Source organism: Microbacterium sp. NPDC056052 (assembly GCF_042266785.1).
Taxonomy (GTDB): domain Bacteria; phylum Actinomycetota; class Actinomycetes; order Actinomycetales; family Microbacteriaceae; genus Microbacterium.
In genome coordinates this window covers 55783-111443 of record NZ_JBHJWV010000009.1, presented here as the reverse complement: position 1 = coordinate 111443, position 55661 = coordinate 55783, and the positions used below count along the sequence as shown (strand labels likewise).

Annotated in this window: 51 protein-coding genes (2 of these 51 only partly in view); 23 read left to right on the top strand and 28 right to left on the bottom strand. The window is 71.2% G+C overall.

Going from position 1 to position 55661, the window contains the following annotated elements; genetic code table 11:
- Both ACFC1J_RS16905 and nadE read right to left on the bottom strand, forming a co-directional pair.
- A protein-coding gene (locus tag ACFC1J_RS16905) for a TM0106 family RecB-like putative nuclease (protein WP_375908672.1) crosses the window boundary here: on the bottom strand, positions 1-3621 show its 5' portion. The gene continues 93 nt to the left of window position 1, outside the view; only the first 3621 of its 3714 coding nucleotides appear in the window; it begins with the start codon at positions 3619-3621; its stop codon lies beyond the left edge, outside the window.
- Between the two features lie 102 nt (positions 3622-3723).
- Positions 3724-4542: an ammonia-dependent NAD(+) synthetase gene (gene nadE / locus ACFC1J_RS16900; protein WP_375908669.1), complete on the bottom strand. Its 819-nt coding sequence runs from the start codon at positions 4540-4542 to the stop codon at positions 3724-3726.
- Positions 4543-4636: 94 nt separating this feature from the next.
- Between nadE and ACFC1J_RS16895 the strand changes: the two genes are divergently transcribed.
- From ACFC1J_RS16895 to ACFC1J_RS16875, 5 genes are all read left to right on the top strand, one after another.
- The gene (locus ACFC1J_RS16895) at positions 4637-5194 is read left to right on the top strand and encodes a nucleoside phosphorylase (protein ID WP_375908666.1); all 558 of its coding nucleotides are present in this window, start codon (positions 4637-4639) and stop codon (positions 5192-5194) included.
- 111 nt (positions 5195-5305) lie between these two features.
- On the top strand, positions 5306-6898 hold the full coding sequence (locus ACFC1J_RS16890) for a carboxyl transferase domain-containing protein (RefSeq protein ID WP_375908876.1): 1593 nt from the start codon (positions 5306-5308) through the stop codon (positions 6896-6898).
- Between the two features lie 29 nt (positions 6899-6927).
- Positions 6928-9009 carry a biotin carboxylase N-terminal domain-containing protein gene (locus ACFC1J_RS16885; protein ID WP_375908663.1) on the top strand — a complete coding sequence of 694 codons (2082 nt, stop codon included), beginning with the start codon at positions 6928-6930 and terminating at the stop codon, positions 9007-9009.
- Entirely contained in the window at positions 9006-9491 is a 486-nt protein-coding gene (locus ACFC1J_RS16880; protein ID WP_375908660.1) for a MaoC family dehydratase, read from the top strand. The genes ACFC1J_RS16885 and ACFC1J_RS16880 overlap by 4 nt, the downstream gene beginning before the upstream one ends.
- On the top strand, positions 9488-10306 hold the full coding sequence (locus ACFC1J_RS16875; RefSeq protein WP_375908657.1) for an HpcH/HpaI aldolase/citrate lyase family protein: 819 nt from the start codon (positions 9488-9490) through the stop codon (positions 10304-10306). The genes ACFC1J_RS16880 and ACFC1J_RS16875 overlap by 4 nt, the downstream gene beginning before the upstream one ends.
- Before the next feature lie 35 nt (positions 10307-10341).
- Here the strand turns inward: ACFC1J_RS16875 and ACFC1J_RS16870 are convergent, their stop codons facing one another.
- From ACFC1J_RS16870 to ACFC1J_RS16860, 3 genes are read right to left on the bottom strand one after another with little or no spacing between them, the layout of a single operon-like run.
- Positions 10342-11169, bottom strand: a complete 828-nt coding sequence (locus ACFC1J_RS16870) for a MerR family transcriptional regulator (protein WP_375908654.1) — start codon at positions 11167-11169, stop codon at positions 10342-10344.
- Positions 11162-11704 carry a VOC family protein gene (locus ACFC1J_RS16865; protein ID WP_375908651.1) on the bottom strand — a complete coding sequence of 181 codons (543 nt, stop codon included), beginning with the start codon at positions 11702-11704 and terminating at the stop codon, positions 11162-11164. Before ACFC1J_RS16865 ends, ACFC1J_RS16870 begins: the two co-directional genes overlap by 8 nt.
- Positions 11705-11748: 44 nt before the next feature.
- A complete protein-coding gene (locus ACFC1J_RS16860) occupies positions 11749-12327 on the bottom strand; it encodes a TetR/AcrR family transcriptional regulator (protein ID WP_375908648.1) in 579 nt (192 codons plus the stop codon).
- Between the two features lie 88 nt (positions 12328-12415).
- Here ACFC1J_RS16860 and ACFC1J_RS16855 point away from each other — a divergent pair, with 88 nt between their 5' ends.
- The 4 genes from ACFC1J_RS16855 to ACFC1J_RS16840 all read left to right on the top strand — a co-directional run bounded on the left by ACFC1J_RS16855 (position 12416) and on the right by ACFC1J_RS16840 (position 17150).
- Positions 12416-13573, top strand: a complete 1158-nt coding sequence (locus tag ACFC1J_RS16855; protein ID WP_375908645.1) for an acyl-CoA dehydrogenase family protein — start codon at positions 12416-12418, stop codon at positions 13571-13573.
- Positions 13574-13782: 209 nt separating this feature from the next.
- A complete protein-coding gene (locus ACFC1J_RS16850) occupies positions 13783-14043 on the top strand; it encodes a hypothetical protein (protein ID WP_375908642.1) in 261 nt (86 codons plus the stop codon).
- Between the two features lie 57 nt (positions 14044-14100).
- Entirely contained in the window at positions 14101-15921 is a 1821-nt protein-coding gene (gene glmS / locus ACFC1J_RS16845) for a glutamine--fructose-6-phosphate transaminase (isomerizing) (protein ID WP_375908639.1), read from the top strand.
- Between the two features lie 44 nt (positions 15922-15965).
- The gene (locus ACFC1J_RS16840; protein ID WP_375908636.1) at positions 15966-17150 is read left to right on the top strand and encodes a thiolase family protein; all 1185 of its coding nucleotides are present in this window, start codon (positions 15966-15968) and stop codon (positions 17148-17150) included.
- Positions 17151-17168: 18 nt separating this feature from the next.
- Here ACFC1J_RS16840 and ACFC1J_RS16835 read toward each other — a convergent pair whose 3' ends face one another.
- The 8 genes from ACFC1J_RS16835 to ACFC1J_RS16800 all read right to left on the bottom strand — a co-directional run bounded on the left by ACFC1J_RS16835 (position 17169) and on the right by ACFC1J_RS16800 (position 27556).
- Positions 17169-20186: an AAA family ATPase gene (locus ACFC1J_RS16835; RefSeq protein WP_375908633.1), complete on the bottom strand. Its 3018-nt coding sequence runs from the start codon at positions 20184-20186 to the stop codon at positions 17169-17171.
- Complete coding sequence (locus ACFC1J_RS16830; protein ID WP_375908630.1) at positions 20186-21373, bottom strand: exonuclease SbcCD subunit D; 1188 nt, start codon at positions 21371-21373, stop codon at positions 20186-20188. Before ACFC1J_RS16830 ends, ACFC1J_RS16835 begins: the two co-directional genes overlap by 1 nt.
- A 55-nt stretch (positions 21374-21428) precedes the next feature.
- Entirely contained in the window at positions 21429-22382 is a 954-nt protein-coding gene (locus ACFC1J_RS16825; RefSeq protein ID WP_375908628.1) for an ABC transporter ATP-binding protein, read from the bottom strand.
- Entirely contained in the window at positions 22379-23311 is a 933-nt protein-coding gene (locus ACFC1J_RS16820) for an ABC transporter ATP-binding protein (RefSeq protein ID WP_375908873.1), read from the bottom strand. Before ACFC1J_RS16820 ends, ACFC1J_RS16825 begins: the two co-directional genes overlap by 4 nt.
- A 5-nt stretch (positions 23312-23316) precedes the next feature.
- The gene (locus tag ACFC1J_RS16815; RefSeq protein WP_375908625.1) at positions 23317-24282 is read right to left on the bottom strand and encodes an ABC transporter permease; all 966 of its coding nucleotides are present in this window, start codon (positions 24280-24282) and stop codon (positions 23317-23319) included.
- A complete protein-coding gene (locus ACFC1J_RS16810) occupies positions 24279-25253 on the bottom strand; it encodes an ABC transporter permease (RefSeq protein ID WP_375908622.1) in 975 nt (324 codons plus the stop codon). The genes ACFC1J_RS16815 and ACFC1J_RS16810 overlap by 4 nt, the downstream gene beginning before the upstream one ends.
- Before the next feature lie 85 nt (positions 25254-25338).
- On the bottom strand, positions 25339-27060 hold the full coding sequence (locus tag ACFC1J_RS16805) for an ABC transporter substrate-binding protein (protein WP_375908620.1): 1722 nt from the start codon (positions 27058-27060) through the stop codon (positions 25339-25341).
- A 187-nt stretch (positions 27061-27247) separates the two neighbouring features.
- Positions 27248-27556: a GNAT family N-acetyltransferase gene (locus ACFC1J_RS16800; RefSeq protein ID WP_375908617.1), complete on the bottom strand. Its 309-nt coding sequence runs from the start codon at positions 27554-27556 to the stop codon at positions 27248-27250.
- A 328-nt stretch (positions 27557-27884) separates the two neighbouring features.
- Here ACFC1J_RS16800 and ACFC1J_RS16795 point away from each other — a divergent pair, with 328 nt between their 5' ends.
- The 3 genes from ACFC1J_RS16795 (at position 27885) to erm (ending at position 30898) form a co-directional block, all read left to right on the top strand.
- Complete coding sequence (locus ACFC1J_RS16795) at positions 27885-28607, top strand: winged helix-turn-helix domain-containing protein (protein WP_292714876.1); 723 nt, start codon at positions 27885-27887, stop codon at positions 28605-28607.
- A 306-nt stretch (positions 28608-28913) separates the two neighbouring features.
- Positions 28914-29861 (top strand): DNA-3-methyladenine glycosylase family protein, encoded by a 948-nt coding sequence (locus ACFC1J_RS16790; RefSeq protein WP_375908614.1) that lies wholly within the window; start codon positions 28914-28916, stop codon positions 29859-29861.
- 266 nt (positions 29862-30127) lie between these two features.
- Positions 30128-30898 carry a 23S ribosomal RNA methyltransferase Erm gene (gene erm, locus ACFC1J_RS16785; protein ID WP_375908611.1) on the top strand — a complete coding sequence of 257 codons (771 nt, stop codon included), beginning with the start codon at positions 30128-30130 and terminating at the stop codon, positions 30896-30898.
- Positions 30899-30930: 32 nt separating this feature from the next.
- On the opposite strand, the gene ACFC1J_RS16780 is transcribed toward erm, so the two are convergent.
- From ACFC1J_RS16780 to ACFC1J_RS16765, 4 genes are all read right to left on the bottom strand, one after another.
- Positions 30931-31767, bottom strand: coding sequence for an ABC transporter ATP-binding protein (locus ACFC1J_RS16780; RefSeq protein ID WP_375908608.1), 837 nt, complete (start codon positions 31765-31767; stop codon positions 30931-30933).
- A gap of 74 nt (positions 31768-31841) precedes the next feature.
- Entirely contained in the window at positions 31842-32855 is a 1014-nt protein-coding gene (locus ACFC1J_RS16775; RefSeq protein ID WP_375908605.1) for an iron chelate uptake ABC transporter family permease subunit, read from the bottom strand.
- Between the two features lie 28 nt (positions 32856-32883).
- Positions 32884-33891: an ABC transporter permease gene (locus tag ACFC1J_RS16770; protein ID WP_375908602.1), complete on the bottom strand. Its 1008-nt coding sequence runs from the start codon at positions 33889-33891 to the stop codon at positions 32884-32886.
- Between the two features lie 19 nt (positions 33892-33910).
- Positions 33911-34903, bottom strand: coding sequence for a siderophore ABC transporter substrate-binding protein (locus ACFC1J_RS16765; RefSeq protein WP_375908599.1), 993 nt, complete (start codon positions 34901-34903; stop codon positions 33911-33913).
- 105 nt (positions 34904-35008) lie between these two features.
- Between ACFC1J_RS16765 and ACFC1J_RS16760 the strand changes: the two genes are divergently transcribed.
- Positions 35009-35776, top strand: coding sequence for a siderophore-interacting protein (locus ACFC1J_RS16760; RefSeq protein ID WP_375908596.1), 768 nt, complete (start codon positions 35009-35011; stop codon positions 35774-35776).
- A 47-nt stretch (positions 35777-35823) separates the two neighbouring features.
- Here the strand turns inward: ACFC1J_RS16760 and ACFC1J_RS16755 are convergent, their stop codons facing one another.
- The gene (locus ACFC1J_RS16755) at positions 35824-36234 is read right to left on the bottom strand and encodes a RidA family protein (RefSeq protein ID WP_375908593.1); all 411 of its coding nucleotides are present in this window, start codon (positions 36232-36234) and stop codon (positions 35824-35826) included.
- A 177-nt stretch (positions 36235-36411) separates the two neighbouring features.
- Here ACFC1J_RS16755 and ACFC1J_RS16750 point away from each other — a divergent pair, with 177 nt between their 5' ends.
- From ACFC1J_RS16750 to ACFC1J_RS16735, 4 genes are all read left to right on the top strand, one after another.
- Positions 36412-36636 (top strand): hypothetical protein, encoded by a 225-nt coding sequence (locus tag ACFC1J_RS16750; RefSeq protein WP_375908590.1) that lies wholly within the window; start codon positions 36412-36414, stop codon positions 36634-36636.
- A 32-nt stretch (positions 36637-36668) separates the two neighbouring features.
- The gene (locus ACFC1J_RS16745) at positions 36669-37085 is read left to right on the top strand and encodes a VOC family protein (protein WP_375908588.1); all 417 of its coding nucleotides are present in this window, start codon (positions 36669-36671) and stop codon (positions 37083-37085) included.
- A 261-nt stretch (positions 37086-37346) separates the two neighbouring features.
- Entirely contained in the window at positions 37347-37760 is a 414-nt protein-coding gene (locus ACFC1J_RS16740) for a VOC family protein (RefSeq protein ID WP_375908585.1), read from the top strand.
- Between the two features lie 115 nt (positions 37761-37875).
- On the top strand, positions 37876-38292 hold the full coding sequence (locus ACFC1J_RS16735; protein WP_375908582.1) for a VOC family protein: 417 nt from the start codon (positions 37876-37878) through the stop codon (positions 38290-38292).
- A 24-nt stretch (positions 38293-38316) separates the two neighbouring features.
- Here the strand turns inward: ACFC1J_RS16735 and ACFC1J_RS16730 are convergent, their stop codons facing one another.
- The gene (locus ACFC1J_RS16730; protein ID WP_375908579.1) at positions 38317-38943 is read right to left on the bottom strand and encodes a MarR family winged helix-turn-helix transcriptional regulator; all 627 of its coding nucleotides are present in this window, start codon (positions 38941-38943) and stop codon (positions 38317-38319) included.
- Between the two features lie 94 nt (positions 38944-39037).
- Between ACFC1J_RS16730 and ACFC1J_RS16725 the strand changes: the two genes are divergently transcribed.
- A complete protein-coding gene (locus ACFC1J_RS16725; RefSeq protein ID WP_375908576.1) occupies positions 39038-41206 on the top strand; it encodes an MMPL family transporter in 2169 nt (722 codons plus the stop codon).
- A gap of 37 nt (positions 41207-41243) precedes the next feature.
- Here the strand turns inward: ACFC1J_RS16725 and ACFC1J_RS16720 are convergent, their stop codons facing one another.
- The 3 genes from ACFC1J_RS16720 to ACFC1J_RS16710 all read right to left on the bottom strand — a co-directional run bounded on the left by ACFC1J_RS16720 (position 41244) and on the right by ACFC1J_RS16710 (position 44924).
- Positions 41244-42707, bottom strand: a complete 1464-nt coding sequence (locus tag ACFC1J_RS16720) for an MFS transporter (protein WP_375908573.1) — start codon at positions 42705-42707, stop codon at positions 41244-41246.
- 83 nt (positions 42708-42790) lie between these two features.
- Entirely contained in the window at positions 42791-44125 is a 1335-nt protein-coding gene (locus ACFC1J_RS16715) for a M20/M25/M40 family metallo-hydrolase (protein WP_375908570.1), read from the bottom strand.
- Positions 44126-44135: 10 nt separating this feature from the next.
- Positions 44136-44924 carry a lysostaphin resistance A-like protein gene (locus tag ACFC1J_RS16710; protein ID WP_375908567.1) on the bottom strand — a complete coding sequence of 263 codons (789 nt, stop codon included), beginning with the start codon at positions 44922-44924 and terminating at the stop codon, positions 44136-44138.
- 56 nt (positions 44925-44980) lie between these two features.
- On the opposite strand from ACFC1J_RS16710, the gene ACFC1J_RS16705 reads away from it, so the two are divergent.
- A complete protein-coding gene (locus tag ACFC1J_RS16705) occupies positions 44981-45748 on the top strand; it encodes an SDR family NAD(P)-dependent oxidoreductase (protein ID WP_375908564.1) in 768 nt (255 codons plus the stop codon).
- Between the two features lie 63 nt (positions 45749-45811).
- On the opposite strand, the gene ACFC1J_RS16700 is transcribed toward ACFC1J_RS16705, so the two are convergent.
- Both ACFC1J_RS16700 and ACFC1J_RS16695 read right to left on the bottom strand, forming a co-directional pair.
- Positions 45812-46465 carry a response regulator gene (locus tag ACFC1J_RS16700; RefSeq protein WP_375908561.1) on the bottom strand — a complete coding sequence of 218 codons (654 nt, stop codon included), beginning with the start codon at positions 46463-46465 and terminating at the stop codon, positions 45812-45814.
- Entirely contained in the window at positions 46462-48207 is a 1746-nt protein-coding gene (locus tag ACFC1J_RS16695) for an ATP-binding protein (protein ID WP_375908558.1), read from the bottom strand. The genes ACFC1J_RS16700 and ACFC1J_RS16695 overlap by 4 nt, the downstream gene beginning before the upstream one ends.
- 143 nt (positions 48208-48350) lie before the next feature.
- Between ACFC1J_RS16695 and ACFC1J_RS16690 the strand changes: the two genes are divergently transcribed.
- Positions 48351-49895, top strand: a complete 1545-nt coding sequence (locus ACFC1J_RS16690) for a CitMHS family transporter (RefSeq protein WP_375908555.1) — start codon at positions 48351-48353, stop codon at positions 49893-49895.
- A 127-nt stretch (positions 49896-50022) separates the two neighbouring features.
- Here ACFC1J_RS16690 and ACFC1J_RS16685 read toward each other — a convergent pair whose 3' ends face one another.
- Positions 50023-51324: a DUF222 domain-containing protein gene (locus ACFC1J_RS16685; RefSeq protein ID WP_375908552.1), complete on the bottom strand. Its 1302-nt coding sequence runs from the start codon at positions 51322-51324 to the stop codon at positions 50023-50025.
- Between the two features lie 72 nt (positions 51325-51396).
- Positions 51397-51903: a methylated-DNA--[protein]-cysteine S-methyltransferase gene (locus tag ACFC1J_RS16680; RefSeq protein ID WP_375908549.1), complete on the bottom strand. Its 507-nt coding sequence runs from the start codon at positions 51901-51903 to the stop codon at positions 51397-51399.
- A 137-nt stretch (positions 51904-52040) separates the two neighbouring features.
- On the opposite strand from ACFC1J_RS16680, the gene ACFC1J_RS16675 reads away from it, so the two are divergent.
- Both ACFC1J_RS16675 and ACFC1J_RS16670 read left to right on the top strand, forming a co-directional pair.
- Positions 52041-52499, top strand: a complete 459-nt coding sequence (locus tag ACFC1J_RS16675) for a carboxymuconolactone decarboxylase family protein (RefSeq protein ID WP_375908546.1) — start codon at positions 52041-52043, stop codon at positions 52497-52499.
- Positions 52500-52532: 33 nt separating this feature from the next.
- A complete protein-coding gene (locus ACFC1J_RS16670; RefSeq protein ID WP_375908543.1) occupies positions 52533-53459 on the top strand; it encodes a sigma factor-like helix-turn-helix DNA-binding protein in 927 nt (308 codons plus the stop codon).
- Positions 53460-53678: 219 nt separating this feature from the next.
- Here the strand turns inward: ACFC1J_RS16670 and ACFC1J_RS16665 are convergent, their stop codons facing one another.
- On the bottom strand, positions 53679-54431 hold the full coding sequence (locus ACFC1J_RS16665; RefSeq protein WP_375908540.1) for an AAA family ATPase: 753 nt from the start codon (positions 54429-54431) through the stop codon (positions 53679-53681).
- A gap of 151 nt (positions 54432-54582) precedes the next feature.
- On the opposite strand from ACFC1J_RS16665, the gene ACFC1J_RS16660 reads away from it, so the two are divergent.
- A complete protein-coding gene (locus tag ACFC1J_RS16660; protein ID WP_375908537.1) occupies positions 54583-55530 on the top strand; it encodes an endonuclease/exonuclease/phosphatase family protein in 948 nt (315 codons plus the stop codon).
- Between the two features lie 27 nt (positions 55531-55557).
- Here ACFC1J_RS16660 and ACFC1J_RS16655 read toward each other — a convergent pair whose 3' ends face one another.
- Positions 55558-55661, bottom strand: the final stretch of a protein-coding gene (locus ACFC1J_RS16655; protein WP_375908534.1) for a hypothetical protein. The gene runs 529 nt beyond the window's last position; 104 of the gene's 633 nt are visible here — the last part of the coding sequence; its start codon lies off the right edge, out of view — the gene reads right to left on this strand; the stop codon is at positions 55558-55560.

The window sequence follows — 55661 nt, the reverse complement described above, 5'->3', positions numbered from 1 at the left end:
CGCGCTGTCCGGATCCACGGCATGCGGATCCGCCTCGTCGCGATCCGCGCCGACGAGGTGCGCGAAGGCGCTCAGCCGCGCGACGCCCTCGGGCGTCCACGGGAGGTCGTCCAGGAGGGCCGGCGAGTGCACGAGGTAGGCGGCGACCTTGGCCCGCGAGATCGCCACGTTGAGCCGATTCTGCAGCAGCAGGAACTCGGGTCCGCGCGGGGCGTCCCGTCCACTCGACGCGGCGAGCGACGTGATCGAGACCACAGCCTCCCTGCCCTGGAAGTTGTCGACCGTGCCCACGGCGACATCGCCGAGACCGGCCTCGGCGAGCGCATCGAGGATCAGCTGCTTCTGCGCGTTGTAGGGCGCGACGACGATGACGTCCGCCTGTTCGAGAGCGCGCGGCGGCGCACCCTCCATGCCGTCGGTGTACTCCCGGCCGATGAGCGCGCGGACGATGCGGACGACCTCCGCGGCCTCCTCGGGCGACTGCGTGGCGTTGCCGCGGTGCCGGATCGGCCGCACGTGCAGCCCCGGCTCGACGCCGTCGATCACGCGCCGCTCCGTGCCGGGCGCGGAGGCGAGCGCACCGGCGTAGGCGAGCTGCGAGATCGGGGCCGCGACATCAGGGTGCATCCGCCAGGAGCGGGCGAGGAAGGCTCCGTACGCGGGATCGATCACGGCCTTCTCGTGCATGACCCAGCCGAGCGCCGAGGTGTCGACGGGCTCGGGGTGCGTGCCCTGGCTCACCTGCGGCAGCTGCTGCGGGTCGCCGAGGAGCAGCAGCCGCTGCGCCGAGCCGGCGACGGCGATCGTGGAGGCGAGCGAGAACTGCCCCGCCTCGTCGATCACGAGCAGGTCGAGCTCGCCGCGCTGCACGCGCCTGGTGCTGGAGAAGTCCCAGGCGGTGCCGCCGACCACGCAGCCGCGACCTGCGCCGTCCTGCTCTGCGAGGTATCCGGCCATCCCGTCCTTGCGGATCACGGTGAAGACGGGCTCCGGTCCGTGCGGATCCTTCGGCGCCTTCGCCACCTGCTCGGAAGGCACCCCGGCCGCGACCACCCGATCGAGAAGGTTCTCCACGATCGCATGCGACTGCGCGACCACGCCGATGCGGTATCCGTGGTCGTTCACGAGCCGGGCGATCACGTGCGAGGCCGTGTAGGTCTTGCCCGTGCCGGGAGGGCCCTGCACGGCGAGGTAGCTGCGGTCGAGGTCGAGCACGCCCTGCACGATCGCGTCGGCGGCGTCGGCGCTGCCACCGGGGTGCCCGTCGGGTCCCATCGCCAGGACCGGCAGCGGCCCGCCGGAGACCGTGCGGGGCACGATCCGGCGCAGCGCGTCGGTCGCCGGATCCTGCGGGAAAGCCGGTGACGCCGACAGCACGGCTCCTGCCCACTCCTCGATCGCCCCCTGCAGGGAGTTCACGCGGGGCGGCGACGCCGGGGTGAGCGCGAGCGGCAGCTCGTCCCAGGTCTGTCCGCCGATCGAGCGCTCGCGGATCCGGTAGCCGTCGTCGAGCACCTCGACGACCTCGACCTCGTGCGGCACGTGGATCACGCGCGCAGGGAACTCGCCGAAGAACGGCGCGGGGGCCGCGTACAGCGCGAACGGGCTGCCGCCGACGTTCAGGGTGCTGCCCGGCGCCACCTCGCCGTGCAGGTCGACGAGGCGCGTGACCGCGCGGGCGCCCTCCTCCTGCCCCCAGTCCTGCGCGACCGCCGAGCGGTCGGGGTCCACCCGCAGCACGTCGCGCGTGGACTCCCACAGCGTCACAGGCTCGCGCAGACGCTGGAAGTGCGAGATCCAGAAGCTCTTCGCCTCGCGCGGGAAGTAGTCGATCGCGGCGGCGGCGACCCGGTACGTCTGACCGTCTCCGCCCTCGGCCTGCACGCGCTGCCCCTCGGCCTGGAGCGCGAGCGAGAGCGGCGCCGGTTCGTAGGCGCGGGTCTCCGGCTCGTCCGGCGGCGCCGGCAGCACGCCGGCCTCGCGCGCGAGACCGACGAGCCAGTTGCGCAGGCGACGCGTCGAGACGCAGTCGTAGCGGTTGTAGTCGGCGAGGTCGGCGAGGATCCCGTCGGCCTCGGCCGTGCGTCCCGAGGCGGCGAGTCCTCGCGCCTGCACGTACTGGACGATCGAGTCGTCGCCCTTCTGCACGTCGCTCGTGCGCACCTCAGCGCCCATGTAGAGCGGCTCGAGCTTCTTGATCGAGTACGACCGGGATCCGATCCGGACCGTCCGCAGCACCAGCGGGTACAGGTCGACGAACACGCCCTCACGGAGCAGCCGGTCGACCTCCGCCTCGCCCACGCCGTAGCGCTCCGCCATGTTCTGCAGGTGCGAGGTCTCGTAGGGCGCGTAATGGTAGATGTGCAGGTCGGGATGCGCCGCCCGCCGCGCGGCCACGAAGTCGAGGAAGTCGAGCAGCGCCTGCTTCTCGGCCGCGAAATCGTGCGCCCACAGCGCGGAGTACTGCTCCGCGTCGTCGACCCAGCCGAACAGGTAGTCCAGTCCCCATCGCTTGTTCTCCTGGGGATGCCCCTCGTCCGGCTCGGTGTAGAGCGGATCCCCCTCGAAGTCGAAGAAGAGGTCGCCGCGGCTGGGACGCGGCATCATGCCGATCGCGGCGGCGGAGACGACCTCGAACGGCGGCGCCGGGTGCGCGTCGGCGTCGCCCTCTGCCGCAGCGACCGCCTCCGCCGCCATCGCGGCGAGCTGCAGGCGGGCCTGCGCCCGCAGCGCCTCGAACGTCTCCGCGCTCATGCCCTCCGGGGCATCCGCCGTCGCGGCGAGGTCGTCGATCGTCCGGATGCCCGCGACGCGGAGCCGCGCCCGCTGCACCGGACGCATGCGCGCGACGAGCAGCAGGTCGCGGTGCGCCACGACCTCGAGCTCGCAGGTGGCGCAGCGCCCGCACGCGACGATCTGCAGATCTCCGCGGTCATCGCCCCAGGCGAGCGGATCCCCGGCCGCGCCCTCGTCGATGCGGCGGTCGGCGATGAGGGCGCGCAGGCGCGCCCTCCGCACATGGAACAGCGGCAGCAGGTCGCTCACCGCATGCGTCGAGACGCTCCGGTCGCCGAGGATCAGATCCACCTCGTCGGAGCGCGGGATGCCGAGCCGGTCGAGCTGGTCGACATATGCCGCCAGCTGCATGAGCGCCGTGACCCTGGCCGTGCGGGCGAGCTTGGAGTCCTGCACGCGCCACCGGCCATCGGGATCGCGACGCAGGAAGTCGGCGAAACCGACGAACTCGGGTGTCGAGAACGCGGCCTGGTACACCACCGTCGCCTCGGATCGCAGCGCACGCACCGTGTCCGCGACGACGCCCGCGAGCGCCTCGGCATCGGTCGACGACACCTTGGGCAGCTCGATCACACCCGGCCCGCCGTCGACGGACCGTCCGTGCTCTGCGATGTAGTCGTCCAGCACCACCAGCTCGTGCGCGTCGCCCATCGCCGCGGCGCGGGCGAGCGTGGCGTCCTCCGGATCCTCGACCGGCTCGACCCGCCCGAGCTTCGCATCGACCGAGCGCGCCCAGGCGAACTCGCACTCCGCCGCGAGCTTCAGATCCGTGGCGCTCCAGATCACGCGCTTCCGGTCGGATCCGGAGGGGGTGATCACGCGCACGACGGCTCCTGTCTTCGGGTGGCGACCGATCAGGCCGTCGCTTCGACCCTAGACGGGACCGCCGACATCACCGGATCGTGGCGCGGAAGACCACGACCGGACTCAGCGCCACCACGTGTCGTCGGGTGTGACCGGCTGACGGCGCTTGTGCGACGTGGCGAGATAGCGCGCTGCGATGCGCTCGGCCACGCTCGCCTCGACCTGGCGCCCCTCCAGGAAGTCGTCGATCTGCTCGTAGGTGAGGCCGAGCTCGTCCTCGTCGGCGCGTCCCGGCGTGCCGTCGAGGAGGTCCGCCGTGGGCACCTTGTAGGCCAGACGGTCCGGCGCACCGAGCTCCAGCAGCAGCGAGCGCCCCTGCCGCTTGGTGAGGCCCGCGAGCGGCGTGAGGTCCGCGGCCCCGTCGCCGAACTTCGTGAAGAACCCGGTCACCGCTTCGGCCGCGTGATCGGTGCCGATCACGAGCATGCCGCGCTGACCGGCGATCGCGTACTGCGTGACCATCCGCAGACGCGCCTTGATGTTGCCGCGGTGGAAGTCGGCGACGTCCTCCAGGCCCGCGGCCTCGAGGTCGTTCTCGAGGCCGTCGACGCCGTGCTCGATGTTGACCTCGACGCCCTCGTCGGCGGCGATGAACGCCATCGCCGCGGACGCGTCGTCGGCGTCGTGCTGCACCCGATACGGCAGGCGCACGGCGATGAACGTCGCCTCGCCGCCGGCGGCGCGCACCTTCTCGACGGCGAGCTGCGCGAGGCGCCCGGCGAGCGTCGAGTCCTGTCCGCCCGAGATCCCCAGCACGTACCCCTTGGCGCCCGTGCGCCCGAGGTAGTCGACGAGGAAGCCGACCCGGCGGTCGATCTCGGCGACGGGATCGATCTCGGGACGCACTCCGAGATCGGCGGCGATGTCCTGCTGCAGGGTCATGCTTCTCCTTCGGTCGTGGAACCAGTATCCAACGACGACGTTTCGAGCGCATGAACGCCGAGGTCGCCTCGGCGGCGCCTGCGAGGATGGGGGCATGAGACTTCTCGTCGCCGCCCTCGCGTCCGAACTGCAGGCCTTCCCCGAATCGCTGGAGGGCTTCGACCGGCTCGTGACGGGCCCCGGCAAGCTCAAGGCCGCCTACGGCCTCACCCGCGCGCTCGACGCGGCCGCGTACGAGGAGATCGTCGTCGTCGGCACGGCAGGCGGGGTGGATCCGGAGCTCCCGGGCGGCGTCTACGAGATCACGGCCGCGATCCAGCACGACGTGCAGGATCTGGACGGCGTGATCGGACAGCACGTCTCGCTCCCGCCGCGCGTCGCGACAGGCCGCGACGGCCTTGTGATCGCGACGGGCGACAGCTTCGTCGACGACGTCGCGGTGGTCGAGCGGATCCGCGGCCTCGGCGGGGTGCTGGTCGACATGGAGACCTACGCCTACGTCTGGGTCGCCGACCAGTTCGACGTGCCGATCCGCGTGCTGCGCGCGATCTCCGACACAGCTCAGGACGGCGCCACCACCGTGTGGGACGAGACCGTCGCCGCCTGCAGCGTGCAGCTCCGCGACCGCATCCGCGCCGAGTACGGGGTCTGAGCGCGTGCCGCGATGTCGGAGCCGTGACGTTCGGAGAGTGACCCGTGGACATTTCAGTTAACGCTCGCTAATCTGAATCACGAGTCCCATCGTCGCCCGATGGCCTACCCGATGGAGGGTTCCGTGCCGCAGTCATCCGCGCCGAGCGCGCCAGCGCCGACCTACCGGGAGCTCGTCGACGAGCTGCGCGTGCGCCGCGCCGACGCCGCGCTGGGGGGACCCGAGAAGTCCCGCATCCGCCACACCGAGCGCGGCAAGCTCCTCGCCAGGGACAGGGTGGACCACCTGCTCGACGTCGGCAGCCCGTTCCTCGAGGTCGCCCCTCTCGCGGGCTACGGGCTGTACGGCGGTGACGCCCCCTCGGGCGGCGTGGTCGCGGGGATCGGGCTCGTCCATGGGCGGCATGTCATGGTCGTCGCGAACGACGCCACGGTCAAGGGCGGCACCTACTACCCGATCACGGTCAAGAAGCACCTGCGTGCGCAGGAGATCGCCGCGGAGAACCGGCTGCCCTGCATCTACCTCGTCGACTCGGGCGGCGCGTTCCTCCCGATGCAGGACGAGGTGTTCCCCGACCGCGACCACTTCGGCCGCATCTTCTACAACCAGGCCAGGATGTCGCGCGACGGCATCCCGCAGATCGCGGCGGTCATGGGTTCGAGCACGGCCGGCGGCGCCTACGTCCCGGCGATGAGCGACGAGACGGTGATCGTGCGCAACCAGGGCACGATCTTCCTCGGCGGTCCTCCGCTCGTGAAGGCGGCGACCGGCGAGGTCGTCACCGCGGAGGACCTCGGCGGTGGCGAGGTGCACACCCGGGTCTCTGGTGTCGCCGACCACCTCGCCGAGAACGACGAGCACGCGCTGCAGATCGTCCGGGACATCGTGGCGACGCTGCCGCCCTCCCCAGACCTCGCGGATCCGGCCGCCGCGGTCGAGGATCCCCCGGCCGTCGACCTGCTCGACGTGGTCCCGGTCGAGCTGACGGCGCCGTACGACGCGCGCGAGATCATCCGCGGCATCGTCGACGCCGGCGCTTTCACCGAGTTCAAGCCCGAGTACGGCACCACCCTGGTGACCGCTTTCGCGCACATCCACGGGCACCGCGTCGGGATCATCGCGAACAACGGCGTGCTCTTCGGGGAGTCGGCGCTCAAGGGAGCGCATTTCATCCAGCTCTGCGAGCAGCGCCGCACGCCGTTGCTGTTCCTGCAGAACATCACCGGCTTCATGGTCGGTCGCGAGTACGAGGCGAGCGGCATCGCGAAGCACGGCGCGAAGATGGTGAACGCCGTCGCGACCACGTCGGTGCCCAAGCTCACGGTCGTCGTGGGCGGATCCTTCGGCGCCGGCACGTACTCGATGTGCGGGCGGGCGTACTCGCCACGGTTCCTCTGGCTCTGGCCCGGCGCCCGCGTTTCGGTGATGGGCGGGCCGCAGGCCGCGTCGGTGCTGTCGACCGTGCGCCGCGATCAGATCGAGGCCGCGGGCGGATCCTGGTCGGCCGGGGAGGAGGCCGAGTTCCAGGCGCCGATCCGCGCCTCCTACGACGAGCAGGGCAGCCCGTACTACTCGACCGCCCGACTGTGGGACGACGGGATCATCGAGCCCGGTCAGACCCGCGATGTGCTGGGCCTCGCGCTCGACGTCGTGATGCGGGCCCCCTCGACCGACCAGCCGGGCTACGGCGTCTTCCGGATGTGAGTGAGATGCGTCATACCGAGCCTGTCGAGATGCGCCGCACTGAGCCTGTCGAAGTGTTCGACACCGTCCTCATCGCCAACCGCGGCGAGATCGCCTGCCGCGTCATCGCGACGCTGCGCCGTCTCGGGATCCGCTCGGTCGCCGTCTACAGCGACGCCGACGCCGCATCCCGGCACGTCGCCCTCGCCGACGTCGCCGTGCGGCTCGGCCCCGCGCCCGCGGCGCAGAGCTACTTGAACATCGACGCCGTGCTGGACGCCGCCAAGGCGACCGGCGCGCAGGCGATCCACCCCGGCTACGGCTTCCTCGCCGAGAACGCCGCCTTCGCACAGGCGTGCGCCGATGCCGGGATCGTGTTCATCGGGCCGACCGCGGCCGCGATCCGCACGATGGGCGACAAGATCACGGCCAAGCTCGCCGTCGCCGAGCGCGACGTGCCCACGGTGCCGGGGATCGCCCGCGCCGGCCTCAGCGACGCGGAGCTCATCGCCGCGGCGCCGGGCATCGGCTATCCCCTGCTCATCAAGCCCTCCGCGGGCGGCGGCGGCAAGGGCATGCACGTGGTCGAGGACGAGGCGCACCTCGCCGACGCGATCGCCGCGGCGCGGCGCGAGGCCGCCGCGAGCTTCGGCGACGACGCACTGTTCCTGGAGCGCTACCTCACGACCCCGCGGCACATCGAGGTGCAGATCCTCGCGGACGCGCACGGCCACGTGGTGCACCTCGGCGAGCGCGAGTGCTCGCTGCAGCGCCGGCACCAGAAGGTCATCGAGGAGGCTCCGTCGCCGCTGCTCGACGCGGCCACGCGCGCCGCGATCGGCGCGGCGGCCTGCGAGACCGCCCGGAGCGTCGACTACCGCGGCGCGGGCACCGTCGAGTTCATCGTCGAGGCCGCGGGACCCGCTTCTGAGACCGGTGGTGTCGAGTTCTTCTTCATGGAGATGAACACCCGCCTGCAGGTGGAGCACCCCGTGACCGAGCAGGTCACAGGGCTCGACCTCGTGGAGCAGCAGGTGCTGATCGCGGCGGGCGCGCCCCTCGGATTCGCGCAGGACGACGTCGTGCTGCGCGGCCACAGCATCGAGGCGCGCGTGTACGCCGAGGATCCCGGCTCCGGCTTCCTGCCGACGGGCGGGCGCGTGCAGCGCGTGATCCACCCTGAGGGCGAGGGGATCAGGGTCGACACGGCGATCGCCGACGGCCTGGACGTCTCGATCGACTACGACCCCATGCTCGCGAAGATCATCGCGCACGGCGCGGATCGCGACGAGGCCCGTCGACGTCTGGTGCAGGCGCTCGATGAGACTGCGGTGTTCGGCTTCCCGACGAACGTGGAGTTCGTGCGGGCGCTGCTCGAGCTTCCGGAGGTGGTCGCGGGCGACCTCGACACCGACCTCATCGCCCGCCGCTTCGACGACCTCGCGTTCGCGGAGGCCGACGAGCGCGTGTTCGCGGAGGCCGCGCTGCTGCTGGATGCCGCTCGCGACGCCGAGTCGGAGACCGTGTCGAGCCTGTGGAGCCGCCGCGACGGCTGGCGCCTCGGAGCCCCCGCCCCGCGCCGCTATGCGCTGGTCTGCGGTGAGCGCCGCGCCGCCGTGCTCGTGACCGGATCCGGATCCGCCCTGTCGGTCGCTATCGACGGGTCCGCTCCTGTCGCGGCGGCACGCCGCGGCGAGGAGGCCTCGGGGCACACGCTCACGATCGACGGCGTCACCCGCACGATCGCGGCGTTCGCGACCGGGTCCGAGCGGGTCGCCCTCGCGCACAGGGGTGCGGTCTTCGAGGTCGCCCTGGACCGCATCTCGCACGCCGCGGGACGCACCGCGGAGACCCGACCCCATCTGGACTCCCCCATGCCGGGGACCGTCGTGCTCGTGCACGCGACCGACGGCGCCAGGGTCGAGGAGGGCGATCCCGTCCTCGTCGTCGAGGCGATGAAGATGGAGCACGTGCTGCGCGCGGGCGCCGCCGGAACCGTGTCGCTGCACGCGGCGCAGGGGGACACCGTCGCGCGCGGCCAGACCCTGGCGACGATCACGCCCGACGCCGTCGACGCGGAATCAGATCAGCCGGCGGCCGACGCGCCGGGCGAACCACAGGAGACGACGTGAGCGAGAAGCGCATCGAGCAGCGGGGGCTCTACTTCGAGGAGTTCGAGGAGGGCGCGGTGTATCTGCACCGCCCGGGGCGCACGGTCACCGAGGCCGACAACGTGCTGTTCACGACCCTGACCATGAACACCCAGGCCCTGCACCTGGATGCAGCCTGGAGCGCCGGCACCGAATTCGGAGAGCGCCTGGTGAACAGCATGTTCACCCTGTCCACGCTTGTCGGCCTCTCGGTCGCCCAGCTCACAATGGGGACGATCGTGGCGAACCTCGGCTTCTCCGACGTCTCCTTCCCCGCCCCCGTGCGGATCGGCGACACCCTCTACGCCGAGACGCTGATCGTGTCGAAGCGACTCTCGTCGTCACGCCAGGGGCAGGGCATCGTGCAGTTCGCGCACACCGGGCGCAACCAGGACGGCACCGTGGTCGCCCTCGCCACCCGGTCGACGCTCATGCAGTGCCTTCCCGCCGAGGAGTCCCGATGAGCACCGGCATCGTCGGCCCCGCGCTGCTGTTCTGCCCCGCGGATCGCGACGACCGGTACGGCAAGGCCCTCGCCGCCGCCGACTCGGTGATCGTCGACCTCGAGGACGCGGTCGCGCCGGGCGACAAGCCCGCCGCCCGCGCGAAGGTCGCCGCCTCCGCCCTGGATCCGCAGCGCACGATCGTGCGGGTGAACCCGGCGAGCACTCCGGACCACGCGCTCGACCTCGACGCCCTCGCAGGCACGGCGTACCGCACCGTGATGCTGGCCAAGGCCGAGTCCGCCGCCGACCTCGACGCCCTGCACGCCGCAGGCCTGCACGCGCTCGCGCTGTGCGAGACCGCGCGCGGCGTCGTCCAGGCCGAGGAGATCGCCGCGCATCCCGCGGTCATCGGGCTGATGTGGGGCGCGGAGGACCTGATCGCGAGCATGGCGGGCCGATCGAGCCGGTTCACCGCGGGCGCCCATGCGGGCCGCTACCGCGACGTCGCGCGCCATGCGCGCTCCCGCGTGCTGCTGGCGGCGAAGGCCTTCGGGAAGGCCGCGATCGACTCCGTGCACCTCGACATCGCGGATGTCGAGGGCCTCCGCGCCGAAGTGCTCGATGCGGCGGCGAGCGGTTTCGACGCGACGGCCTGCATCCACCCGAGCCAGGTCGCGGCGATCCGCGAGGGATACGCCGCGACGCCGGACGAGCGGGACTGGGCCGAGCGGGTGCTCGCCGAGGCCGAGCACCGCCCCGGCGTGTTCCGGTTCGAGGGTCGCATGGTCGACGAGCCCGTGCTCCGCCAGGCCAGGGCGATCCTGGGGCGATAGTCCCGAGCGATCGCCCTGGGAAGACGGCGAGGCCCCTACGCCCAGATCGCCGTGTCGGGGTCGATGCCGTGCGCGCGGGCGCTCGCATCGACGAGCGCGTGGAACCACCCCGCCAGCCCCGGACGGACGCCGTCGTAGTGCGCAGAGAAATCCGGATCCGTCGCGTACATCCGGGCCAGGCAGACCTGCATCGACCGGCTCAGCGGGAAGTAGGCCGCGAACACCTCGCGGTGGCGCTCGACGAGTCGCTCCGCCAGCGGGTCGCCGGGATGCACGCCGTCGTCGAACGCCGCGCCGAGGGTCTGCTCGAACGCCGTCGTCGCCTCGACGATCGCGTGCCACTCCGCGGGACCGCGCTCGGCCGAGCGCTCGGCGTACTGCGCCCACTGAGCCGTCGCGCCCCAGCGTTCCCGCGCGCCCTCGCCCCAGGACGGGTCCCACTCGGGCCCGAACACCGCGACCTGTTGCTCGGCGGTCAGCAGGACGCCGCGTTCGTGGGCGGCGATCATCCGGCCCAGTCTCGTGTCGAGCTGTTCGAGCCGTGCGATGCGCTCCCGGATCCGGTCCTGCTGTCTGCGCAGTTCCGACGGCGCGGCCGCGGCCGGGTCGTCCAGGAGCGTGCGGATACCCTCCAGCCCCACGCCGAGTTCGCGATAGAGAACGATGCGCTGGAGCCGCTCGACGTCGCGGCCCGTATACAGGCGGTATCCGCCCGCCGACCGGAGCGACGGGCGGGCGAGGGAGATCTCGTCCCAGTGGTGCAGCGTGCGCACGGTCACGCCGAGGAGATCCGCGACGCGACCCACGGTCTGCCCCTCGGCGTCACGGATGCCCTCGGAGTCGCGGGCGCGGAGGTCAGGCATCCCCGTCATCGTCCCCGCCATCGGCGCCGTCGGGAGGGACGATGCCCATCGAAGCCAGGTTCTGCGCCTCCGCACTCGCAGGCACGTGGGCCTTCGCCGCGGTGAACACCACCCGCACGTTCTCCGGGGTGACCACGTCGACATCGCGGGTGTTCCAGAAGGTGTCGGTCGGCCCCTGCACCGCGTCCGGGGCGAGTGCGCGGCAGGTCGCCGCGATCGGCTCGATCTGCGACAGCACGCAGGCGAAGCTGACGGTCATCGCCGGCACCGGGCCTTGCATCTCGTCGGCGCGCACGAGCAGCACGTCCTGGAACGCCCAGCGCCGCAGGTGCACGAGGCGTCCCGGAACGCGGAACAGCTCGAAGAAGTCCAGGCCTCCGGTCCAGAACGCCACGGACGCGTCCAGGTCCGTCGTCGGGATCGTGACGAAAGCAGGCATGCCGTAGATGCCCCGGTACGGTTCGGGCGGTACGGCGTTCGGGCCGGGCACGGGCACAGGGCTGATCTCGAAGGCGTTGTAGTAGTCGTCGTTCATGAGGCCAGCCTCGACCCTCCCGCCGCGTCAAGGTCAAGTCCGGTTCAGCCGATCAGCACGCGCCGCGCGGCGCCGGAGAGTATTCCGCGCTCATCGGCGGAGGCGAGCTTCTCGGTGCCGTGCGCCGTGGAGTTCAGCAGTCCGAACACCGCGTGCATCGCCACCTGGAGGTCGGCCGGCGCAATCTCGGGGCGCAGACGGCCGACGACCTCGGCCCACAGATCCAGATACTGCCGCTGGAGCTTGCGCACCTGGCGATGGGGACCCTTCGGGAGCGTGCCCAGCTCGCGGTCCTGCACGCGGATGATGTCGCGGTGCGCGAGCGCGAAGGTGAGGTGGAAGTCGATGAGATCGTCCAGCACATCCAGATCCGAGGAATGCGGTGCGGCGATGATCTCGGATCCGCCCTGCAGCAGAAACTCACTGGTGCCGATCAGGATCTCCTCGAGCATCGCGTCCTTGCTCGGGAAGTGTCGGTACAGAGCGGGCCCGCTGACCCCGACCGCAGTGCCGAGCTCGCCGATCGAGACGGCGTGGAACCCGCGATCTGCGAAGAGCCGGGCGGCGGCGTCGAGGAAGAGCTGCCTCGTCCGTGCCTTCCCCTGCGCCCTCGCGGTGGTCATCCCGCAAGGATAGCGATCCTGGACAGTCGAGTGAACGCGCGCTAACATCTATTTCAGTTACCGATCGTTCACTGAGGAGCTGATCTGCGTGTCCGAGACGATCCCATCCGAACTCCCCGAGGAATACCGCGAGCTGTCCGCGACGGTCCGCGACTTCGCGGAGCAGGTGGTCGCCCCGGTCTCGGCCCAGCACGACCGCGAGCACAGCTTCCCCTACGAGGTCGTGGCGGGCATGGCCGAGCTGGGCCTGTTCGGCCTGCCGTTCCCCGAGGAGTACGGCGGCATGGGCGGCGACTACTTCGCACTCTGCCTCGCCCTGGAGGAGCTCGCGAAGGTCGATCAGAGCGTCGCCATCACACTCGAGGCCGGCGTCTCGCTCGGCGCCATGCCGATCTTCCGGTTCGGCACCGAGGAGCAGAAGCAGCGCTGGCTGCCCTCCCTCGCCGCGGGCACGCGGCTCGGAGGGTTCGGCCTCACCGAACCCGACGCGGGCAGCGACGCCGGCCGCACCCGGACCACCGCGCGGCGGGACGGCGACGAGTGGGTGATCAACGGCTCGAAGCAGTTCATCACGAACTCCGGCACCGACATCACCGCCTTCGTGACCGTCACGGCGGTCACGGGCGAGACCGAGCGGGGCAAGGAGATCTCGACGATCATCGTGCCGTCCGGGACACCGGGCTTCACGGTCGCCCCGCCCTATGACAAGGTCGGCTGGAACGCGTCGGACACCCACGGACTGTCCTTCGACGACGTGCGCGTGCCGGAGGAGAACCTCCTCGGCGAGCGCGGGCGCGGCTACGCGAACTTCCTGCGGATCCTGGACGAGGGGCGCATCGCGATCGCGGCCCTCGCGGTCGGCGCGGCGCAGGGCTGCGTCGACGACGCGGTCCGCTACGCGAAGGAGCGCCAGGCGTTCGGCACGCACATCGGCGGGCATCAGGCCATCGCCTTCAAGATCGCCCGGATGGAGGCCCGCGCGCAGGTCGCCCGCCGCGCCTACTACCACGCGGCCGCGCTCATGCTCGCGGGCAAGCCCTTCAAGCAGGAGGCGGCGATCGCCAAGCTCACCGCGAGCGATGCCGCGATGGACAACGCACGGGATGCCACGCAGGTGTTCGGCGGCAACGGCTTCATGAACGAGTACCGCGTCGCCCGGCACTACCGCGACTCCAAGATCCTCGAGGTCGGCGAGGGCACGACCGAGGTGCAGCTCATGCTGATCGCGCGCAGCCTCGGACTGTGATCCGGCATCGCTGAGCGAGCGCGCCTTCCCCGGGGCCGTTGAGCGCGGACGCGCAGCGACCGAGACGAAACGCGGCACCCCGCGGATCACCGCGTTTCGTCTCGCTCCTCGCTACGCTCGGTGCCCGCGCAACGACCCAATAGTCCAAGATCTGCCCGAAATCGGGCAGATCTTTGTCATTCACGGGCGCGGATCCGCATACTCGACTCATGACCGACGATGACCTGATCCAGCGGATCGCGACGTCGACCGGTCTGCCGGCCAGCGTCGCCGCGCGGGTCGTCGACGATGTGCTCGCCTGGTACGACGAGCCCGTCGAAGCCTTCGTGCGTCGCCGTCACGCCGAGCTCCAGCTCTACGGCACCCGCAACGCGGAGGCCTTCGCGCTCATCGCCGCGGAACTGCACGACCGCCGCGTCGCGGCCCCGGAGCTCTCCGAGCGGCAGCTGCGCCGCATCGTGTACGGCTGAGCCCGGCCCCACCCTTCCTTCACCGTCCGTCCACCTACTCTTCTCAGGAGCCCCACCATGTGCGGAATCGTCGGATACATCGGCCACCAGGCCGCCGCCCCCGTCCTCGTCGAAGGCCTCACGCGCCTCGAGTACCGCGGCTACGACTCGGCCGGCATCGCCGTGCTCGGGACCAAGGGCACGGCCTCGATCCGGCGGGTCGGCCGGGTGCGCGAGCTCGAGGCCGCGCTCCCGAAGCGGCTCACCGGCACGGTCGGGATCGGCCACACGCGCTGGGCGACGCACGGTCCCGCCCTCGAGCAGAACGCGCACCCCCAGCGCAGCCAGGACGGCCGGATCAGCGTGGTGCACAACGGCATCATCGACAACGCCGCGACGCTGCGCGCCCAGCTCGCGCAGTCCGGCGTCGAGCTCCGCAGCGACACCGACACCGAGGTCGTCGCCCATCTCATCGCCCAGTCGGACGCGGAGACCCTCGAGGAGGCCGTGCTCACGGCCCTCGCCCGGATCACCGGCACCTACGCCCTCGCGGTGCTGGACGAGCGGCACCCCGAGCGGATCGTCCTGGCCCGCAGCGGATCCCCGCTGATCATCGGCATCGGCGACAAGGAGATGCTCGTGGCGAGCGACGTCGCCGCGCTCGTGCGGCACACCGATCGGGTCGTGCACCTGAACGACGGCGAGCTCGCCACCGTGACCGCGACCGGATTCCGGACTTTCGACCGGGGCAACAGCCCGACCAGCTCGGAGCCGGTCGAGATCAGCGTCGCGGCAGAGGATCTCGAGCTCAGCGGCTATCAGCACTACATGCTCAAGGAGATCCACGAGCAGCCCGACGCTGCGGCGATGGTCCTGCGCGGCCGGCTCGACGAGCGGTTCGCCACCGCCCGCCTGGACGGGCTCGGGCTGGATCCGCGCGAGCTCCGCAGCTTCCGCCGGATCAAGATCCTCGGCTGCGGGTCCGCCTACTACGTGGGCCAGCTCGGCGCCCAGCTCATCGAGGACCTGGCGCGCATCCCCGCCGACGCGGAGGCCGCGTCCGAGTTCCGGTACCGCCAGCCCATCATCGAGTCGGACACGCTCTACGTCGCGGTGAGCCAGAGCGGCGAGACCGCCGACACCGCCTTCGCGGTCGAGGAGATCAAGCGCAAGGGCGGCCGGGTGATCGGCGTCGTCAACGTCGTGGGCTCGACCATCGCCCGCACGGTCGACGGCGGGATCTACCTGCACGCGGGTCCCGAGATCTCCGTCGCCTCGACCAAGGCGCTCACGAACATGGCACTCTCCTTCGCCCTGCTCGCGCTGCATCTCGGGCGCCTGCACGACCTGTCCCACGCGGACGGCCAGCGGATCCTCCGCGGTCTGCAGCGCATCCCCGAGCAGATCCGGGAGGTCCTGGAGAACACCGATCCGATCGCGGCCGTCGCCGAGGACATCGCGAAGGCGCAGAGCGCGTTCTACATCGGGCGGGTGCGCGGGTTCCCGGTCGCCCGCGAGGGTGCGCAGAAGCTCAAGGAGATCAGCTACATCCACGCGGAGGCCTACCAGACGAGCGAGCTCAAGCACGGCCCCCTCGCCCTGATCGACCCGCACATGCCGACGGTCGCCGTGATCCCGGAGGACGAGCTGACCGACCGCAACCTCGCCGCGGCCGAGCAGGTCCTCGCGCGCAAGGGTCCGCTGATCGCCATCACGCACGCCGGGGTGGATCTCGCGCACCTCGACGCGCGGACGATCGTCGTCCCGAAGAACGAGCCCGAGCTGGATCCGATCCTGCTCACCATCCCGACCCAGCTGCTCGCGTACCAGGCGGCCGTCCTGCTCGGCCACGACGTGGACAAGCCCCGCAACCTCGCGAAGTCCGTCACCGTGGAGTGACCGGCACGCGCGCCGGACAGGCCCGGCGGAGGGAGAATGGCAGCATGAGCAGCACTCATCTCTCCGACGGCGTGTCCACCGGGCGGGACGCGGTCATCGTCGCGGCTCGTCGCACCGCTGTCGGCATCGGCAAGCCGGAGCGCGGGGTCTTCAGCGGCGTGCACCCCGTCGACCTGTCCACGCATCCGATCCGGGCCGTGCTGGCCGATACGGACGTGGATCCGGATCTCATCGACGACGTCCTGTGGGGCTGCGTCTCGCAGGTCGGCGAGCAGTCCTTCAACGTGGGCCGCAACGCCGCTCTCGCCGCGGGGCTGCCCGAGCATGTGCCGGGGATGACGATCGACCGCCAGTGCGGCTCGTCGCAGCAGGCGATCCAGAGCGCCGCGGCCGCGATCATCGCGGGTTACGCCGACATCGTGGTGGCGGGCGGGGTCGAGGTCATGTCCCGCGTGCCGATGTTCTCCAGTGTCGGGGATCAGGATCCCTACGGCCCGCTCATGCACGAGCGCTTCCCGGATCTGGGCAATCAGGGGGTGGGCGCGGAGCTCATCGCGCGGAAGTGGGGTCTCACCCGCACCCGGCTGGACGAGTTCTCGGTGCGCTCGCACCAGCGGGCCGCGGCGGCGAGCGCCTCCGGCCTGTTCGCGGACGAGATCGTCCCCGTCGCCACGGCCGCAGGCGTCGTCACGACGGATCAGGGCATCCGCGCGGACTCCACGGTCGAGCGCCTGGCGACCCTTCCGACGCCGTTCCTCGAGAACGGCGTGGTGACCGCCGGCAGCGCATCGCAGATCTCCGACGGCGCGGCGGCCGTGCTGATGATGACGAGCGCCAGGGCGGCGGAGCTCGGGCTCGCCCCGATCGCGCGTGTGCACAGTGCGGCGGTCGTCGGGTCGGATCCGATCCTCATGCTCACCGGGCCGATCCCGGCCACGGCGAAGGTGCTCGCCCGCGCCGGCCTCGGCATCGCCGACATCGGCGCCTTCGAGGTCAACGAGGCGTTCGCCCCTGTCGTGCTCGCCTGGCTCGCCGAGACCGGCGCCGACCCCGAGCTCGTCAACCCGCGTGGAGGGGCGATCGCCCTCGGGCACCCGCTCGGCGGTTCCGGCGCACGCCTGGCCACGACCCTGCTGCACCACATGCGGCAGAACGGGATCCGCTACGGCCTGCAGACGATGTGCGAGGGCGGCGGCATGGCCAACGCCACGGTGTACGAGCTGCTCTGAGCGCGCGCGAGGCGCCGTTCAGACGTCGATCACGCTCGGGCCGTCGGGCGTCGCGCGCACGGTGATCTGGGCCGGGATCTGCTCCTGCATCGCCTCGACGTGGCTGATGACTCCGACGGTGCGGCCGCCCGCGCGCAGCTCGTCGAGCGTGCGCATGGCGACGTCGAGCGTCTCTCCGTCCAGGGATCCGAAGCCCTCGTCGATGAAGAGGGTGTCGAGCTGGATGCCGCCGGCACGGGCCGTGACGACCTCGGCGAGTCCGAGCGCGAGCGCGAGCGAACCGAGGAAGGTCTCGCCGCCGGAGAGCGACTGGGCAGGCCGGGTCTGCCCGGTGAACGCGTCGAAGACGACGATGCCGAGACCGGAGGCGGCTCCCCGCGCCGCCCTGGCGTCGCTGTGCTGCAGCTGGTAGCGCCCCGACGACATGTCCGAGAGACGCAGGTTCGCGGCGGCGACGATCTCCTCGAGCTCCGCAGCGAGCACGAAGGTCTCGAGGTTCATCCGGTAGGCGTTCGCTCCGCGCCCGGCGACGGCGTCCGCCAGCTGCTGCAGGATCTCATGCTCCTCGGCCGCGGCGGCGCCGCGCGCCTGCTCGGCCGCCGCGGACTCGAGGAGGGAGCCGAGCTGAGCGGCGGTCACGCCCGCGCGGCTGGCCTCGTCGACGGCCGTCGTCCACGACGTGCGGGCATCGGCTTCGACGGCCTCGTGCGGTGCGAGGTCGATCGGCTCGTCGGGGAGGGTGCGCAGCTCGAGATCGAGCAGGATCGCGCGTTCCTTCGTGCGTTCGGCGGCGTGCGCGGCGATCCGTTCGTCGAGCACGGCCTGGTCGGCGGGGCTGCGGAGGGCCGTTCCGGCGGCCGCGGCATCGTCGAAGGGGGACGCGGCCAGGGCCTCGTGCTGCTCGGCGCGCGCGGCGGAGGCCGCCTCGGCGCGGGCATCGCGTTCCTCGAGTGCGGCGGCGAGGTCCTGTGCGGCGGTGATCCGCGCGCCCGCGTCGGCCACGCGCGCGGCCACCGTGGCGAAGGCGCCGCGCGCCTGCGCCACGGACTCCTGGGCGGACGCGAGCGTCTGCCGGGCGAGAGCCAGACGCTCGCTCGCCTCGGCGTGACGCGCGGACAGTCCCGCGAGCTCGGCCTCGAGCCCGTCGGATGTCGCCCGCCGCTCGGCGAGACGCTGTTCGGCATCCGCGGCGGCCGTCCGCGCCGCGACCGCGGCGTCCCGTTCCGCGCTGCTGCCGGTGAGCTCGGCTTCCGCGGCCTCCGCCGTCCGGCCATCGGCGCGGGCCGTCGCGGCGGCGAGCGCGGCGTCCACCGCGGCCAGGGCGTTCGTGGCGAGGCGCACCTGCTCCGCGGAGCGCTCCCGCGCCTCGGTGGCCTCCGCCACGTCCTCCGCCGAGACCGGATCCGCATGCGCGGCCGGAGCGGGGTGCTCCCTGGATCCGCAGACACTGCAGGCGTCGCCCGGGATCAGCGCCGCGGCGAGTTCGCCGGCCATCCCGGCCTCGCGGCGGCGACGGAGGTCCGCGGCGTGCGCGAATGCGGCGGCGGCCGCCTGCTCGCGGTCGGCGACCGTGCGCTCGGCTGCACCTCGCTCTTCGGTCCGCGCCGCCGTGTCTCTCGCCCCGGCGAGTCGCGACGCGGCGTGGGTGACGGCGGTCTCGAGGTCGGCGACGCGATCGGCCCGACGGCGCAGGTCGTCGCGCTCGGCGGTCAGCGCCTCGATCGCGGCGGGCAGGGCGGCACGTTCCTGTTCCCGGGCGGCACGATCCGCAGCCGTGGCGTCCACCTCGTTCTGCGCGGCGGTCACCGCCGTCTCATATGCGGCGAGCTGCGCCTCGGCCGCCGCCGCCTGCTGCCAGGCGCCGCTGGACCGGGTGAGATCGGATGCCCACACCCGCAGCGCCTGTGCGGAGGTCCCCTCCGGAGCGTCGTCTTCGTCCGAGACGCGCCCCCGCCATATCTCTTCGGCGGCGACGACCGCGATGGCGGCGGCGGACGCTGCGGCCTCCGCGCGCTCCGCGGAGCTCAGCACGTGGCGGAGGGCCTCTGCGGCCCTGGCGTCGCCGAGCGTCCGGCGATCGGCGGCGATCCGGTCGGCGGCGGCGTCGAGAGCGGCGAGCGCGGAACGGGCGCGATCCCGCTCGGCCTGCGCCTGCCGCTCCTCACGCGCTGCCGCGAGTGCCGCGCTCGCGGCGCGGTGCGCGGCGTCGGCCTGGTCCCGTTCCTGACCGCGCTGCTCCTGACGGTAGTCGGCGCGCGCCTGGGCCCGGCGCAGCGCGTCGAGCCGTCCGTCGAGGGATGGGGCCGGCTCGTCGGACGCCGGCGACTCGGCATCCTCCCTGCCCGGATCGGCGCCGTGCAGGGTGTTCTCGGCGACGAGTTTCTCGGCCTGCTCGACGCGCGCGATCACGGCCGCTCTGCCTGCGCCCAGTGCCTGCTCCGACGCCCGGCGCCGCTCGTCGAAGCGCGCCTGATAGTCCTCGAACCGCCCTGTGTCGAAGAGCCGGCGCAGCAGTGACTGCCGCTCGCGGCTGTCGGCGAGCAGGAACCGCGCGAAGCGCCCCTGCGCGAGCAGGATCACCTGCAGGAACTGCTGCAGGTTGAGCTGCAGGATCTCGTCCAGCGCGTGCGCGACATCGACCTCGCGGGCGGCGCGGCCGATCCACTGCCCGCCGGCGAACTCCTCCAGCGCCACCGACGACGCCTGCTTCGTCAGCCCGCCGCCGCGCTTCGCGGGGCGCTGGTACTCGGGTGACCGCGTCACGCGGTATCGCCCGGAGACGGTGCTGAACTCGATCACGACCTCGGTGGGATCCGCCAGCTCGCAGTGGTCGCTGCGCAGGCGCTTCTCCCCACCCTCGTAACGGGGAACGTTGCCGTAGAGCCCGAAGCACACGGCGTCGAGGATGCTGGATTTGCCCGCACCGGTGCGCCCGCCGATGAGGAAGACGCCGTCGTCGGCGAACGCGTCGAAGTCGATCGTCTGCCGTTTCAGGAACGGGCCGAAGCCCTCGATCTCGAGTCGATGCAGACGCACTAAACCAGCGCCTCCGCCAGGGCGCGGTCGTCGAGCACCTCGCGGATCAGCTCCTGCTCGCGCGGCGTCGCCCCGGCCCCGTTCCGCACGTGGGCGAGGAAGGCGTCGATGCGCTCCTCGTCCGTCGCGGCTGTGCGCAGGCGCTCGCTGTACGAGCGCTCCTCGACCGAAGCCGACCGCAGCGGCTCGTGCTGCACAAGCGCGCAGAACAGGTACTTCTCGCGCAGACGGCGCATGGGCTCTGTCTGCGGGAGGTCGTCAGTGTAGACCGCGCACACCCAGTCGTCGACGTGCGCGGACACGTTCTCGGCCGAGAGGATCTCGTCGAAGGATCCGGTCAGCGTCACGAGCCGGCGCGGCACCGGGAGCTCCAGCCACTGCGCATCGACCGCGCCGTCCGCGGAGAGGTCGACGAGCCAGGACCCCCGGGGCTTGTGCTGCTCGCCGAAGCTGTAGTGCAGCGGCGCACCGGCGTACCGCACCCGCTCCGTGAGCGCCTGGCGACCGTGGATGTGCCCGAGCGCCACGTAGTCGGCGCCTTCGAACACGGACACCGGCACCATGTCGATGCCCCCCTGCCGAATCTCGCGCTCGAGACCCGCCGTCGCGTCGACACCGGCCGCGAAGCAGTGCGCGATCACGACGGAGCGGCCGGGGTGCTCGGCCATCCCTGCGCGCACGAGTCCCATCGCATGCGAGAGAGTCTGCGCCTGCGTGCGCAGCGGGCGCCCGCCGGTGGCACCGGCGTCCGTGAGCGTCTGAAAGGCGGCGTACTGCCGGACGATCGCGGGCTCGAGGTACGGGATCCCGAAGAACCGCACCGGCCCGTCGGCATCGTCGATCGTGATCGGCTCGCCGATCGTGCGCGGATCCGTCACGACGTGGATCCCGTCGCGCAGCAGCCGCGCCTGGAAGCCCAGCCGGGCCGCGGAGTCATGGTTGCCGCTGGTCACGATCACCCTGGCGCCCGTGGCGTGCAGGGCGACGAGCGTGTCGGTGAGCAGCGTGTACGCCGGAGCCGCGGGGGTCGCGGAGTCGAACACGTCGCCCGCGACGACGACGACGTCGACGTCGTTCTCCCGCACCTGCACGACCAGCGCGGCGAGCACCTCGGCGAGGGCTTCCAGGGTGGAGTGCCCGTGGAAGGTCCGGCCGATGTGCCAGTCCGAGGTGTGCAGGATCTTCATGCCCACCACGCTACGGACGGGGTCCGACATTCCTCCGAGGCGTGCCGCAAGGGCGTCAGGCGAGCGCGACCAGGTGCCCGTCACCCACGTCGCGCAGCACAGGGCGCGGGGCGGAACGATCGTCCCAGTCCCGCGCGATCCGCATGCCGCGTCGGCGGCCGCGGTGGCGCGGGTCGGCGATCGGCACGGCGGCGAGCAGCTCCTGGGTGTACGGGTGCCGGGGGTCGCCGAAGATCTGGTCCCTGCTGCCCTGCTCGACGATCGCGCCGCGGTACATGATGGCGACGCGCGTGCACATGTGCTCGACGATGCTCAGGTCGTGCGAGATGAAGAGGAACGAGGTGCGCTGCTGATCGCGCAGGTCGCAGAGCAGGTTCACGATCTGCCCCTGCACCGACACGTCCAGCGCCGAGACCGGCTCGTCGGCCACCACGAACTCGGGGTTCAGCGCCATGGCGCGCGCGATCACGATCCGCTGCCGCTGTCCGCCGGAGAACTCGTGCGGATAGCGGTCCAGTGCATCCGCCTCCATGCCGCAGCGCGCAAGCACCTCGACGACCCGGTCGCGCTCGTCGTCCTTGCCGGCGATGCCGTGCGCGCGCATCGGCTCGCCGATCGCGGTGGCGATCGACAGTCGCGGATTCAGCGCGCTGAACGGATCCTGGAACACGTACTGCATGCGCGGCCGCAGCCGGCGCATCTCGGGCCGGCGCAGGGCGAGGATCTCCTGCCCGCGGAATCGCACGGAACCGCTCGTCGGCTCGTGCATGCGCAGGATCGACTGCCCGAACGTGGTCTTGCCACTGCCGGACTCGCCGACCAGACCCACCATCTCCCCCTCGGAGATCGTCAGGCTCATGCCGTCCACGGCCTTCACCGTGTCGCCGGTCGCTCGACGGCCGCCCCCGCGGGAGCGGAAGTGCTTGACGATGTCGGTCGCCTCGACGAGTGGCGTCCCCGGATCCGGGGCCGCCGCGGCCTGGGCGCGAACGGTTCCCGCGTCGCTCATGCGCCCGCCTCCGTGCTCGATCCGCCGGCGCCCTGCGCCGAGCCCCTGATCGCCGTCCCCGCCGCGATCCGGCGCACCTCGTCGGAAATGGTGGGCAGCCGGTCCAGCCGTTGCCCTGGCCGCGGGCGCGCCTTCAGCAGCGCCTCGGTGTAGGGGTGCTGCGGGTTCTCGAACAGCGAGAACACGTCGCCGCGCTCCACGATCCTCCCGCCGTACATGACCAGCACCTCGTCGGCGACCTCCGCGATCACGCCGAGGTCGTGCGTGATGAACAGCAGCGCCATCCCGGTCTCGTCGCGCAGATCCAGCAGCAGATCCAGGATCTGCGCCTGGATCGTCACGTCGAGCGCCGTCGTGGGCTCGTCCGCGATGAGCAGCCGGGGCCGGCAGCACAGGGCGACCGCGATCATCGCGCGCTGCAGCATCCCACCGCTCAGCTCGTGCGGGTACGAGCGCATCACGCGCTCCTCGTTCGGCAGCCCGACCCGGCGCAGCCAGTCCACGGACCGCGCATAGGCCTCGGCCCGGTCGACCGACTCGTGCGCACGGATGGTCTCGATGAGCTGGCGACCGATCGTGAACACCGGATTGAGCGACCGCATCGGCTCCTGGAAGATCATGCCGACCTCGTCGCCGCGGATCCGCTGCAGCGCGGTGCGCCTCATCCGCAACACGTCGGATCCGTCGAACAGCACAGACCCGGAGGAGATATCCCCCGGCTCGTCGACGAGCTTCAGCATCGACAGCGCGGTGAGGCTCTTGCCCGACCCGGACTCGCCGACGATGCCGAGCACCTCGCCGCGGCGGATCTCGAACGACACCTCGTCGACGACCGTGCGATGCCCGTCCGGCGAGGGGAAGCGCACCGAGAGGCTCTGCACGCGCACGAGCGTCTCGGCGGAGGCGGTCGCAGGGTTCACGGAGTCCATGGCGCTCACTTCCGCATCCGGGGGTCGAAGACGTCGCGCAGCCGGTCGCCGAGCACGTTGATCGCGGCGATCGTGATGAGCAGGGCGACGCCCGGCGGCACCCACAGCCACCAGTGCTGCTGGAAGTCGATGAGGTTGTTCGCGGCGCTGATCATGTTGCCCCACGAGGCGTTGGGCGGCACCACGCCGAGTCCGAGGAAGCTCAGCGCGGACTCGCTGAGGATGCCGGACGCGGTCGAGAGCGTCGCCACCACGATGAGCAGCGGCATCACGTTCGGCAGCAGGTGCCGGAACTGCCGTGACGCCGCGCTGAGTCCGAGCACCTCGGCGGCGCGCATGTACGGCGCCTCGCGCAGCGACAGCACCTGCCCGCGGATGAGCCGGGCCAACGACGGCCAGCCGATCAGCGAGAGCAGGAGCATCACCACGTAGATGCGCGAGTCCGGCGTGACCTTCAGTTCGCTGAGCACCGCAGCGAGCACGATCAGCAACGGCAGCCCGGGGATCGACATGAGCAGGTCAGCGGCGCGCATGATCACGGTGTCCACGACGCCGCCGTAGTAGCCCGCGACGATGCCGAGGATCGCGCCGAGGATCAGCGACAGCACCATCGACGCGACGCCGATCGTGAGCGAGATGCGCCCGGCGAGCATGAGCCGGGTGAGCACGTCGCGTCCGTAGGCGTCGGTGCCGAGCCCGTGATCCATCGTGGGAACGTGGTTCGCGATGCGCAGGTTGATCTCGTCGCCGGTGTAGCCGGTCAGCAGGGGCCCCAGGAAGCTGAACAACAGCATGAACACGAGCATCGCGATGCTGATGCTCGCCGCGGGGATCCGGATCAGCCGCCCGAACGACTCGGCCCACAGCGAGCGGCGCCGACCCTGCCGGCGCGGCAGCGGGGCTTCGCCCGCCGGCGGTCCCAGGTCGGGGTCGAGCGCGCCCTGGACGATCAGCTCTCCTCCGCCGCTCATGCGCCCCTCCTCGCGTCGACGAGCCGGACTCTCGGATCCGCGACCGCGTACAGGATGTCGGCGAGGAAGCTGCCGAGCACGGTGAGGAAGGCGAGCAGCATCGTGACGGCCATGAGCACGGCGTAGTCCCGGGTTTGCACCGATTCGATCTGCAGGCGCCCGACGCCCGGCCAGTTGAAGATCGTCTCGGTGATGATCGCCCCGGCGAACAGACCCGGCAGCTCGAACGCGAGCAGTGTGATCGCCGGCAACAGTGCGTTGCGCAGGGCATGGGAGAACACGACGGCCCTCTCGGGCAGGCCCTTCGCGCGGGCGGTGCGGATGAAGTCGGCCCGCAGCACCTCCAGCATGCCGGTGCGGAAGTAGCGGGTGAGGGACCCGGCGCCGAGGAAGGTGAGCACCGCGACCGGCAGCACCATGTGCCGGGCGACCTCGAGCACCTGCGCGAACCCTGTGGACGAGCTGGCGGTGTCGAGCATGCCGCCGGTGGGCAGCCAGTGCAGATCGACGGCGAACACCTTGATCAGCAGCAGGCCGATGAAGAAGGAGGGGACCGAGAGCGAGGCGAACAGGCCGACGGTGACGAGCTTGTCGAACCAGGAGTACTGCCTCGTGGCGGCGAGCACGCCGCCGACCAGCGCGATCGTCCAGGTGAGCACGAGGGCGACCACCGCGATGAGGAACGAGTTCGCGATGAGCGGGCCGAGCAGCTCGGTCACCGGGCGGTTGTAGACGAGCGAGTAGCCGAACTCGCCGCGCAGCATGTTGCCGAGCCAGATGACGTAGCGCAGCAGCAGCGGCTGGTCCAGGCCGGCGAGGTGGCGCAACTCGTCGCGGCGCTGCGGTGTGAGGGTGCGCTGGGAGCTGTAGTAGTCGCCCGGCATGAGGGCGAACAGCAGGAAGACGAGGATGGAGACGCCGAACAGCAGCAGCGCCATCAGGCCGAGTCTCTTCAGGATGTAGCGAGTCATGTGTCCGTGGGTGGCGTCCGTGGGTGTGGCGGAACGCGTTCCAGCGCCGACGGACGGGGTGGTGTCCGCCGGCGCCGAGACGGTGTTACTTCGAGCTCTTGACGCTGAGCTTCGCCAGCGCGAGCGAGGAGTCGTCGCTGCCGGTGACGAAGGAGTCGGCGCCGGCGATGCGCGCGTTCCATGCGGACAGCGACTTGCGGTAGTCGATCAGGATGATCGGCGGATCCTGACTGAGCTTCTGGTAGAGCTCCGTGTAGATCTTCTGCCGCTCCTTCTGGTCGAACACCGAGACGCCCTTCTGGATGAGCTTCTGCACCTCGGCGTTCTTGTATCCGGTGACGTTGATCGCCGGGTCGTCGGTGCCGAACTCGCTGATCGCGTCATCGGGGTCGCTGAGCCCGTTGCTGCGGAAACCGGCGAGGTCGTAGTCGCCGTTGTTCAGCCGGTCGAACGCCGTGTTCGCGTCGAGGACCTCGGGCACGAAGTCGATGCCGAGTGCCGTGTAGTCCTGCTTCGCGATCGGGATGATCGGATCCTCGGTCTTCGTGGTGATGTAGGAGAGCGTCAGCGTGGCGCCGTCCTTGACCCGGATCCCGTCGGCTCCCTTCTTCCAGCCGGCCTCATCGAGGAGCGCACCGGCCTTCTTCGCGTCGAACCCGTATGCCGTCACGCCTTCGGTCGTGTACGACCACTGCGTCGGGGCGGCGAACACGTCCGCCACCTGGCCGAGGCCCTTGAACTTGGCGTCGACGATCTGCTGTCGGTCCAGGCCGTAGTAAAGGGCCTGGCGCACCTTGGTGTCGGCGAGGGCCGGCTTCTTGTTGTTCACCCAGATCGCGCCGTAGTCGGGCACCACGCGGGCGCGCACGCTCGCGAAGCCGAGGCCCTTGAGCTGCTCGAGCACGGCCGGGTCGCTGCCGAAGCCGCCCTGGTCGATGTCCCCGTTCTGGAAGTTCTGCAGCGCGGAGTCGCTGGAGATCACCTTGAAGATGAGGCGCGGGATCGCCGGCGTGCCGCCGTAATAGTGCTCGTTCGCGGTGTACCGGATCTCCTGGCCCTCGACGTACTGGTCGAGCGCGTAGGGGCCGGCGCCGAGCGGCTTGCCGTAGAGCGCCTTGAGGTAGTCGAGCTGCCCCTTGGCGTAGCCCTTGCCGTAGTACGCTTTCGAGATGACCTGGCCGCCGAGCGTGCGCAGGGCGAGTGGGTTCGGCTTCTCCGTGGTGATCGTGATGGTGGTCGGATCCTTGACGGCGATACCGCTCAGCGAGGTCGCGGAACCGGTGCGGAACTCGTCGGTGCCCTTGATCACGATCTTGCTGAAGTCCACGCCGCCGGCGTAGGACGGGTCGTTCAGCAGCGTCAGGGTGAACGCCACGTCATCCGCGGTCAGCGGCGAGCCGTCGCTGAAGGTGAGGCCGTCGCGCAGGTGGAACGTATAGGTGAGGTTGTCGTCCGACACGTCCCAGCTCTTCGCGAGGTCGGGCACGGGCTTGCCGGAGTCATCCGTCACGACGAGGGAGGCGAAGATCGGCTGCACGGCGTTGCCGTCCCAGCCGTTGTCGTAGAAGCCGGGGAGGAAGACGCCCCCGGGCTTGCTGATCGTGCTGACGAACGAGTCCGTGCGCGCGGTCGCGGCAGCGGGGCTCTTCGCCGGGTCCGTGGCGGGGTAGAGGTCGTCGCTGAGTTTGCTCAGATCCGCGTTGGTCGCGCCGGGCCCGGGTTCGGCCGTGGCCGCGCACCCTCCCAACAGGAGCATTCCGGCGAGTACCGCCGCCGTGCTCGCGATCGTTCTCCTCGTGAGTGCCATGTGTGCTCCTTGTGGGTTTGCTGGACGGCGATCAACAAGATCGGAGCCTAACCCCGCTTCTGGGATACCAGGGCGGTCAGGCCCGAAGATGTGGACGAGCTCCCGCGGCAGCAGCGGCGACGCGCCGCATGTAACAGTGCGACATGCGGGACCGTCCGTCCGCTCCTGCCGCAACGGCCCCGGCGGCTCAGCGCGCGCGCAGCAGATCGGCCCGTTCCGGGTGCGCGTCGAACCAGTCCGCGACGTACCAGCAGACGGCGTCGATGCGGCGGTCCCCGCGCGCCGCGATGTCGTCGACGGCGCCGGCCACGACGATCGCGGCATAGCCGGATCCGCGGAACGACGGGACGGTGTAGGCCCTCGTCAGCGCGATCGTGCGCCCGTCGTCGTGATAGTCGAGCACGCTCACCCGCACCCCGTCGCGCGTCAGCGTGTAGCGCGACGCATCGCCTTCTCGGGTGAGCACGAACCGGTCAGAGCTGGAAGAGATCCCCACCGTTTCACGCTACGCCCGCATTGTTCGACCGGGTCCGTTTTGACATGGGAGGTCACCATCGGTAATAATCGGCCCCATGACCACCAACGCACGCCCCTTGTCCGCCCAGGAGGCGAACGGGACGACCGGGATGATGATGCCCGGTTGCGTTGGCATGTGTTGCCGAATGTGTCGCTGAAGCCACAGAACTCTGTCTGACTCGCTCGTCGTGATCTTCGCGGGCTGAGTCTCCGAGCACCCATCCGCGTGCTCGTCTTCCGGCTCGCCGGTCACTTCGCAACACTCTCCGAGTCGCCGACCGACTCCTTCCTTTCAAGGACCCATCATCATGTCGAACACCGCCCTCCTCGAGCGTCCCGTCACCGTCTCCCCCGTCGCCGCGCCCCGTCTGCACGCCGTGCCGCGCACCCAGATCGACGCTCCGGCCCCCGCCGTCGACGCTCCACCGGCCCGCTCGCCCCGCGGCTTCGCCCTGTACGTCGGCCTCGACGAGCTGAAGGCCGCCACGAACGGCGTGAGCCTGCCCCTGCTCGTCGACGCCCTGCGCCGCACGCTCGCCGAGCTCGCCCCCGATGCCGAGACCCATGCCACGGTCGCCCTCGCCCCGCAGGGCACCGGCGGGCGCGACCTGGACGTCGTGCGCCTCGCCCTGCACGAGCCCGGCGCGATCGCCCGTTCCAAGGCTGAGGCCGAGGAGCGCGAGCCCGAGGACGGTGGCGGCGTCGTCGTCGACATCTCCCGCAAGCGCGTGCTGATCGACGGCGACTCCGCCGCGTTCACGTACAAGGAGTTCGAGTTGCTGCAGTACCTCGTCCTCCGCGAGGGCTCGACGATCGAGCGCAGCGAGCTCGTCGGCGCACTGTGGCAGACCTCTGACGAGGAGGCCCCCGGCGAGCGCACGATCGACGTGCACGTGCGTCGCCTGCGCGCCAAGCTCGGCCGCTACGAGGACATCGTCCGCACCGTCCGCGGCGTCGGCTACCGCTTCGACCGCCACGCGGACGTCGCGATCCGCTATGGCGTGGGCACCCCCTCCCCCGACCGGTTCTGAGTTCTGCGGTTCCGCGGTTCTGCGGTTCTGAGTTCCGCGGTTCTGAGTTCTGCGGCCTCACGCTTCTCTGCGGCCCCGGTCCTGCGCTCACTCCACCGGATCCTGCCGGTTGCACGGCTTGTTGACGCGGGGATCCCGTGCACTCGGTGACTTCCCGCACACTCGACGGATTCCCGCGCACGCGACGGATTCCCGCACACGCGACGGATTCCCGCACACTCGACAAGAGGTGAGCGGATCCGGCCGCAGAGACGCGGATCCCGATCCTGAGGCCCGCCTGTCGGCGCGCGGTTCTAGGGTGTTCCCATGACGCTCGCCGCGGATCCCGCCCCGCGCACCTGGCCCGTGCGCGAGAGCGCCTACCGCCCGAGCGGTCCGCTCGATCTGCAGGCGACGCTCGGCATCCTCGGACGCGGGCCGCGCGACCCCGCGTTCGCGCACGACGGCCCCGTGCTCTGGCTGACGCTGCGCACCGAGGCCGGCATCGCGACGCTCGCGCTGCGCGCCGGATCCGGCGAAGTGCGGGCGAGCGCCTGGGGACCCGGCGCCGGCGCCGCCCTCGGCCTCGTCCCGGCACTGTGCGGCGCGTCCGACGACCCCGACGGGTTCGACCCTTCCTCTCACCCGCTGCTCGCGGCGACCGCACAGCGCAATCCCGGCGTCCGCCTGACCCGCACGGGCGCGGTCTTCGACGCACTCGCCGGCGTCGTCCTCGAGCAGAAGGTCACCGGCCTGCAGGCCTACGGCGCCTGGCGCTCCCTCGTCACACGTTTCGGCGATCCCGCACCGGGCCCGGTCCCGCGCCCGATGGCCGTCGCCCCCGATGCGGCGGGCTGGCGCCGCATCCCGTCCTGGGCATGGCATCGCGTCGGCGTGGAACCGCCTCAGTCGCGCACGATCGTGGGAGCGGCCGAGCGCGCGTCCGGCATCGAGCGCGCCGTGCATGGTGCCCCGGACGGCCCCGCACGGGACAGGGTGCTCACGAGCCTGCCCGGGATCGGGCTGTGGACCGCGGCGGAGACTCGGATCCGCGCCCTCGGCGACCCCGATGCGGTGAGCGTCGGTGACTACCACCTCCCGCACGAGGTCGGCTTCGCGCTGACCGGGCGCCGCACCGACGACGCCGGGATGCTCGCACTGCTCGCACCATGGGCGGGGCACCGGCAGCGTGTGGTGCGCCTCATCCGGATGAGCGGCGCTCTGGAGCCCCGGCGCGGACCACGCCTGGCCCCGGAGGACCACCGGAAGCGATGAGCGCAATCTGTGCCATGCTGCGGGACCGCGATATCCGGCGCCCTCTCATCAACCCCTCCCGTCTATGCTGTTGAGCATGTGCTCCTCCTCCGGCGGCCTCTCCGGCGCCGATTACGCGATCCGCGACCGCCGCGCCTGACGGCGCGCCGTCGACCACGCCCGCGCGCCGTCACTCCGGACCATCGCACCCGGAGGACAGCGGCCCTCTGCGACGACCTTCTCTCGCATGCCCTCTTCCGGGTGCTCCCCCTCTCCCTGGAGCATCCATGCGCAACCGATCCGTCCACGGCGGCCGACACGAGCTCGGTCAGAACTTCCTCGTCCACCGCCCCACCGTTCGCACCATCATCGACCTCGTCGCCGCGACCGAGGGCCCGATCCTTGAGATCGGCGCCGGCGACGGCGCGCTGACGAAGCCGCTCGCACACCTCGGGCGCGCGCTGCGCGCGGTCGAGATCGACGAGCACAGAGCCGACGCCCTGCGCTCCGCCCTTCCCGGTGTCGATGTCCGCACCGCCGACGGACTGCGGATTCCACTCGATCACCCGGTGATCGTCGGGAACATCCCGTTCCATCTGACCACACCACTGCTGCGTCGGCTGCTCTCGTCCGGGACCTGGCGGCACGCGGTCCTGCTCACCCAGTGGGAAGTGGCGCGCAAACGCGCCGGGGTGGGCGGGATCACGATGATGACCGCGCAGAGCACCCCGTGGTTCACGTTCGCGCTGCGCGGCAGAATCCCCCGCAGCGCCTTCCGTCCAATGCCCTCCGTCGATGGAGGGATCCTCGATATCCGCCGACGTTCGGCGCCCCTGCTGCCGCCCTCCGCCCGGCGCCGATACGAGGCGTTCGTGCACCACTCGTTCACGGACCCCGGCCGCGACCTGCGCCAAGCCCTCGCGCACGGCGCGGCCCACGACCGCAGACACGCGGATCGCGCACTCGCCTCAGCGGGCATTCCCCGCGGCGCTCGTGCCCGTGACCTCGCCCCCGAGCAGTGGGCCTCGCTCTGGCGGTCGCTCGAGGTGGGCCGGTGACCCGTTCGGCGCCAGACCGCGAGCGGGCCCTTTCAGTGCCAGACGGCGAGCGGACCGTCGGGGCCGTCGATCACGGTGACGGGCGTCTCGAACACCTCCGTCAGCACCTCGCCCCGCATGATGTCAGCCACCGCGCCGAACGCGACGACCTCGCCGTCCTTCATGGCGCAGATCCGGTCGGCGTAGCGCGCGGCGAAGTTGATGTCGTGCAGCACCACGACCACGCTCTTGCCGAGTTCGTCCGAGATCCGCTGCAGATGCCGCATCATGCGCACCGCGTGCTTCATGTCGAGGTTGTTGAGCGGCTCGTCCAGCAGCACGGTACCGGTGTCCTGCGCGAGCACCATCGCGACGTAGGCGCGCTGGCGCTGCCCGCCGGAGAGCTCGTCGAGGTAGCGCTTCTCCAGCTCCCCCAGTTCGAGGAAGTCGATCGCGCGGCTCACCGCCTCCTCGTCCGCGCGCGTGAGCCGGCCGCGCGAATGCGGGAACCGGCCGAATCCGACGAGCTGGCGCACGGTCAGGCGCGTCACGAAGTGGTTCTCCTGGCGCAGGATCGAGACGACCGTGGCCAGGTCCTTCGACTTCGTGGTCCCGACGTCGAAGCCGGAGATCCGGATGGATCCCGCATCCATCCCGAGCAGGCGCCCGATCATCGTGAGCAGCGTCGACTTGCCGGCCCCGTTCGGGCCGATCAGGGCGGTCACCCCTCCGGCCGGGATCTCCAGATCGACCGGCCCGATCGCCACGCCGTCGCCCTTACCCGTCCGGTCGCCGTAGCGCTTCCGCACCCCCGCGATCGAGATCCCGCCCCCGCGACCGCTCCCGGTCTCGGTCTCGGTCTCGGTCTCCAGCTGACCGCGAGACTTCATCTGGGCGACGAGACTGCGCGCGCGAACCGCAGTCTCGTCGCGGAGTTGGAGTCTCGCGGTTCTGTCGTCGGCGCTCATAGGCGTCCCTTCCGGAGCAGGACGAGCAGGAAGACGGATCCGCCGACCAGCTCGATGATGATGGACACGGCGCCCTGCGCCGAGAAGAGGTGCTTCATCACGAAGTACGCGCCGCCCAGCACCGCGATCGCGGTGAGCACCGCGACGGGCAGCACGAGCCGATGGTCGTGCGTATCGGCGAGCTGATAGGCGAGCGTCGCGACGAGGAAGCCGAGGAACGTCATCGGCCCGACCAGCGCCGTCGAGGTCGCCATGAGCACGGCCACGAGCAGCAGCACCCGCAGCTGCTCGCGCCGGTGATCGACGCCGAGCGCGTTCGCCGCGTCGGGCCCGAGCGCCAGCACGTTCAGGCGGCGGGAGCGCAGGAACAGGAGCGCAGATGCGGCCAGGCACAGCGGGATCGCGAGCGGCAGATAGGAGGCGTCGGCGTTCGCGACGCTGCCGAACAGGCGCGCGGCGAGCACGTCGAACTCGCTCGGAGTGAGCAGTCGCTGCATGAATGTGGACACGGCGCCGAGCCCGCCGCCGATCACGATCCCGATCAGCAGCATCACGTGCATGCTGCCCCGCCGGCCGGACAGCAGCCAGCCGTAGAGCAGGACGGCGAATCCGGTCATCAGCACGATCTGCAGCGCGAACTGCGGCACGCCCTGCAGCGCCGTGACCCCGGCGGCGCCGAGCAGGAACACGGCCGTGGTCTGGATCGCCGTGTAGAGCGACTCGAACCCCATGATCGACGGGGTCACGATCCGGTTGTTCGCCGCGGTCTGGAAGGCGACGGTCGCGGTGGCCTGCGCGATCGCGACCACGAGGATCACCAGCACGCTCGTCACGCGCAGCTGCACGACCCGCCAGAAGCCCTCGGTGCCGAACGGCACGGGGTTGCCATGCACGAGCAGCCCGATCAGCGCCGCCGCCGCGAGCACCGTCAGCACGGCGATCACGAGGACGTACCGTCGCCGCGCGCGGACGGTCGGGAACGCGCCGGATGAGCGTTCGGTCAGCGGCATCGCGGGCGCCTGCGCCGGACTCAGCACCTCAGCCACGGGGACGCTGCCTCAGGATCAGCACGATGAACACCGCGGCCCCGACGAGGCCCAGCACGAGAGACACGGGCACCTCGAACGGCATGATGATGGTGCGTCCGATGAGGTCGCACACGGTCACCAGCCCCACCCCGAGCAGGCACACCCAGGGCAGGTTGCTGCGCAGGTCGTCGCCGCGGATCATCGACACCAGGTTCGGCACGATCAGCCCGACGAACGGCAGGTTGCCGACGACGACCGTGACGACTCCGGTGGTGGCGGCGATGAGCACGGTGCCGAGCAGGACGACCCTGCCGTGGTTCAGGCCCGCGTTCGTCGCGATCTCCTCGCCGAGCCCTGCGATCGTGAAGCGATCGGCCACGATGAAGACGATCACCCCGACGATCGCGACGATCCAGAGCAGCTCGTACTGCCCCCGCAGCACCGAGGTGAAGCTGCCCGCGAACCACACTCCGAGCGTCTGCAGGGTGTTGGTCGCGAGGGCGAGGTAGGTCGAGACGGATCCGACCACCGCACCCAGCATGATCCCCACGATCGGCACGATCAGAGAGGACCGCAGGGAGACCCGGCGCAGGAACGCGAAGAACACCAGCGTGCCGACGAAGGCGCAGAGCACCGCCCCGAGCATCCGCAGCGGGATGCTCGGGTGCGGCACCAGCACCGAGACGGCCAGGAGTCCCAGCCCCGCCCACTCCGTCGTGCCGGTGGTGGTCGGCTCGACGAAGCGGTTCTGGGTCAGCATCTGCATGACCAGGCCCGCCATCGCCATCGACGCTCCGGCGAGCACGAGCGCGGTCGTGCGCGGGATCCGCGTGATCGCGAACATCTCCGCGCCGTCGGCGGATCCGGTCACGTCATAGACGCCGACGAAGAGCGACAGCACGAGGAGCCCGCCGACGAGGAGGATGCCGACGAGCAGGGCGGGGTCGAAGAGCCGCGCCCTGCCCCGGACAGCAGCCGAGACGCTGTCCGGGGCGAGGCGGGTGAGCGGGATGTTCATGACCGGATCCGACGGGGCGTCAGCTCTTCTTCGCGCTCTTCTCGAGAGCGTCGGCGAAGGAGTTCAGGAACTTCGTGTAGGTCTGGATGCCCTCGTTGAGGTAGGTGTCGGTGGGCATGTAGACGACGCGCTTCTCCTGGATCGCGGTGACGGAGGCCAGAGCCTGGTTCTTCTCCAGGATGTCCGCGGCCTGCACGTAGGAGGCGTCGTCCTTCGCGAACACCGCGTCGCGGTCCATCACGAGGATCCAGGACGGGTTCGAGGCCGCGATCGCCTCGACCGAGATGTCGTCGCCCTTGTGGTTGTCGTCGGCGCCCTCGACCGACAGCGCGGGCTTGAGGCCCAGCATGTCGAACACCGGACCGAGCGTGCGGCCGACCTTCGGCGCGAGGTAGCCGATCTTACCGCCGGACGTGGTGACGGCCATCACGCCGGATCCGTCGTAGGCCTTCTCGGCGCGCTCCACTGCCTTGTCGAAGTCGTCGACGAGCTTCTTCGCCTCCTTCTCCTTGCCGAAGACCTCGCCGAGCACGGTGACCTGGCGCTTCAGCTCCGCGTCGAAGGGCTGTCCGTCGCGGGGGTCGAGCTCGAGGATGGTCGCGTCCGGGACGAGCGCGGCGAGCTTGTCGTGGTGCTGGGTGAATCGCTGCCCGTTCACGATGAGGTCCGGTGCGACGGCGACGACCGACTCGAGGTCGGGCTCCATGTGGGTGCCGAGGTCGATGATGCTCTTGTCCTTGACGTAGGAGACGGTCTCGGGCATGAGGGACACTGCGGCGGCCTTGACCGGGATGCCCCAGTCGGCGAGCGTCTGGAACGTGCGGTTGTCGGTGGCGACGACCGAAGCGGGAGGCGTGGAGATCGTGTGCTCGCCGTTGTTGTCCTCGACGGTCACGGTGCGGGCCCTCGCGCTTTCCGTGGGGGTCGCGGCGGGGCCGGAGGCGCAGCCGGCGAGGGCGACGACGGCGGCGAGGCCGAGCGCGGTGGCGGTGAGGATCCGAGGCACGGACATGGAGATGCTCCTGTTCTGCGGGATGTGCTGTGTGCGTTACCCCCCGTTGGAAGGTTAGGTTTACCTAACTTCAACCTGAGGCTCTACACAGGTTAGCCTTACCTTATGAACAACGCGAAATCCGGCTTCTCCCTGGCGCGACGCCCGCTCGAGCTGCGCTTCCGCACGCTGACCCTCGCCGCGCGCGAGTGGATCGCGCCCGATTTCGTGCGGGTGCGGCTGAGCGGATCCGACCTCGCCGGCTTCGATTCCCTGGGCGCGGACGACCACATGCGACTCTTCTTCGTGGACGCGCCGACCGACGCGGTCGAGGAGCTGCGCGCCGCGCCGAGCCGCGAGTACACGCCCCTCGCGTGGGGCGAGGACTGGCTCGATGTGGAGTTCGCCGTGCACGGAGATGAGGGCGTCGCCGCCCGCTGGGCCGCGACCGCGCCGCTCGGATCCGTCATCGGCGTCGGTGGTCCGCGCGGATCCCTGGTGCTGGAGGGCGAGCCAGACGGCTGGCTCCTCGCGGGCGACGAGACCGCGATCCCGGCGATCCGTCGCTTCGCCGCACGGATCGCCGCAGGCCTGCCCGCCCGCATCGCGATCGAGGTGCGCGGCGCGGAGCACGAGCTGGCTCTCGATGCACCGGTGCCGGTCGAGTGGATCCATCGTGGCGACGCCCCCTCGGGATCCGCCCTCGCCGAGTTCCTGGGCACGCTCGAGGACGCGGACCGTCCGGGCGAGACTCCGTTCGTCTTCGTCGCCGCCGAGTCGTCGATCGTGAAGCCGGGACGCGCCTTGCTCGAGCGCTGGGGCGTCGACACCGCGCACGCCATCGTGAAGGGCTACTGGAAGCGCGGCGAGGCCGAGTACCACGCGCCGCACTGACCGGTGCGGGCCGGTCTGGGGCCCGGTCTTCGGTCTTCGGTTCCGGGTCAGTCCTCATCCAGAACTGCGGCGACGGCCTCGATCTCGACCAGCTGGTCGTCGTAGCCCAGCACCGCGACGCCCATCAGCGTGCTGGGCACGTCGTGGGCGCCGAACGCGTCGCGCACCACGGCCCATGCGGCGACGAGGTCCGTCTGCCGAGCCGAGGCGACGAGAACGCGCGTGCTGATCACGTCGGTCAACGTCGCTCCGGCAGCCGCGAGCGCCGTCTTGAGGGTCTCGACGCAGGCGGCGGCTTGGCCGGCGTAGTCGCCGACCGCCGCCGTCGAGCCGTCGCGGTTCAGCGGGCAGGCGCCGGCGAGGAAGATCAGCCGCGCGTCCTTCGGCGCGGTGGCCGCGTAGGCGTATTGTGCGACGTCGGAGAGCTCTGCAGAGCGGATGAGGGTGACGGCGGTCATGCCCACAGTCTGTCGCAAAGGTTCGCCGGGCCCACGAGGCCACCGGGTCGGGCCACAGATCGATCCGCACCTCCGTGCCACGGATCCCGTTCTTCACAGATCACGTGATCGGCGACCACCGCCCCTGCGCCTCTGGCATGCTCGGACGAACGATGCGACGATGAGGGAGTGGGATTCATGAACGACGCGCAGACCTGGACGATGATCGGGGCCTTCACCGCCCTGATGTTCGGCATGATGACCATCGTCTCGACGCTCTTCATCCGCGTTCTGCGCGCGGAGATCGGCGGGCTCCGATCTGAGGTGAATGGCCGCCTAGACGCCATGAATACGCGCATGGACGGCCTCGACCGGGATGTCCAGGCGCTCGTCAAGCGCACCTTCGGCCTCGACCGGGACTGAGCCGCCGCGCACGGTCGGGCAGACTGGAGCGCATGCCCCTTTTCGATCACCTCGGCCTCACGGTCGATGACCTCGAGCGTGCCTTCGCCCAGTGGAACCCGGTGCTCACGGCCCTGGGGTGCACGCCCGAGGACGGCGAGCTGGAGGGCGGGATCGCCTGGTGGCGCGAGGGCGACACCGAGCTGATCCTCTACCGCGCGCCGGAACCGGGCGGCGAACCGCACCGGTACGGGCGGATCGGGTGGCAGCACCTCGCGTTCGCCGTGGACTCGCGCGCCGCAGTGGAACGCCTTCACGCGATCGCCGTCGACGCCGGTTGGACGACGGTGCGGCACCCGAAGGTCTTCACGCGCTTCTCGGATCGCTACTACGCGGCGTTCGTCGAGGACGACAACGGCATCCGGATCGAGTTCGTGCACAACCCTCCGCGCGAGCCTGCCGAGGGCTGAGACCCTGCCCGCTCCCGCCCGCCGCAGCTTCCTGCGGGGTTCGTGCTTTCCCGACTGCACGGCATCCTGACGAGCGCACGGGATCCGCACGCCAACATCCCGCGCATTGGACAGCAACCTGTGCGCTCGGCGAGAACCCGCGCTCGGCGAGAACCCGCGCTCGGCGAGAACCCGTGACCACACTCGCCAGCAACCCGTGCGTTCGCCGACGCCCGACACCCGCACCTCGCGCTTGTCCGCGGCATCCGCGATGCTGGGGGCATGGCCACTCTCGATCACCTCGGCATCAGCGTCGACCACGTGCCCGGCGCCTCCGCACAGTTCGATCCGGTGCTGAGCGCACTCGGGTACGACCGCAGGCACGACGCCCCCGATCTCGCGTACTGGCGGCAGGACGGCCTGCCCGAGATCCTGCTCTACCCCGCGCGCGACAATGCGGACGGTCCGCACGAGCACGGCCGCGTCGGCTGGCAGCACCTCGCGTTCGCCGTCGACTCCCGTGCCGAGGTCGATCGCGTGCATGACATCGCGCTCGACGCGGGCTGGAGGGCCGTGCGCCCGCCGAAGGAGTACCCGCGGTTCAGCGATCGCTACTACGCCTCGTTCGTCGAGGACGACAACGGCATCCGGATCGAGATCGTGCACAACCCGCCGCGGGACTCGTCAGAGGGCTGATCCGGCGACGAGCCCGAGGGCCGATCCGCGACACGCCATTGCCGATGTCGGAGGCCGGCTCCAGACTGATTTCGGCGCCGGTGCGGTGCCGTCGAACCGAGCACGGAGGACCCGTATGACCATCCTCAACCCTTACATCTCCTTCAGCGGCAACGCCCGCGAGGCGATGGAGTTCTATCAGGCGGCGCTGGGCGGTGACCTTCAGGTCATGACCTTCGGCGACATGCCCGGCATGGTGGAGGACGAGGCCGAAAAGGCTCTCGTCATGCACTCGATGCTGACCACGGCCGGCGGCCTGGTCCTGATGGCCTCCGACACCCCCGCGCACTACGAGTACAAGGCTCCGCAGGGCGTCTCGGTGTCGCTGAGCGGCACCGACGAGGCCGAGATCCGTGCCGCCTGGGACAAGCTGTTCGACGGAGCGACGGTCACGCAGGAGTTCGGCCCGGCGCCGTGGGGCGATCAGTTCGGCATGCTCACCGACCGGTTCGGCATCGACTGGATGTTCTCGGCGGGGCAGAGCCAGGCCTGACGCGGAGGTCCTCCGCCCGCGGAGTCAGCGCTCGGGCTCGACGGTCGCCCACTCGACGCCGTCGAGTCCGAGCTCGCCGGTCATGTCGCGCAGGAATCGGATGACGACCTCGCGCTCGTCCTCGGTCAAACGCGCGGCGGAGTGGAACCGGCGCGCCTGCTGACGACCCACGGTCTCCATCGCAGCGCGCTGCGTCTCCGGCGTGATGCTGATCGCGAGCGCCCGCCGGTCCGAGGGGTGCGCCGCGCGGGTGACATGCCCCCCGCGCTCCAGCCGGTCGAGCAGCTTGGTGGTCGACGCCGTCGAGATGCCGAGGTGCTGCGCGATCCCGCCCGGCGTCGCGACGGCCCCGCGATTCGCGCACACGATGAGGTAGTGCAGCGCACGCATGTCGGTCTCGTTGAGCTTCATGTACCGGCGGGACGCTTCGGCCAGGCGCTGCTCGGCGTCGCGCAGCGCACCGAGGGACGCCATCAGCTCGCCGATCTGGCGGATCGCGCTCGCGTCGACGCCGGCGCGGTCGAGCAGCACGCCCTCCGGGTCGCTCGCCTCGATGTCGTACACGGCGCCCGCTTCGACACCGTCGCGCGTCGACGCTCCGGCACCCGACACGAGCCCCCGCTCGCCCGCCTCGTCGCGCCGCTCCGTCATGCCGTCATGCTACACCGGCGATCTTTTCACGCTCGGATTATTACTTGCCAAGCTAGCGAATTGGATCTATCCTGCCGGAGACGGAAGGAAGCCGATGACCGCCCCGCAGCACGTCGCACGCCCGCACCGCCCCCGCCGCCTCCTGAGGATCCTCCTGCCCGCGCTGATCATCCTCGGCTGGCTGGTCGCGGCGTCGCTCGGCGGCCCTCTCTTCGGCAAGGTGGACGAGGTCTCCTCGAACGACCGCACCGCGTACCTCCCCTCCTCCTCGGACTCGGCCCGCGTGCAGGAGGTGCAGACCCGCTTCGCCGGCTCGGACGAGATCCCCGCGATCATCATCGCCGCATCTGACGACCCGCTCACGGATGCGCAACGCACCGCACTCGCTGACGCGGTCGCGGCGACGACCGGCATCGAGGGCGTCGGCGACGACGTCTCCCCCGCCCTGCCCTCGGACGACGGCAAGGCCGTGCAGGCGTTCGTGCCGATCCGCTCGGACGCCGACCTCGGCGACGTCGTGTCGGAGATCAGCGCATCCCTCGACAAGGCGGCGCCCGAGGGCGTGCACGTCTACATCACCGGGCCCGCCGGCTTCAGCGCCGACCTCGTCGCCGGCTTCGCGGGCATCGACGGGATCCTGCTCGGGGTGGCTCTGGCGGCCGTGTTCGTGATCCTCGTGCTCGTCTACCGCTCGCTGCTGCTGCCCGTCGTCGTGCTCCTGACGAGCCTGTTCGCGCTGTGCACCGCGCTCCTGCTGGTGTGGTGGCTCGCGAAGTGGGGCGTGCTGCTGCTCAGCGGACAGACCCAGGGCATCCTGTTCATCCTCGTGATCGGCGCCGCGACCGACTACGCGCTGCTGTTCGTCTCGCGCTTCCGTGAGGCTCTGCGCATCGAGCAGGACCGGGCGAAGGCCGTGCTCGCGGCGTGGAAGGGCGCCTTCGAGCCGATCCTCGCCTCGGGCGGCACCGTGATCGCGGGCCTGCTCTGCCTGCTGCTGAGCGACCTGAAGTCGAACAGCGCACTGGGCCCGGTCGCGGCGATCGGGATCGCGTTCGCGATGCTGTCCGCGCTCACCCTGCTCCCCGCCCTCCTCATGGCCTTCGGGCGCGCGGCGTTCTGGCCGCGCCGCCCCGTGTATGCGCCCGAGATCGTCGCGGCCGAGGGCGGCATGCCCGCGACCGGCGTGTGGGCGCGCCTCGCCGAGCTGATCCGGCGCCGCTCCCGGGTGATCTGGATCGCGACGACCCTGGTGCTCGCCATCGGCACGGTCGGGGTACTGCAGCTCGACGCCTCCGGCGTGCCGCAGTCCGACCTCGTGCTCGGCTCCTCGCAGGCCCGCGACGGGCAGACCGTGCTCGGCGAGCACTTCCCGGGCGGAACCGGCAGCCCGGTCCAGGTCGTGGTCTCTAAGGTTGCCTTGCAGAAGGCGGCCGACGTGCTGCTCGCGGACACCGGCATCGACGGCGTCACGGTGACCGCGAAGGACTCGCCGAGCGGATCCGCCCCCGTGACGAAGGACGGCATCCAGCCGGTCGGGCGTCCCGGTACTCCTACCCCCGATCCGACCGTGGTCGAGGGCGACGTGATGCTGCAGGGGACGCTCACCGCGGCCGCGGACTCGACGACCGCGGAGGACACGGTGCGCCGCCTCCGCACCGCGCTCGAGGGAACGGGCGCGGTCGTGGGCGGGGTCACCGCGACCGCGATCGACACGGACGACGCCTCGCTGCACGACCGCGCGCTGATCATCCCGGTGGTCCTCGTCGTGATCATGCTGATCCTGATGGTGCTGCTGCGCGCGATCGTCGCGCCCGTCCTGCTGATCGTGACGACCGTGCTGTCGTTCGGCACCGCGATGGGCGTCTCCGCGCTCGTCTTCAACGAGATCCTCCGCTTCCCTGGAGCGGATCCGGCCGTGCCGCTGTACGGCTTCGTCTTCCTCGTCGCGCTCGGGATCGACTACAACATCTTCCTCATGACGCGCGTGCGGGAGGAGAGCCGTCTCCACCGCACCCGCGAGGGCGTGCGCCGAGGGCTCGCGATCACCGGAGGTGTCATCACCTCGGCGGGTCTCGTGCTCGCGACGACCTTCGCGGCGCTCGCGGTGATCCCGATCCTGTTCCTCGCGCAGCTGGCCTTCATCGTGGCGTTCGGCGTGCTGCTGGACACCTTCGTGGTGCGGTCGCTGCTCGTGCCCGCCCTCGTGCACGACGTGGGCCGCGCGGTGTGGTGGCCGTCGAAGCTGTCGCGCGCGGAGCGCTGAGCGGAGCGCTGAGCGGGGCGCGCCCCAGGGCCGGGCGTCAGCCGATCGCGGGCTCCGTGGCGGCGGCGTGGCCGGCGCGATCGGTGAAGGCCTGCTTCGGGACGAAGAGCAGCAGGACGGCCGCGGCGAGCGCCGTCGCCCCGCACACGACCCACACCGTCACGTAGCCCGAGAAGGATCCGGCCGTGCCCTCGGCCGCGGCGGATCCGGCGACCGCATGCATGAGCGCGATCCCGAATACGCAGGAGGCGATCGCGCCGCCCACCGTCTTCACCGAGTTCGTGAGACCGGTCGCGACACCGGTCTGGGTGTGCGGTGCCGCCGACGCCGCGGCGGCGGGGAGCGCGGCGACGAGGGCGCCGGATCCGATCCCGACGATCACCATGTTCGTGATGACCTGCGCATAGGCGGAATGGAAGGGCAGGAACAGCAGGAACCCGATCCCCACGAGCACCGAGGCCCCGATGAGCGTGATCCGGGGCGTCACGAACCGCGCGATCTGCGGATAGCCGAGAGCGCCCGCGATCATCGCGACGAGGTAGACGCCGATGATCAGCGAGGTCGCGAACCCGGTGGTGCCGAGGCCGTAGCCGTAGACCGCCGGATCCGTCCGGGCGAAGGTCGACAGCGGCGCCTGGGCGCCGAGCACGCTCACGCCGAACAGGCCGGCCGTCAGGAACACCGGGCCGAGCGCGGGGCTGCGGAACATCCGCACATCGATGAGCGGATCCTGCTGGCGCAGCTCCCACAGGGCGAACGGCACGACGAGGAGCACGCCGAGGGCGATCACGATCCAGGACAGCGGGTTGGCGACGCCGCCCGGCAGGCGCAGCAGGCTGAGGCCGCCAGTCAGGCCGATGAGCGAGAGCGAGATCAGTACGAGCCCTGTCGTGTCGAAGACGCCGCCGGTCTTCTCCGGCGACTCCTTCACGCCGAACAGGATCACGAAGAAGCAGGCCGCGATGAGCACCGCGGGCACGAGCAGCACCGCCGTGAGCGGCAGCACGTCGACGAGCGCGCCGCCGACGAGCGCGCCGATGATCGCGCCGCCCTCGAGCGCGGCGACCAGGATGCCTGCCGCCTTGGCGGTGATCGCGGAGCTGCCCTCGATGCGCCGGGCGCGGGACCAGATCAGGGCGATCTCCAGCGGCAGCCACACGACGTAGAAGCCCATCATCGCCCAGGCCACGAGGAAGACGCCGAAGGTGGCGGTGAACGGCAGCACGAACGCGGCGACCGCCGTGATCGCGGTCGAGATCAGCAGCATGCGCTTGCGGCCGATCATGTCCCCGAGCTTCGCGAAGGCCGGCACCACCAGGGCCGACAGCATGAGCTGCGCGCCCTCGAACCAGTTCACGTCGGCGTCGTGGATGCCCAGGTGCCGCGCGATGTCGCTCAGCATCGGCGTGTAGTAGCCCTGCAGCACGCCGCTGGTGAACTCGACGAAGGCCAGGAATCCGATGACGGCGACCAGAGTGCCGAGTGTGGCGGTGCGCGTCATTGGCTGCTCCTCCGTGCGGTCCCGCGGTATCAGCGGGACATGGTGCGACCGGTCGAGAGGCTCGGCGATCGCAGCGGGTCAGCTCACTGTAGCCGCTCGATGAGCGCGCGATGGAACCGCTCCCCGCGCTCGAGCGCAGCGATCTCGACGCTCTCGTCCACACCGTGGATCGTGCCGCGCTGCGCGTTCGACATCTCGAGCGGCGCGAACCGGAAGACCGCCGGCGCGAAACGGTGGAAGTGCCGGGAGTCGGTCGCCTGCATCGTCACGTACGGCACGGCGGGGATCCCCGGGTGCGACACGGCGAGCGCCTCCGCGATGAGCGCGAACGGCGCCGTGTCCGTGGGCGATTCGGGCGAGGGATCGCTGCCTTCGAGCACCTCGACGGTCACGAGCGGATCCGCGATGCGCCGCCGCACGCGCGCGGTCGCGCTCTGCACGGTCTCGCCGAGGGCGATCCGCAGGTTCACGGTGGCCGAGGCCCGCGACGGCAGCACGTTCGCCGCGGTTCCGCCGGACTGCATCGTGGGGGCGACGGTCGTGCGCACGAGCGCGGCGGCCTCGCCGCCGAGCGCCGCGAACACCTGCGCCGACACCGGCGGGAGCGCCCCGAGCGTGCGCAGCAGCAGGCGCGCGGGACCCGAGGCCCCGCCGGACAGCTGCGTCAGCATGCGAGAGATCGCCCGCGGCGTGCGTGGACGGAAGGTGCCGGGGCCGAGCCGCTCGACGGCGCGCGCGATCCGGCGCACCGCGGTGAGCGGCGGCGGGGCCGAGGCGTGCCCGCCCTCGCCGCGTGCGGTGAGCGTCACCGTCATGACGCCCTTCTCGCCCACGCCGATCATGGCCGCACGCCCCGGCACGAACGGCAGCGGGGCATCGACCACCGCACCGCCCTCGTCGACGACGAGCCAGGGCACGATGCCGCGCTCCTTGAGCGAATCCGCGATCGCGATCGCCGCGGATCCGAACGTCTCCTCGTTGCCGCCGAAGGAGAGGTAGACGTCGCGGGCGGGCGTGAAGCCCTCGGCGAGCAGCGTCTCGACCGCCTCGAGGATCACGATGAGCGGGCCCTTGTCGTCCAGCGCCCCGCGACCGTAGACGAAACCGTTCTCGATCACGCCCGCGAAGGGCGGGTGCGTCCAGGCGTCTGACTCGTCGACGGGGACGACGTCGTAGTGCGCCATGAGCAGGAGCGGCCCGTCCGCCGCCTGCCGGCGCCCGGACCAGCGGAAGAGCAGCCCGAAGTCGGTATGCCGTTCGAGCGTCAACTCGGCGTGCACCCGGGGGTAGAGCTCGGCGATCAGGGCCACGAAGTCCTCGAACGGCGCGGATCCGCGCTCGTGCAGTTCGGCGGACACGGTGGGCAACTGGATCATCCGGGACAGGCGCTCGGCGATCCCGGGAACAGGGGCGTTCATCGTGGCCATGCTAACCGCGACCGCCGTCGCCGGTGTGCCGGTCCTTCCGGGTCGCGACCGCGGTGAGCAGTATTCCCCAGATCAGCTCGAACGCCATGACCGTGATCTGATACCAGACGGGCGCGGCACCCGGGGAGAGGAACTGCGTCCAGTCTCCGAGCCCATGCAGGAACGCAAGCGCCCAGACGGATCCGATCATCAGCCGGGCCCCCGCGAAGCACACGCCGAACGTCGTCGCGCCGAGCACCTGCCACCAGGTCTCGTCCCAGGTCCTGCCGAAGAACAGGCCGTTGCCGACGTGCCAGAGCCCGAACACGAGCGCGGTGGTGAGGACGCCGATCCAGGGATGGCGTCGCATCACCGCCCCGAGCGCGAGCCCGCGCGCCGCGGTCTCCTCGGAGATCCCCACGGCGAGCATGCCCGCGGCCATGCTGAGCATCATCCCCGCGGTGCCGACGAGGCCCGGCACACCGGTCTTCCCGATCCAGATGTAGGAGAGCTGGATCGCGAGCACCGGCAGCAGCCAGCCGAATGCCTCGACGCGACCCGCACGCCAGCCGGCGAGATCCCGGATCGGCTGCCGCTGCCACCATCCCGCTCGCCGCAGCAGCAGCGCCACCGCGAGCGAGACCGCGAGACTGAGCCCGTTGGTGAGCACGACCCCCAGCTGCGGGAACCATCCCGGCTGCAGGGCGGGCATCGGAATCGATCCGAATCCGTACGTCGTGACCCACCACGCGAGCATCACGAGGGCGGCGCCGGCCCACGGCCGCCAGCCGGTCGCGGGGGATGAGGTCACGGCCGCAACGCTACCGGGCCCGCCCCGCGTGCGGCACCTGCTCTTAGGCTGGCTCCATGACCACTCCGCACTCGTCCTCCGCAGCATCCCGCCCGCAGGCCGTCATCAGCGGCGGCGGAACCGGCATCGGGCTCGCCTCGGCGCTGCGCCTCGCGCGCGACGGCTTCGACCTCGTGCTCCTCGGGCGCCGTGAGGCGGTCCTGCAGGAGGCGGCCGACCGCATCAGCGCGCAGGCCCCGGACGCCCGCGTGCAGAGGATCGTCGCGGACCTGCAGGATCCCGATGCGGTCGAGCGCGCGGCCGGCGAGATCGTCGGAGACGTCGACGTGCTGCTCAACAATGCGGGCGGCAACGTGCTGGACCGCGGCGAGGGCCTCGCCGGCATCGCCGCCAACTACGAGGCCAACATGCGCCTGAACGTGCTCACCGCTGTGCTGCTGACCGAGGCGCTGCTCCCCCGCATCACGCGGCCGGGCGGCCGGATCATCTCGATCAGCTCGATCGCGGCACTCCGCGGCGCGAACGGCTACGGTGCGGCCAAGGCCGCGATCCACGGCTGGATGATGGGGCTCGCTGCCGAACTCGCCGCCGAGGGCGTCACGGTCAACGCGGTCGCGCCGGGGTATGTGCCCGACACCGGATTCTGGGACGGACGGCGCACGCCGGACATCGTGTCGTCGCGACTCGCGCAGGTGCCGATGAATCGCGCGGGGACGCCGGACGAGGTCGCCGGCGCCGTTTCCTACCTCGCCGGTCCCGAGGGCGGCTGGACCACCGGGCAGATCATCCAGGTGAACGGCGGCGCACTCTTCGGCCGGGGCTGAGGCCCGCCGCGCGCGGGCCTGCTTTCACGCCCGCGACCGCGCTTTCGCCTTTCACACGCGCCGTCACGCCCGCCGCGTATAGCGATGCTCCGGACGGCCGGTCGCACCGTAGCGGAGCCGCACCTCGACGGCGTCGCGTTCGGCGAGAGCGGCGAGGTGCCGCTGCGCGGTGGCGCGGGAGATCCCCACGCGCTCTCCGATCTCCGCAGCCGAGGCCTCGTCCTCGCCCAGGGCGGCGAGCACGACCTGCTCGGTCGCGGACCGCGAGGCCGATGCGGCCTCTCCGGATCCGTGCAGGATCGCGAGCGCGCGATCGAGGTCCTTCTGCGCCAGGGCACGATCGCCCGAGAGCAGGTTGCGGAAGCGCGCGTAGCGATCGAGAGCGCCGACGAGGGCGCGCGGCTCGAAGGGCTTGATCAGGTAGGCGTGCGCGCCCGAGCGCAGCGCACGCCGCACGGTCGCCGGATCGTCGGCCGCGGACACGACGATCGCATCCACGCCGGCCTCGCGGACGAGTCCGATCCCGTCGCCGTCGGGCAGATAGACGTCGGCGACGAGCAGGTCGGGCGCAAGATCGCGGACGGCCGCCCTGGCCTCCGCGATCGTGCGCACGGGCTCCAGCGCGACGAAGCCGGGGCGGTCGCCGACGATGGCCTGATGCAGGCGACCGACCCGGAAGTCGTCGTCCAGTACGAGGGTGCGGATCGGATCCGTCATCTGCTCTCTTCCTTCTCCGGATTCTCCGGCCTACGCCCTGCCCGCCCGCGTCCCCCGTCGGAATCCGCGCGGCCGACCTCTCCGACAGGCGCGATCACGCCGTCGAGGCGCGCCGCGAAGACCGCCCCGTGGGCGTCGCCGCCGCGGTCGATGATCCAGAGATCGCCGCCTCCGCGACGGGCGATCTCCCGGGACAGGGGCAGGCCCAGCCCGTGGCCGTGCACCGCGCCGGCGTCGTCCGCGGGTCCCGCAGCGTCGGGCTCCTCGACGGGCGCCGCATCGAGTCCCGCCCCCGAATCCGCGACCGTGACGACGAGGGCGTCACCGTCGTCGAGCACGGCGACCTCGACCCAGCGCGGTGCATCTGCGGCGACGGCCGCGGTCACCGCGTTGTCGACGAGGTTGCCGAGCACCGCGGCGACGTCCTCGGCCGCGACCACCGCACCCCGCAGGTGCGTGTCCTCCGCGATCCGCAGCGTCACTCCGCGCTCGGACGCCTCGAGCGCCTTGGCCCCCAGGAAGGACTGCAGGAACGGATCGCTCAGCCGTTCCCGCCCCGCCATCGGGAAGTCCACGGAGCCGCGCTGCATGAGCTCGGCGAGGAACTCCCGGGCGTCCTGCACGCGCCCCGCATCGATGAGCCCGGCAGCGACGTGGATCCGGTTGGCGAACTCGTGGCGCTGCACGCGCAGGGCGGCGGTCATCGTGCGCACGCTCTCCAGCCGCTCCGAGAGCGCGATGAGCTCGGTGCGATCGCGGATCACGGCCACGGTGCCGAGCGCGCGCCCTCCACGCTCGACCGGGCGCGTGTCGAGGTAGAGCACCCGCTCCCCGAGCACGACCTCGGAGAGCGCCCGTCCTCCGGACGCCGCGTCGCGCACCGCGTCGGGAAGGCCGGTCAGCCCCAGCGGCACGCCGACGAGGTCCTGCACGCCGACGAGGTCGTGCACGCCGACGAGGTCGTGCACGCCGAGCAGGCGCTCGGCGGCGGCGTTGCACACGCGCACAATCCCGTCCTGGTCGACCGCGAGCACGCCGTCGTCCACTCCGTCCAGCACAGCGGTCTGGTTCTGCACGAGCGCGACCAGCTCCTCCGGCTGCACGCCGAGGGTGAGCCGCTCCCAGCGACGGCGCAGCATGAGCGCGGCGATGCCCGCCAGCAGCAGCGATCCCGCGGCGGCGATGCCGATCACGGCCAGCAGCGGCGGCAGATCGTCGAAGACTCCTGCGCGCGCGAAACCGACGCTCACCTCGCCGACCGGTGTGCCTCCGTCGTCCCGCACGGGCACCTTCGCCCGCGCCGAATCCCCCAGCGTTCCGGTCTCCCAGTCGACGACCTCGTGCCCGGCGAGCACGTCCTGATACGGGGTGCTCACCTCCTGCCCGAGGCGATCCGGATCCGGATGCGCGAGACGGATCCCGTGATCGTCGGTGATCACGACGAACAGGGCTCCGGTGCGCGAGGCGATCGCGGTCGCCGTGCGCTGCAGCACTCCGGCCTGCAGGTCGGCCGCCGGTGGTGTGCCCGGCTCGGCCGAGGCGCGGGCGACCTCCGCGCGGACCTCCGGATCCTCCGCGAGCGTGCGCGCGATCCCGAGCGCGGAGGACTCGGCCTCGGCGCGGAGCTGCTGCACGGCCAGGACGAGGTAGACCCCGGTGCACAGCGCGACCACGAGCACGACCGTCGCGAACTGCAGGAGGAGGGTCCGCGTCGCGAACCGCACCCGACGCGTCAGGGGCATCCGTCCTCCTTGAGCAATATGCGCAGAAGTCACGCTACGCGCACAACGCGGGGAATGCGACTTACCGGGGCGGACGCGCGCGTCGCCCCTAGTGTCGGCGAAGTCCGTCGACGACGACAGGCGGATGACGAAGGAGTCAGCTCATGCCCACGGTGCTCACCGGTCTGCTCGCTGCGGCCGAGGACAAGCCCACGTACGACATCGCTTTCGCGCCGCCGGAATGGGTTCTGGTGATCCTCGGCTTCGTGATGGTGCTGGTCTTCATGACGCTGATCATGACCAAGCGCCTCACTCCGATGGTCGCGCTGATCCTGGTCCCCACCGCGTTCGGCCTCTTCGCCGGTGCGGGACTGGGTCTCGGCGACATGATCCTCGACGCGATCGGCAAGATGGCGCCGACCGCCGCGCTGCTGATGTTCGCGATCATGTTCTTCGGCATCATGATCGACGTCGGCCTGTTCGACCCGCTGATCCGCGTGATCACCCGCGTGCTGGGCGACGATCCGGCCAAGGTCGTCCTGGGCACCGCCCTGCTCGCCGGTGCGGTGTCGCTGGACGGCGACGGATCCACGACGTTCATCATCACCACCTCGGCGATGCTGCCGATCTATCTGCGCCTCGGCATGAACCCGGTGGTGCTCACGTGCGTGGCCGGCCTCATGAACGGCACGCTCAACATCGTGCCGTGGGGCGGCCCCACCGTGCGCGCCGCGACCGCGCTGAGCCTGCAGCCCACCGACGTGTTCGTGCCGATGCTGCCCTCGCTCGGGGTCGGCCTGCTCGTCGCCCTCGGCTTCGCCTGGATGCTCGGCCTGCAGGAGCGGCGCCGGCTCGGCGCGCTCGACGGGAGCCGCCTGACCGGCACCGCCGAGGGCGGTCTGCTGGCGGCGTTCCCCGCGATCTTCCGCGGTGCCGACGCCAAGCCGGGTGCTCGCGCTTCGCTGCGCACGGGCAACATCGTCACGGTCGCGCACGGTCACGGACCTGTCGCCGCCGCCGGGGTGGATCCGGCCGACACCGCGATGGCCGACACCATGCTCGACCCGAACCGGCCCACGCTGCGCCCGAGGCTGATCTGGTTCAACCTCGCCCTCACGATCGCCGTGATGGTCCTGCTCGTGATCGACGTCATGCCGCTGCCGTACGTGTTCATGGTCGGTGCCGCGGTCGCGCTGCTCGTGAACTTCCGCAAGCTCAAGGATCAGGCGTCCGAGATCGTCGCGCACGCGCCGAGCATCGTCGGCGTCGTCTCCATGGTGATCGCCGCGGGCGTGCTCGTCGGCGTGCTGAGCGGCACCGGCATGGTCGATGCGATGGCGAACTGGATCACCACCGTCCTGCCGCCGCAGCTCGGCCCGTTCCTCGCGCCGATCACGGGGGTGCTGTCGATCCCGTTCACGTTCCTGATGTCGAACGACGCGTTCTACTTCGGCATCCTGCCGGTCCTGTCCGAGAGCGCCGCGCACTTCGGCATCGATCCGGTCGAGATGGCCCGTGCGTCCATCACCGGCCAGCCCGTGCACCTGCAGAGCCCTCTGGTCCCGGCGATCCTGCTCCTGGTCTCGCTCGCGAGCGTGAACCTCGGCGATCATCACCGCAAGGTACTGTGGCGCGCCCTCGTGGTCTCGCTCGTGATGCTCGCGGTCGGGATCCTGACCGGAGCGATCCCGTTCTTCGTCGCGCCGTGATCCTCAGGGTGGTCCCGAGGCGGTGATCCTGAGGCTGTGATCGTCGCGCCGTGATCCTCAGTCCGTGATCCTCAGTCCGTGTTCCTCAGTCCGTGATCGTCGCGCGGTGATCCTCACGCCGTGATCCTCAGGCAACGGCGCGGGGTTCGAGCGGATCCATCTCGACGAACATCACCCGGGGTGGTGGCGCGTCGGTGTGCTCGACGCCTGCGGGAGTGATCCACACGATGACGCCGCCCGCCCTCTGCTCGGCGGCCCATCGCCAGCGGGCATCCACGTCCGGATGCTTCAGTGCGTGGTGGGTCTCGCAGAGGCAGGCGAGGTTGCAGGGGTCGGTGGGGCCGCCTCGGGCGAAATCGTGATTGTGGTCGATCTGGGATCGCCGGGCCGGCTGCCTGCAGCCCGGGAATCGGCAGGTGCGATCCCGCGCTCGAAGCTGTCGCCTGACCGGCTCGGGAACCCGGTACGGGCTGGTGCGGACGACCCTGCCCTGCGGGTCGAGTTCGAGTCGCTCCCAGCTGAACGCCGCGGCGGCAAGGCGGCGGGCGAGGTCCGGATCCATCGGGCCTCGCCCATCGAGCTCCGCCATGCGTTCGTCCCGACCGAGGAGCGTGGACTCCGCGACCGTGATCTGCACGGTCGCTCGGAGGGACGTGACGATGTCGGCGTCATCGGCGACACGGCCGGTGAGCACCTTCAGCAGGAAGCGATCGAACCGCACCTGATCCAGCCGCCGTCCGTCGCCGGGCCGGCCCTCATCCCCCGGCTCACGACTCTCCTGCGTGGCCGCATCGCGGATCGCCCGCGCCTCCTGCGTGAGCAGGTCGTACGCCGCGTGGATGAGTGCCGCGGGACCCGTCGCGTGCATCGTCGCCTGCCCCACGCCATCGTCGGTCACGGTCACGGTCACGGCGCGGTCGTCGTGGGCCCGTCGATGCGCGTCGGTCAGTGCGATCGGGGCAACGGCGGCGGCCACGGATTCGGCGAAGGCCTTCGTGCGCGCCCGGGACTCGACCTGCGCGAACGGCACGACCTGCGCTTCATACTCGGCGAGCGCGGAGGAGTCATCGTGGGGGATGTCGGCAGCGGCTTCGATGACGACTTCCACGTGGGCGAGGGACACGTCTCCCACCTCCAGAGCGGCGCGGGCGCCCGGGAACCGCTCGTGCAGAACGTGGCCGGTCGCGAGCATCTTCGCCGCGGCGTAGCGGGACAGATGCAGCCCCGCCGCGAGCTCGGAGATCATCGAGCGCTCCGCCTGGTCGAATCCGGCAGATCCGGCCGGGACCTCCTCGAGCAGCAGCGCCACCCTCTCGTGCGCAAGGGCCGCCTGTCGCACCTGCATCCGCGCGACCTCACGCCCCAGCTCCGCGCACTCGGCCACGATCTCCGCGCTGCGGCGGAGGTAGTGATCGAGAGGCTTGTCCATGCCCTCAAGTATAGAACATATCTTCGACAAATGGAAGAGTTATCCACAGGCCCCGCGTCGTTGCAGCGCTGTTCAGAACAGCGCGGCCGGCAGTGCACCCTCGTGCTCGAGCAGCCAGCGCTTGGTGAGAAGGCCCTCGCCGGGACCGCCTCCGGAGTACCCGCCGAGCCCGTCGCTCGCGACCACGCGGTGGCACGGCACGATGATCGGGATGGGGTTGGCGCCCATGATGGATCCGATCGCCCGCGCGGGCACGGCCGTGCCGCTGCGCTCAGCGAGTTCGCCGTAGGTCACGGTCTCGCCGTGGCCGACCGTGTCGTAGAGCACGTGGAGCACCGCGTTCGTGACGTCGGATTGCGGGCCGAGGTCGAAGGGCAGGTCGAAGTCCGACCGCTCCCCCGCGAAGTACGCGCCCAGTTGCGCGAGCGCCTCGGCGAGCAGCGGATCCCGCTCGGCGTCCTGGGGCGATCCCGGCGCCCGCGATGCGGAGCGCGGCCAAGTCACCCGGGTGATCGCGACCCCGTCGCTGTGCACGGCGAGCACGCCCACCGGCGTGGTGATCGAGCCGGAGTAGGTCATCCCGCGATCGTACGCCGGGGGTCGGACGCTGGTCGTGCTGGCACCCCTGTCACACTTCGGCCTGCGGATCCGACACCCTCCTGAAGGCCGCACGAGCGCCCGCGAGACCCGCGGGCCCGGCCACGGAAGGAACGACGATGACCAGGATCGACATGGCCCGCACCAACAGGCTCGGCTACGCCGCTGTGCTCGGAATGGAGGCGTACTCCCGCAAGAGCGTGGAGCCGCGGCTGTACGAGCTCATCAAGCTGCGTGCATCGATCCTGAACGGATGCGGATTCTGCGTCGACATGCACGCGACCGAGGGCGCCAAGCGCGGAATCCCGCAGCGCACGCTGCACGCGGTCGGCGCATGGCAGCACGCGAAGGGCTTCTTCGATGCACGCGAGCTCGCGGCGCTCGCCCTGACCGACGCCGTCACGCAGCTCGGCCCCGAGACCGTGACGGACGAGATCTGGAACGCCGCGGCGCAGCACTTCGACGAGGGAGAGCTCGGCGGGCTGGTGATGGCCATCTGCACGATCAACGTGTGGAACCGCATCGCGATCGCCACCGAGATGGCGCCGCCGATCGACGACAAGCACCCGATCGTCTGAGCGGTGCCGGATCCCGGGCGGTACCGTGGGCGCATGACCCTCGCCTCCCCCGCCACCCGTGCGTGGCAGGCGGAGCGGGGCCGCCTGATCGGCATCGCCTACCGGATGCTCGGCGACTACGGCCATGCCGAAGACGTCGTGTCCGAGGTCGCGATCGAGGCCCTGCAGCAGGAACGCGCCGAACGCGCCGATCCGGCCGAGCCCGCCCCGGGCGGAGCCTCGTCGGCGGGGCGTGTGCGTTCCTGGCCCGCGTGGCTGACGACCGTGTGCGTGCGCCGCTCGATCGACCGTGTGCGTGCACTCGCCGCGATGCGCGAGGACTACATCGGCCCATGGCTGCCGGAGCCCGTCGCGACCTCGCGGCTGCCCGAGGACGCAGTGGCCGATCGCGAGCTGCTCTCCCTCGCGCTGCTGCACATGGCCGAGCAGCTCGCGCCCGAAGCCAGGGCGGCCGTCGTGCTGCACCGGGCGTTCGGGATGTCGGCCGTGGAGATCGGACCGATCCTGGAGAAGTCGCCTGCCGCGGTGCGGCAGCTCGTCTCCCGCGGCGAACGCCGGCTGCGCCTGGCCGACGACCCCTCCCTCACGCGCGCGGCGGATCCGGCCGCGCTCGGCGCTCTGCTCGCGGCGGTCGAGCACGGTGATATCTCGGGCGTCCTCGCCCTGCTCTCCGACGACGCGATCCTGTGGAACGACGGGGGCGGCAAGGTCAGCGCCGCGCGCAACCCGATCTTCGGCGCGGACCGTGTGCGGCGCTTCCTCGTCGGCGTGCTGCAGAAGGCGACGGCCGATCCCGCCCTGCCGTTCTCCGTGATGCGGCTGGATGTCAACGGAGAGCCGGCGATCGCGTTCCTGCGCTCCGGCCGCACCGATGTGCTCGCGCTCGAGTTCGGAGTCGACGGGCTGATCCACGGGCTCCGCCAGGTCTGCAACCCGGACAAGCTCGCGTACGCGCTCTGACCCAGAGCGCCGAGGCCGACGCGTCCCCGCGATGCGACTCCCTCAGCCGACGGCCTGGTCCGCCTGCCATGCCGTGAGGTGGAGTTCGGTGCCGGGCACCACGTCGGGATAGCCGTTCAGTACGCACTCCTTCTCGGAGACCACGCACTCCTTCTCGGAGACGTTGATCGCGAAGCCCGACCCTGGCCCCACCCTGACGTCCGCGCCGCCCCCGCCGCTTCAGTCCAGGAGGTGCCGGGTGTAGCGCCCTGGCTCGTCGAGGAACGACCGCCAGTGCCGCACGAGCTCCAGATCCTCCCAGACCGCCGGGCGGAGTCCCCACTCCCCGACCTCGAGGATCCTCGCGCCGGGCAGCGCGGCGAGCACCGGCGAGTGCGTCGCGCAGAGCACCTGCCCGCCCTCCTCGGCGATCCGGCGCAGCACGGCGATGAGGCTCAGGGTCGAGGAGAACGAGAGCGCCGCCTCCGGCTCGTCGAGGCAGTAGAAGCCGGGGTCGTCGAACCGCGACTCGAGCAGCGCGAGGAAGGACTCGCCATGGCTCATCTCGTGGAAGAGCGGCTCCGGCCCCGGTGAGGGGTTCTCCTCGAGGTACGTGTAGAACGAGTGCATCGTCTCGGCGCGCAGGAAGAAGCCCCACCGGTTCGCCCCCACGCCGCGCTGGATGCGGAGCCAGTCCGAGAGCGGTGACTCGGTGGGGCGGGTACTGTGCCGCGCCTGACGGGATCCCCCCTCGGGCGAGAGCCCGTAGGCGATCGCGATGCCCTCGACCAGCGTCGACTTGCCGCTGCCGTTCTCGCCGACCAGGAACGTCACGCCGGCATCAAGGTCGATGCCCTCCCGCAGCACCTGCGCGACGGCGGGAATGCTCGCGGGCCAGGTGCGGCCCGCGGCGGGGGCGTCGTCCGCGGGGTGCACCGCGACGACGGGCTGCTGCCGGCGTCGACGGCTGTGCGGGTCCCAGAACGGATCCATGACACTCCCCTCAGACGATCGGCTCTGATCCATTGTGCCGGGCGGGACCGACAGGGCCGTGGCCAGGCGCCGGGGTCGGCCCTGCCCCGGCGCACGGGAGGAGAGCCCGGCCGTCAGGGGTTCCCCAGACCGGGACCGGGAGGATGGGTCCGTGAGCCAGGAGACGAGTGAGCAGGTCAGGGCGCGACGTGCGACCCCTCGTCGTGGCGCCGTGATCGCGATCCTGCTGATCACCGCCGCGCTCACCGCGACCGTGCTGCTCGGCGCCGTCCCTGGCCTCGTCGGGACCGGGATCGCCGTCGTCCTGCCCTGGCTGGGGTTCGTCCTGGTCCCGCTCGTGATCGCCGCGCTGCTGATCCGGCCGCGCACGGCGTGGATCACCGCGGTGCCGGTGGTCGCCTGGACCGTGGCGCTGTGGGGGTTCCTCCCCGTGCCGTGGCAGGGCGAGCCGTCCGCCGGGAACGGCGGGCTGCTGATCGCGACGCAGAACGTCGAGGCAGGATCGGGGACCGGGGCGGCGTCCGCCCGCGCCCTCGCCGACGAGGGCGCCGGGATCCTCGCGTTCACGGAGCTCGACGCCGACTCGGGATCGGCGATCGCGGACGAGCTCGCCGGCTCCTACCCGCACGCCTACCGCGTCGGCACGGTCGGTGTGTGGAGCCGCTACCCGATCCTCGACGAGGAGGCGCTCGATCTCGGACTCGGCTGGAAGCGCGCGCTGCGCGTCGAGGTCGACGCGCCGGGCGGCACCGTAAGCGTGTACGTGGTGCACGCCGCCTCGCTGCGCCCCGGCGCGCAGAGCGCGCGGGACGGCATGCTCTCCGCGCTGGGCGAGCGGATCCGCGACGACCGGAGTCCTCGTGTGATCGCCCTCGGCGACTTCAACGCCGTGTCGACGGATCCGGCCCTCGCTCCGATCGCCGGAGCACTCGGCGAAGTCCGGTTCGGCGGGTTCGGCCCGTCGTTCACCTGGCCCGCAGCGTTCCCGGCGGTCCGGATCGACCACGTGTTCCAGCGCGGCTATCCGTCCGCTTCCGGGCGGACGGCATCGGCCGGCGCCAGCGACCACCTCGCGGTCGTCGCCGCCCTGGGCGGCTGACGCCCCGCCAGAGGCCGGCCGACGACCTCAGCCGACGACCATGAGGACCCGGGCGTCTTCGGCGACGATCCCGGGTCCGCGGCCGACCACGCTGTCGTCCGTCTTCGCGGACGGCAGCACCAGCGTCTCCA

Coding starts and splice junctions, on each gene's coding strand:
- ACFC1J_RS16850 (WP_375908642.1), top strand. CDS start 13,783: ATGACCGACGATGACCTGATCCAGCGGATCGCGACGTCGACCGGTCTG.
- ACFC1J_RS16870 (WP_375908654.1), bottom strand. CDS start 11,169: ATGCCTGACCTCCGCGCCCGCGACTCCGAGGGCATCCGTGACGCCGAG.
- ACFC1J_RS16780 (WP_375908608.1), bottom strand. CDS start 31,767: ATGAAGTCTCGCGGTCAGCTGGAGACCGAGACCGAGACCGAGACCGGG.
- ACFC1J_RS16840 (WP_375908636.1), top strand. CDS start 15,966: ATGAGCAGCACTCATCTCTCCGACGGCGTGTCCACCGGGCGGGACGCG.
- ACFC1J_RS16675 (WP_375908546.1), top strand. CDS start 52,041: ATGACCAGGATCGACATGGCCCGCACCAACAGGCTCGGCTACGCCGCT.
- ACFC1J_RS16820 (WP_375908873.1), bottom strand. CDS start 23,311: ATGGACTCCGTGAACCCTGCGACCGCCTCCGCCGAGACGCTCGTGCGC.
- ACFC1J_RS16665 (WP_375908540.1), bottom strand. CDS start 54,431: ATGGATCCGTTCTGGGACCCGCACAGCCGTCGACGCCGGCAGCAGCCC.
- ACFC1J_RS16690 (WP_375908555.1), top strand. CDS start 48,351: ATGCCCACGGTGCTCACCGGTCTGCTCGCTGCGGCCGAGGACAAGCCC.
- ACFC1J_RS16705 (WP_375908564.1), top strand. CDS start 44,981: ATGACCACTCCGCACTCGTCCTCCGCAGCATCCCGCCCGCAGGCCGTC.
- ACFC1J_RS16770 (WP_375908602.1), bottom strand. CDS start 33,891: ATGAACATCCCGCTCACCCGCCTCGCCCCGGACAGCGTCTCGGCTGCT.
- ACFC1J_RS16765 (WP_375908599.1), bottom strand. CDS start 34,903: ATGTCCGTGCCTCGGATCCTCACCGCCACCGCGCTCGGCCTCGCCGCC.
- ACFC1J_RS16825 (WP_375908628.1), bottom strand. CDS start 22,382: ATGAGCGACGCGGGAACCGTTCGCGCCCAGGCCGCGGCGGCCCCGGAT.
- ACFC1J_RS16860 (WP_375908648.1), bottom strand. CDS start 12,327: ATGACCACCGCGAGGGCGCAGGGGAAGGCACGGACGAGGCAGCTCTTC.
- ACFC1J_RS16725 (WP_375908576.1), top strand. CDS start 39,038: ATGACCGCCCCGCAGCACGTCGCACGCCCGCACCGCCCCCGCCGCCTC.
- ACFC1J_RS16895 (WP_375908666.1), top strand. CDS start 4,637: ATGAGACTTCTCGTCGCCGCCCTCGCGTCCGAACTGCAGGCCTTCCCC.
- ACFC1J_RS16810 (WP_375908622.1), bottom strand. CDS start 25,253: ATGACTCGCTACATCCTGAAGAGACTCGGCCTGATGGCGCTGCTGCTG.
- ACFC1J_RS16830 (WP_375908630.1), bottom strand. CDS start 21,373: ATGAAGATCCTGCACACCTCGGACTGGCACATCGGCCGGACCTTCCAC.
- ACFC1J_RS16865 (WP_375908651.1), bottom strand. CDS start 11,704: ATGAACGACGACTACTACAACGCCTTCGAGATCAGCCCTGTGCCCGTG.
- ACFC1J_RS16775 (WP_375908605.1), bottom strand. CDS start 32,855: ATGCCGCTGACCGAACGCTCATCCGGCGCGTTCCCGACCGTCCGCGCG.
- ACFC1J_RS16815 (WP_375908625.1), bottom strand. CDS start 24,282: ATGAGCGGCGGAGGAGAGCTGATCGTCCAGGGCGCGCTCGACCCCGAC.
- ACFC1J_RS16685 (WP_375908552.1), bottom strand. CDS start 51,324: ATGGACAAGCCTCTCGATCACTACCTCCGCCGCAGCGCGGAGATCGTG.
- ACFC1J_RS16875 (WP_375908657.1), top strand. CDS start 9,488: ATGAGCACCGGCATCGTCGGCCCCGCGCTGCTGTTCTGCCCCGCGGAT.
- ACFC1J_RS16890 (WP_375908876.1), top strand. CDS start 5,306: ATGGAGGGTTCCGTGCCGCAGTCATCCGCGCCGAGCGCGCCAGCGCCG.
- ACFC1J_RS16730 (WP_375908579.1), bottom strand. CDS start 38,943: ATGACGGAGCGGCGCGACGAGGCGGGCGAGCGGGGGCTCGTGTCGGGT.
- ACFC1J_RS16680 (WP_375908549.1), bottom strand. CDS start 51,903: ATGACCTACTCCGGCTCGATCACCACGCCGGTGGGCGTGCTCGCCGTG.
- glmS (WP_375908639.1), top strand. CDS start 14,101: ATGTGCGGAATCGTCGGATACATCGGCCACCAGGCCGCCGCCCCCGTC.
- ACFC1J_RS16755 (WP_375908593.1), bottom strand. CDS start 36,234: ATGACCGCCGTCACCCTCATCCGCTCTGCAGAGCTCTCCGACGTCGCA.
- ACFC1J_RS16700 (WP_375908561.1), bottom strand. CDS start 46,465: ATGACGGATCCGATCCGCACCCTCGTACTGGACGACGACTTCCGGGTC.
- nadE (WP_375908669.1), bottom strand. CDS start 4,542: ATGACCCTGCAGCAGGACATCGCCGCCGATCTCGGAGTGCGTCCCGAG.
- ACFC1J_RS16760 (WP_375908596.1), top strand. CDS start 35,009: ATGAACAACGCGAAATCCGGCTTCTCCCTGGCGCGACGCCCGCTCGAG.
- ACFC1J_RS16805 (WP_375908620.1), bottom strand. CDS start 27,060: ATGGCACTCACGAGGAGAACGATCGCGAGCACGGCGGCGGTACTCGCC.
- ACFC1J_RS16750 (WP_375908590.1), top strand. CDS start 36,412: ATGAACGACGCGCAGACCTGGACGATGATCGGGGCCTTCACCGCCCTG.
- ACFC1J_RS16695 (WP_375908558.1), bottom strand. CDS start 48,207: ATGCCCCTGACGCGTCGGGTGCGGTTCGCGACGCGGACCCTCCTCCTG.
- ACFC1J_RS16745 (WP_375908588.1), top strand. CDS start 36,669: ATGCCCCTTTTCGATCACCTCGGCCTCACGGTCGATGACCTCGAGCGT.
- erm (WP_375908611.1), top strand. CDS start 30,128: ATGCGCAACCGATCCGTCCACGGCGGCCGACACGAGCTCGGTCAGAAC.
- ACFC1J_RS16715 (WP_375908570.1), bottom strand. CDS start 44,125: ATGAACGCCCCTGTTCCCGGGATCGCCGAGCGCCTGTCCCGGATGATC.
- ACFC1J_RS16885 (WP_375908663.1), top strand. CDS start 6,928: ATGCGCCGCACTGAGCCTGTCGAAGTGTTCGACACCGTCCTCATCGCC.
- ACFC1J_RS16740 (WP_375908585.1), top strand. CDS start 37,347: ATGGCCACTCTCGATCACCTCGGCATCAGCGTCGACCACGTGCCCGGC.
- ACFC1J_RS16795 (WP_292714876.1), top strand. CDS start 27,885: ATGTCGAACACCGCCCTCCTCGAGCGTCCCGTCACCGTCTCCCCCGTC.
- ACFC1J_RS16735 (WP_375908582.1), top strand. CDS start 37,876: ATGACCATCCTCAACCCTTACATCTCCTTCAGCGGCAACGCCCGCGAG.
- ACFC1J_RS16720 (WP_375908573.1), bottom strand. CDS start 42,707: ATGACGCGCACCGCCACACTCGGCACTCTGGTCGCCGTCATCGGATTC.
- ACFC1J_RS16670 (WP_375908543.1), top strand. CDS start 52,533: ATGACCCTCGCCTCCCCCGCCACCCGTGCGTGGCAGGCGGAGCGGGGC.
- ACFC1J_RS16790 (WP_375908614.1), top strand. CDS start 28,914: ATGACGCTCGCCGCGGATCCCGCCCCGCGCACCTGGCCCGTGCGCGAG.